Genomic DNA, 57,671 nt, shown 5'->3' on the forward strand with positions numbered 1-57,671 from the left:
CAAGCTGCTTGAGCTGCTCAACAGACAGGTTGCGCAGGTCCGCAGGAACCCGAACACGATCCAGCGCAGGAAAACGGCCAAAAGTGGGAATCGGTGACGCGGCGTTCTGGTTTTTAGAACTGTCCATGCGATTGTTTCCATCTTCTTTTTAGCGGAAAACGGCACATAACTGCCTTTTTCAGGCAGGGTATGCTGTTCCCCGGCGTGCCTTACATCGCGTTAACATGCCGACAGACATCGCGAACCAATGGGGTTTGGTTTAATGTTTTGTGAAAGAACGCAAGCACGGAAACAAAACTCGCTGCTGATTGTGTCTTTTTTGCAACAGGTAGCGAAAAAGACTTGAGCTTGACAAACGAGGCCACCTATATGCAGGCGAATACCTCATACACGCGTGGCTATACATGTTCCGCGCCTGTTGCTCCTTCTAACAGTCCACGGGTGGAGTAGCAGGCCAGGCAGGCAGCAGGTCCGGTCGCGCGCTTTATGGACATACTCAATACTGACTTGTCTTACTACCAGTCACGATACAGGCGTTAAGTGGATGCGCCAAAGCGGGGGTTTATGGCCGTACCGATAATGCAGGCCGTCAGGGTCGGCAGTTACGTTGTCAAACAGCATATTACGGGGCGCAAGCGCTATCCGCTGGTGCTCATGCTTGAGCCGCTTTTTCGCTGCAACCTGGCCTGTGCAGGCTGCGGAAAAATCGATTACCCAGCGGCTATTCTCAACCAGCGCATGACCGTGCAGGAATGTCTGGATGCGGATGCGGAAGCAGGCGCACCAGTGATTGCCGTAGCCGGCGGGGAACCGCTGCTGCACAAGGAAATGCCCGAAATCATCCGTGGGCTGATCGCGCGCAAGAAGTACGTCTACCTGTGCACGAACGCCCTGCTTCTTGAAAAGAAGATGGACGATTACGAACCATCCCCCTTCTTCTCGTGGGATGTGCATCTGGATGGCGACAAGACCATGCACGATGCCTCCGTCTGTCAGGACGGGGTGTACGAACGCGCAGTTGCCGCCATTAAAAAGGCCAAGGCGCGCGGTTTCCGCGTGTCCATCAACTGCACCGTGTTCGATGGGGCAGACCCCCAGCGTATGGCCAACTTCTTTGATGAAGTGATGGCCATGGGCGTGGACGGGATCATGACCGCACCGGGCTATGCCTACGAGCGTGCACCCGATCAGGCGCACTTCCTCAACCGGCAGAAAACCAAGCAGCTCTTCCGCGATGTGTTCCGTCTGGGCAAGGGCAAGAAGTGGCGGTTTACGCAGTCTCCGCTCTTCCTCAACTTCCTTGCCGGTAACGAGCAGTACCACTGCACGCCGTGGGGTAAGCCCCTGCGTAACGTGTTTGGCTGGCAGCGCCCGTGCTACCTGCTGGGTGAAGGCTACGCCAAGTCCTTCCGTGAGCTGATGGACGACACCAAGTGGGACGATTACGGCACCGGTAACTACGAAAAATGCGCCGACTGCATGGTGCATTCCGGTTATGAATCCACCGCTGTTATGGATGCCGTCCGCCGTCCCTGGCACATTGCCAAGGTCGCGCTGTTTGGCCCCGAAACCGAAAAGCCGATGGTGCCGGAAATCTCTCTGGCTAACCAGCGTCCGGCCCAGTACGTGTTTTCCAAGCAGGTGGAAGAGCAGATGGAAGCCATTGCGGCGCGCAAGCCCGCCAAGGCTCCCCGGGTTAAGGTCGTGCGTACCGAAGGTGCGAATGACGAGGCCCCCAAGGCTGCTGAACCTGCAGAAAGCAGTGCCGCAGACTGATTCGGCCCTGTGCGAATCGGTTAGGCGAGACAGAAAACGGCTCCTTCGGGAGCCGTTTTTTTGTGCCTGCCGTAAAAAGAATACCGATTTGGTCCGCTTTATCCGATGGTCAGGCATACACACGCTGCATGGACCTGGCCGGTAGGGAGGGTCGCATGTTCGGCGCTGGTCTCCCGCGGGATCATCCCTTATCGTGCGCGTGAGGCTTTTGTTGCGCAAAGCCCGCTACAGCATAAAGGCGTGTTGGTTTTACCCATGGCACTTTCCATTCTTGTTATTTTCTTTCTGGTTTTCCTCAACGCCGTGTTCGCCATGGGTGAACTCGCCCTTATTTCCGTGCGTAAGCCGCGTCTGGCGCAGTTGCAGGAGAGCGGTATGCGCGGTGCAGACCGGGCCATGCGGCTGGCCGAGGACCCGCAGATCTTCCTGCCCACGGTGCAGGTAGGCATGACGCTTGTCTCCATTCTGGAAGGCACGTTTGGTGGTGTGCAGATCGAGGCGCACCTGACCCCCATTCTGGAACGCTTTGCCCTTCTCAAACCCTTTGCCCCGCAGCTTTCCATGGTTGTTGTGGTGGTTTTCATTACCGCCATCATGCTGGTGCTGGGGGAACTGGTGCCCAAGCAGCTTGCCCTGCGGGAGCCGGAAAAAATGGCCGCCCGTCTGGCCATGCCGCTGGAACTGCTGGCCAGGGTCACGGGCCCGGTAGTCATGCTGCTGCGGGCTTCCTCCAACATGGTCCTGCGCCTGATGGGGGCGAGTGATGCGGTCAACCAGAGCCTGACGGAAGAGGAACTCAAAGCCTACATAGCCGAAGGAGCGCGTCTGGGCGTGCTGGAGCACGAGGAGCGCAGCATGATCGAGCGGCTCCTGCGGCTGGCAGACCGGCCTGTACGGGCAATTATGACGCCCAGAAACGAACTGTGCTGGATAGACCGCCATGCTGGGCGTGAGGCACTGGTGCAGGTGCTCAAGCAGACCAGCTACGCCCGCATTGTGGTGTGCGAAGGGGGGGTGGATAACCCCGTGGGCGTTATTCTGGCCAAGGACATGCTGGACCGGGTGCTTGAGGGCATGCCTGTTTCCATTGAGGCGGGCATGCGGCCGATGGTGGTGGTGCCGGACAGCATTTCCGCGCTGGATATGCTGGAGCGTATGCGTAGCATCAGTCTGGGTATGGCCTTCGTGCTGGACGAATACGGGGCGTTTGAAGGGGTCGTGACCCCGGCAGACCTGTTTGACGCCATTGTGGGGGAAACCTCGCACGAGCAGCCCCAGTCCAGCCACCACGCCGCCAACGTGCCTGCGCCCGATGCTGTGATCAGCCTTGAAGGAACCGCCTCGGTGGATGAGATCAAGGATATGCTGGGCCTGCGCTCTTTGCCGGAGGAAGGCAGCTACCACACTCTGGGTGGCCTACTGCTGGCCCTGCTGCGGCGTGTGCCTGCGGCGGGGGATAAGGTGGCCTATGATGGCTGGCTGTTTGAGGTGCTGGAAGTGGAAGGCCGCCGTGTGGCCCGTGTGCGGGCCAGCCGTCAGGCATTGGCGGAGAACTGAGGGAAGACCCGACCGGGCGCACCTCCCCCCGCTCCCGGCCTGTGTGCCGGGCCGGTGTGGGGTGTGCCTGTATGGTGCCCGGCCTGTTCTGGCAGGGGAGATACAACAAAGGGGCGCTTGGCTTATGCCAGCGCCCCTTTGTTGTGCAAGCGAATGCTCAGGCCGGATTGTAAGGTGCTTACCCCACACTCCCCGAAGGGAAAGCCCCCTGAGCCTGCATTGATTTAATGCAGGGTGCTGGCCAGAGCGGTTTCATCCGCAAAGTCAGGCCATGTGCCGTGTGCCAGAGCACTCAGGGAAGGGGTGGGCAGCTTCATTTTTGCAGCATAGCGCCACAGATAGGTCAGGGTCCGGTGGACGTAGTTCCGGGTTTCCTGGTTGGGGAGCAGTTCCATGAACATGAGCGGATCATCCGAGGATGCCGCCAGATTCTCCCAGTGGGCCAGTGCGTTGGGGCCTGCATTGTAACTGGCCAGCAGGCGGATGATGTCCCCGCCCCGTGCTTCGGTATGGTTGGCCTGCTGGGTCAGCTTGGCCAGATACTGCACGTAGCGCTGCCCGATTTCCAGATTAAGGCTGGGGTCATGCAGGGCAGAGGCCGAGCGCTCAAACCTGTGGTTGGGGTTGGAGGCAGAGGCACTGGTCACAAAATCGGCCGTTATGGGGCGGATCTGCATCAGCCCATGGGCCCCTGCGCCGGATACGGCGCGGGCATCAAAGTTGGATTCCACACGGGCCAGCGCGTAAACAAGTGCCGGGTCCATGGTAAAGCCGTTGCGTGGGCGCAGTTGTGGCAGGGGAGCATCGTCCGTGCTTTGCGCGGAGGTTGCCTGGCTTTGCAGGGAATCCTCCATTTCGCGCGCAAGGTCATGCAGCCCCGCCGCCCCGGCTACCAGTTGGAAGGACCGGGCGAGGGTGACGTCATGCAGGTTGGGCCATGCGCGGCGCATGGCGTTTTCCGCTATTTCCGGCTCCCCGACCTGAAGCAGGGCAAATACGCGCCGGCCAACCTCGGTATTCCCCACGGCTTCTATGTCAATTTCGGTCAGAACCGGGGCGGAGGCCGTGCTCTGGCTGTTAGCGCCCGAGCTTTCCAGCGGAGCAAAGCTGGCAAGGCCGTGGCGTTCGCTCAGCTTGTGTGGGGTGTTTGCCGCACGCAGCATGGTGTTCGCCAGAAGCCCGTAAAACGTGCGGGGGAAGGTGGCGGCATGCTGGAGCCACAGGTGCTGGCTGTGGGGATTGTTGGTTTTTTCGTGCGTCCGCGCGGCCCAGAAGGCGTTTGCGGCCCGCATTTCCGGCGTGGCGCGCGGTGCGTGGGAGGCACGTTCAAAAAACTGTCTGGCCTGCGCGTAGTCCTGCTTCTGCCACAGGGCCAGCCCGGCCACATAACCCGCCAGCGCATTGCGCCCGTGGGATACGGTGTTGGCTGTGCGGCTGATGTCCAGCGCCAGATCGGTTTCACCCGCGGCCAGCATGGCCTGTGCGGTTTCGGCCTGCAACTGGGCGGCATACGCAGGGGTCATACCCGGCGTGATGCTGATCAGGTGCAGAGCACTATGCACACCTTTAAGGCCCCATGTCGTGCGTTCACGCAAGGTGCGGTCCAGCATGGGGTTGCGGGTGAACTCCTGCAGCGGCCCTGCCGCAAGGGCGGCGTGTTCGGGGGCCAGATGCTCGGTGGAAGGGGCTGCGGGCATGGGCCCACCCCGTTCGGGTAGGGCGGCAAGCCGCGCCCATACGGCCGGAGCATCCGCGTAGGAGGTGTATTGCTTGAGCCAGTTGCGTAGCTCGGTCGCACTGGGGTGGTAGCTGGGGTTGAGGTAGCGGTTTGCCTCCACCTCACCCAGCAGCAGTGAGTCGGTCAGGTGGGTGGTGCTGTTGATCGCCTCGGCAAACGCACCCATGCGCTGGAGACGGAAAACGGCACGGATGTTGGTTGCTACATCCTGTGGCAGTGGTCTGGGTAGTACAAGATCATCGCCTTCCGGAAAAGCCCGGCGCGGCAGAACCATCGCCAGCTCTTCGCTGTGCGGTTCCGCCCCGTGGTCCGGGGAACTGGCATGGGCTCTCGTCGTGGTGACGGAAGCGCTGGCCAAAAGAGCGGCTCCAGCCAAAAAGGCTTTTGCCGCGATCTGATGAGGAATTTGACCTATCGCTCGCATGGCTGGCGGGGTCTAGGCTTTTTGCGCGCAAAAAGCAAGTTTACTCTGTGTAAACATTGGTTGGCGTGTTGGAGAAACCATTGCGCGCTTTGGCGTAACGCAACGGTTGTTGCTTTTGGAGTTCTTTGTTTTTCAAAGGTATTTGGCGTTATTTCATGCTGTAATTCTTTGTGACGGGTGTGGGGATATTGCCACTATCCCCTTGGTTGCTTCATGGCGTGTCACGCAGTGTTTTCATCACCAGCATAAGCGTTTGCCATATCTCCCGCCGGGCCGTGGGGGAGGCACGGAGCTGGAGCGGGTGGCGCATGGCCAGAACCGGTACATCCCCCAGACCGGGCAGGGCCAGCGTGCCCCATTCGCGCCGTGCGGCGGGGGTGTCTTTGCCGAGCAGCATGGTTGCGGGCAGGCGGCCGCACAGCACAAGGCGGCGGGGGGCAAACAGGGTGATCGCACGGTGCAGGAAGGGCAGGCAGATGCGCTGCTCCGCATCCGATGGGGGGCGGCCACCGGGAGGGCGCCACGGCAGGGCGGTGGCAAGGGTTAACTGGCTGCGCTCCAGTGGCAGCGGGGCCAGCAGTGTATCCAGCAAGGTGCCGCACAGGCCGGCAAAAACATGGCCGCTCCGGTCCTCATCCGCATCAGGGGCTTCCCCGATCAGCATGAGCGGGGCGTTGGTCGGGCCGGAGGGCAGGAGTGTGTGCATGGCCGTGCCGCGCAGGGAGCATGCATCAAACTGCTCCATGGCAGTGCGCAGGGCATCCGGTGTGCTTGCCTGTGCGGCGGCCTGCTGGGCAAGGGCTATGGACTCGCCCAGACTGGTAATGCCGCCTTCACTCCCCGCCGCAGGGGTGGGGTTCTGCCGCAGGGTATGGGGCGCTACCATGGGCGGAGCCTGCACGGCTGGCGCGCTCTGGCGGGGTTTGCCGGGGTTGGGCAGGCGTGGCAGATGGTGCGCGCCGGCCCCGCTCAGGCGGTGGTCTGTGGCGGTGTCGGTTACGGCGGTATCCACCCCCCATTCGGTATAGAGGCGGAGGAGGGAGAGGGCGTCGTGCATTATCCCACCCCTATCACAATCACGGGGTGGACCAGAATATGGAGCGGATGGTTTGGCGGTTTGGCATGAGCGCGGTAGAGACAAAGCCAGCCGTTCATGTCGTTCCTCATTTGCTATGCTGGCAGATGTGGGCCGCCAGCCGCGGCAACCCGGTGCTGCCGTCTCAGCCTGAATAGGGTTCTTATGCTGTTTTGTCGTCTTATGCCTACGGTTTTCCTGCTGTCTGCCACCATGCTGGTGTCGCCTGCGCTGGCGGCGGTGCCTGAGTCTGCACGTGTTTTACACCATAAAACCGGCCCCGCCGCCCAAGCCGGGCACGGGTATGTCGATTCGGAGGCTTACCTGCGCGGGATCGTGGCTGTGCGTCTGGGGGATGACCTTGAGGCAGCGCAGGCCTTCCGCAAGGCATTGCAGGCGGACCCGGCGGATGCGGACCTGTTGCGGCAGGCTTTTGTACGCAGCGTCATGGTTGGTGCCCCTCAGGCGGTGGAACTGGCCCGGGTTGTGGATAAAACACCACAGGACAGGAGTGTGATTTCCGCCCTTGTTCTGGGGGATGACGCAGCTATGCGCGGCACATGGCCCGAGGCCGTGCAGTATTATCACCGTGCCGGGGCCGACCCCATGGCCCGCCTGATTGTGCCGCTGCTGCTGGCGTGGTGCCAGCAGGCGCAGGGCCACGCGGATGAGGCAATAGAAAACCTGCTCCATGTGCCCGGCTCCGGTCTTATGCCGTTTTATACCCTGCATGCCGCACTTATTGCGCAGGTGGCAGGCCAGTCCGACCGGGCGGGGGCGCTGTTTGTGCAGGCCCAGAAAGCCATGCCCGGCTACGACATGCTCCTGACTCGCTCCCACGCGGCGTGGCTATGGAACCATGGCCAGCAGGACAAGGCACGGGCCGTTATTCGTAAACTGGTGGCAACAGACTCCATTCTGGGGCTGGCAGGCCCCGCCCTGCAGGCGGAAATCGCCCATTACCCCGTGACATCCGCGCGGGAGGGAATCGCCCGTGCCTATGTGCTAACCGCCTTCCTGCTCCGCCAGCAGGCGCGGGAGCAGGCCCAGCAGGGAATGGAAGGGGAGGGCAGTGCGCTCAACCTGTTCCAGTTTAATGAGGCCGCCCGCCTGATGCTGGGCTTTGCGCTGGCCATGGACCCAACGCTGGCTGATGCCCGCCTGATGCTGGCAGAAATTCAGGACGACGAGCACCATTTTGCCGCCGCGCGCGAAACACTGGTGCGCGTTCCCCCGCAGGACCCGCTGGCCATGGTCGCGACCCTGCGCCTTGCAGTACTGGAAACCACCAACGACCACCCGGCCGAGGCCATACCGCTCCTCCAGCATCTTGCCCAGCAGGTGCCGGGCCAGATTATTATAGAGCGCTCGCTGGGTAACGCCTTCAGCCAGACCAAGGACTGGAAGGCCGCCATAGCCGCCTATACCCGTGCAATTGATCTGGCCAACGTGCAGAAAAGCCCGGACTGGACGCTCCTGTTCCTGCGCGGCATGGCCTACCATGAAGCGGGGGACTGGGCCGCTGCCAAAAATGATACCCGCGCTGCGCTGGCCTATGCCCCGGATGAGCCGCTTTTACTCAATTTTCTGGGTTACGGCATGGTCGAACAGCATGAAGACCTGGCCGAAGCCGAACAGCTTTTGCGCAAGGCCCATGCGCTGGATGACCAGGACGCCGCCATAACAGACAGTCTGGGCTGGGTGCGCGTGGAGCAGGGTGATCTGGCGGGGGGGATTCCCCTGCTGGAAAAAGCCGCCGAGCAGACACCGGAAGACCCGGAGGTAAACTACCATCTGGGCGAGGCCTACTGGCGTATTGGCCGCAAGACCGAAGCCGTGGACCAGTGGAATGTGGCGCTGGGCTTACACCCCAGCCCGGCGGATGAAAGCCTTATACGGGCGGCCTTGCAAAAAGCGGGTGTTCCCCCCACACCTCCTGCCGGGGCGGGTAGCCCTGCGGCACAGCCGGTTCCGGCCGCGCAACCCGCCCCCGCACAACCTGTTCAGGAACAAGGAAAGCACACGCCGTGACCGTTGCAGCACTGGATGTCTCCACCTTTGCATTTACAGAGGCAGCCCCCGCCAAGGTTAACCTGTACCTGCACGTTACCGGCCGCCGGGCGGATGGGTACCACCTGCTGGACAGTCTGGTGGTGTTTGCCGGGGCGGGCGATGTGCTGCACTACCAGCCCGGCCCCGAACCACTGAGCCTGCATGTTACCGGCCGTTTTGGCCGTGTGCTGGATGCTGCCTCCACGGGGGCGGACAACCTTGTGCTTCGTGCGGCCCATGCGCTGCAGGGGCTGCGTGGGAGCCAGACCCGGTTGCCGGGCGGTACACTGGTGCTGGAAAAAAAGCTGCCTGTGGCCTCTGGCATTGGCGGAGGTTCGGCCGATGCCGCTGCGGCCCTGCGCCTGCTGGACCGGGCATGGAACGTGCAGGCCAGCCGCGCAGACCTGCTTGCACTGGCCCAGACACTGGGGGCGGATGTGCCCGTCTGCCTGCTAAGCCAGACAATGCGGATGGAAGGAATAGGGGAAAACCTGACCCCCGCCGCCCACCTGCCCGAATGCGGGATGGTTCTGGTAAATTGCGGGCAGGCTGTTTCCACCCCCGAGGTGTTCCGCCGCCGGGACGGGGCTTTTCTGCCGCGCGCTCCCTTGCCTGATAACTGGGCCGATATTGCCGATGTAGTGGCTTTTCTCAAACAGCAGGGGAATAGTCTGGAAGAGGCCGCCTGTGCTGTCTGCCCCCCTGTTGGCCATGTTCTGGCGGATATTGGCGGGCAGGATGGCTGTCTTATGGCCCGTATGAGCGGGTCTGGCGCAACATGTTTTGGGCTGTTTGCCACACCGCAGGCAGCACGGCAGGCCGCAGACCGGCTGGAAGACGCACACTCCGCATGGTGGGTGTGGGGGGGCGGTCTGGTATAATGCGCCTACAGAGTTAATTTATCGTCAACGCGTATAGCGTATAAAGATTCATTAACCATTTTTTATGATTCGGCCACTAAGCCTTTTCCTTCAGGGTATTTTACAGGGGAGGGGGGTGGCGATGGTGCATTATGTCAATACCAATGGCGTAAGCTGCGCAATTACGGACCATCAGGGTTTTCTGGGGGTGCGCGACGGCTACCATGTGGCCATGACCGCCCCCGATGGTACGCGCATTTATGCCGGTGTTATTCACCCTGCCATTTTTGGCGGACAAACCAACGGGAATGTCCTTTTAGGCACGCACGGGTCGTCCCGTGCCGTGCCAGCACCTGCGGGGGGCACATATGTTGTGCCGCCGGGCGTGCACGCCACGTTTGGCATAGGCCCCGCTACCGGGCACGCTCCGTTGGGGAGTGCATTTTACATAGGTGGTAATGCCCTGCTGGGTGTGGCCCTTGGTGCGCCCGCTGGTTTGCGGGTGTATGTGGTGGGGGGGTACGCCATGTTTGCCCCCACGGAGCCCAATGCCACACTTGATGGTGTGGAACTGAACATTGCCTATGGGGGTGTGTTCTCCTGCGGGGCTGGGCTGGCCGATGTGCTGTGCGGGGCCACGGTGCGCTTTGGGGCCGGGGGCGGTACGGTGGTGATCCACGCGGATTATGCACCGTTTGACCTGTCTGGCACTGCAATCATGGATTACAACCCCGAACAGGCCATGATCGAGGTCCGCCATAGTGCTCAGCCAGTCGTGACCTGCCGCGTGAGCGCGGACCGCCATTGCCGGAGCATTGTCCTGTACGGTCAGGGGCAGGAAGAAGTCGGGCGTTTTACCGTGGAACTGGCCCAGGGTGCCGTGCTGGATGCCGGGGAATACCATGTGGCCGATACACGCTGCCCGCTGCGCATTACGGCGGCAAAAGGCCAGACCCGTACCCGAGCCTGCTTTATTGAGGGCACGGATATCCACACCGCAAATGCTCCCGCAGAGGTAGAGGCATTGCAGGCCGGTAGCCTTGTAGATGTGTGGAGCAAGGGTGGCATGACAACCCAGCGCTTGTTGTGGGTTGCCCGCGGGCATGTGCAGGTCCGCCCCGACTGCGCGGAGGAGGAGGCAGGCTACCCCATTCGCGTTTTGCGCCATGCACTGGGGCAGAACCTGCCCGACCGGGACCTGCTGCTTACCCCCCAGCATACCGTTTTGCATAACGGGCGCTTTGTGCCCGTACGCCTGCTGGTGAATGGTGGCAGTATTTTTTATGATCACAGTATTACCAGCTATAATTACACCCTTATGCAAACAGAAACGCATGCTGTTCTTGTAGCCAATGGCGTACCCACAGAGTTTTATCTGGCGCAGGAGGCAGGGCAGGCAGAGGCATGGGCCGGTGGGGTCGTGCGTGTGGGCCGTGCGGCCCCCCATGTGTGGGAGAAGGAGGTTCTGCCATCCCCGCAGGTGGAGCGGGCGGCATTGGCAGCCATGTTTGCCCAGTTGCGCGCACGCGGCCCCAGCGTGCCGGGGTGCAGGCCGTTTGCGGCTGTACCGGAACTGAGCATGGACCCGGACCTGTTTCTGGTCACGGATCGGGGGCAGCGTATCAGGCTGCTGCGGCGTGAGGGAGACAGGTGCTTTTACATGCTGCCAGTCGGGGTGAAAAAGGTTTTCCTCACCTCGCGCACCACCCAGCCTTCGGCTGCTCATGGTGCTTATGGGGATGGCAGGCGTACTTTTGGGGTCAAAATAGGGGGCATAACCCTGTTTAGTGGTGGCCGACATGTGCCCCAGATATGCCATTTGCGGGCGGAGGGCGCCGCATGGCCCGGCTGGCATGTTATGGAAGCCAACGCAATAAGCCGCTGGACCACAGGTTATGCCGAATTACCGCTCAAGGGGGTAAAGGAAGGGCTGATCGGGCTGCTGACCATTCAGGTCCATGCGGCGGGGCCATTTGTTGTGCCGCCTCTGGCCGGGGTGGGGGATGGCAGGTTACGGGCCTGAACAAATGAGTTTTGCAGGGCGGGGTAGTTTTTTATAACTCCGCCCCCCCTGCGCTTCCACGCCAGAGGTGGGGTACGCAGGGGGGAAGGCTTTAACGGCCCTGATCGTGCGGGATCAGTCTTTGCGGCACTGGCGGATGTGGTTGAATGCCGCACTCAGCCCCATGGCCGCGAGCGCACCAAACAGGCTGGCCCGCAGACCGGATGAGACAAAAATTGTAAACGGGCTGTTCAGCCTGCGGGCGTTGGCTTCAAACGGGCCTTCGGCGCCGTAAGCGCCGGGTACCGGGTTGTACAGGTCATCTGGCTGAATGCCCTCGGCCCAGTCATGGCTCATCTGGGCTTTGTAGCCGTGGCTGGCCAGCCGGGCCTCGCGGCAGCTGCGGCCAGCCAGACGCCAAAGGGCGGCAAAGCTGTTGGCCCAACCGATGGAAATGGAGCGGCTGGTAGTAAAGGCCGCGCGGCAAATGGCCTCTGCGGCAACTTCTGGTTCGTAAACCGGGCCAAAGGGTTTGAGCCGCTTGCCGGTCAGGTTGCGGGTCCAGCCATAATGCGGGGTGTTAATGGCAGGCAGGTCCACCATAACAATGCGGATATGGTCTGCATCATGCCGCAGTTCCGTACGCAGGCTGTTGCAAAAGCCGCGCAGGGCCGCGCGGGAGCCGTTCTCTGCTGCCTGTAGGGGCAGGTCACGCAGTGTGGGGGCCAGATCAAGGTTGATAATTGCCCCCTGTCCCCTGCGCCGCATAACGTTCAGGGCTGCCAGTGTGCCGTTAACGCTGCCAAGATAGGTAACTTGCGTGGCCCGTGCGATGTCCTGTGCATTCAGGGCTGCAACCTGGCCAACAACTGTGGCCCCCGCGCAGTTGGCCCAGACAGAAATGGGGCCGAGTTCGCTTTCAACCCGGTTGGCGGCGTCCTGCACGGCCTGTGCGTCGGCCACGTCCACGCTGATGACAAGGGAGCGGACGGAATGCTGGGCCAGATTCTGTGCCGTGGCGTCCAGGCGTTCCTTGTCCCGCCCCAGCAGGGCGACATCAAACCCCGCGCGCCCCAGTGCGCGGGCTGCTGCACGGCCAATGCCCGAACCTGCTCCTGTAATGACCGCAATCTGAGTTGCCATGCCTGATGTGCCTCCCGCGTTGGTTCTGGTGGTGTGGATGGGGTGTTAAAAACTGGGTCTTTCTACCTGCGCGAGCAGGGGGTGGAGCGCAAGGCGTGTCAGAGCGCGCCTGCCTTGTGCGCCATAGGGGCCATATGGCCCCGTTAAGGGGCTACAGGTAGCGCAGCGCCAAAAAGCCGCCAAGCAGGGCAAGGGCGAATACGCCCGTAACCAGCGGCAGGCGGGTTTCCAGAAAATCCTGAATGGTTGGGCCAAAGCGGCGCAGCAGGCCCGCCACCAGCGCAAAACGCGCGCCACGGGTTACAAGGCTCGCGCACATAAAGGGCAGAATGGCAAAATGCGCCATGCCGCTGGCAATGGTCACAAACTTGTAGGGGATGGGGGTCAGCCCCTTGAACAGAATGATCCATACCCCCCACTGGCGGAATTTTTCCTGCAAGGAGAGCAGTGTGTGTTCGGCATGGTAAAAATGCACAATGGGTTTTGCCAGCGTATCCAGCAACAGCGCGCCAATCAGCCAGCCCAGCAGGCCACCGGCCACACTGGCCACGGTGCAGATGGCGGCGTACCGCCATGCCTTGTCCTTTTGTGCCAGCACCATGGGGACAAGCAGCGTTTCCGGCGGGAGAGGGAAAAAGCTGGCTTCTGCAAAAGCCAGTGCCGCCAGCCATAAAGGCGCGTGGGGGCTGGCGGCATGCCGCAGAACGCGGGCGTAGAGTTTATCGAGCATTCAGGTCCGTTACAGTCGTTCTTGGCGCAGCACGGCTTCCGCCTTGCTGTGGATCAGGTCGTATTCCGCCTGTGTCAGGTTGCCCCGATGCAGCATTTCGCTCGCGCGGGCAAGGGCATCCCTTGCATGGGTGGCGTCTGGTATGGGGTAGCGGCGGCCGGGTAGGGCAAAGGCGCTATCGGGCAGGGCATTGCGTTCTTGCGTGGTCAACTTGGACATGTGCGTATTCCTGTTCCCTCGGTTAAAGGTCGGAGGCACTTTCCACTTCGTCCAGTTCCGCCATGGCGGCTTCTGCACTGGTGGTTGGCACGTCAGAAACTGGCGTGCTCCGCATATCCTGCGCCGGAGGGTGCGACGTGGGAGACGATGTGAGTGTTTGCGTGACACGGAATGCAGTCAAGACCGCAAATGACCCAAACAGCACTGCACCCATGGCCTGCCCCACCTGTACCCCCTGCGGGCCATAATGCGCGCATAGCAGAACAAACGGAATGGTGCCCAACGTTGCCCGCCCCCAGTTGAACGCGGTGGAATACAGGGGGAAGCCAAGGTTGTTGAATGCGGCATTGGCAACAAACAGCATGCCAACAAACAGGTAACTGCCAATGGTCCATGTGCAGAACAGGTGCAGAAGTGCCGCAGCATTCCCCTGTGCATTGTACATGGCAATAATCAGGTCCTGCGCAAAGTAGAGTGCAACCCAGGTCAGCCCTACGCTGAGCACAACCAGCTTAAGTGCGGCTGTCAGGGTCTGGCGCACACGGTCGGGGCGGCCCGCGCCCACATTCTGGCCCATGATCGGGCCGACCGAGCCAGTCAGCGCAAACACGAGCGAGAACAGTACCGGTACCATGCGCTCAATAGAGGCCTGCCCGGCCACGGCTTCCAGCCCAAAGCCGGACATGGCGCGCGTGACGTACACCCCCCCTGCGGGTGTTGCCAGATTGGTCAGGATAGCGGGGAGCGATATGCCAGCCACCCGGCGGGTGTCGGGCACAATGCGGCGCAGGCAGGGGCGGGCCAGCATGCTGTGCCGCAGGGCGCCACGCAGCCCGGCCCCGGCCACCACAATGCGGGAGAAGGTGGTGCTGATGGCAGCCCCCACAAGCCCTTCATGCAGCCCGAAAATAAACAGCGGGTCCAGCACGGCCGCCACCACGGCCCCCATAAGGGTAATATGCATGGAGCCTTTGGCATCCCCCACCACGCGCATAAGGGCCGAGCAACCCATGCCAACGCAGATCAGGGGCAGGGCAACGCTGAGAATACGCAGGTAGGCTGTGGCTTCGGTCAGGGTTTGCCCCTGTGCGCCAAACAGGTGGAGGATGGGGGCGGCCTCCATGGCCGTGGCAAGGCCCAGAATCCCCGTGACCACGGTCATGACAATCATGGAAGAGGCGGCAAGGCAGCGGGCTTCCTCATGCCGTCCGGCCCCGATCTCACGCGCTGTGGCGGCACTTATGCCAATGGTCAGGCCAATGGAAATGGCAATCTGTAGGCCAATAACAGCACTGGCAAAGCCAATGGCCGCGGTCATGGCGGTGTTGTTGAGGTGACTGATATACACCATGTTGAGCATATCAACCGCAAACACGGCCATAAGCCCGATGGCCCCCGTTCCGGCCATGACCAGCACGTGCCGCATGATGCTGCCTGTTGTAAAACAGGCTTTATGGCGGCTGCCGGGCGGGGGTGGCCGGGTCATGCTGGCTCCGTTGGGGCTTGCTCGTTGCGTATGGGCACGCTCGGGCGGACATTACAGCCGGGCAGTATGTCACGTCCGGGCGGCGCTGCGAATAACCTGTTGGTGGATTAAACCGCATGGCTCGGCTGATTTATGGCGTGGGGGCGTGAATCCCGTGTGGCCATGCCGGGCGGGGGATGTGCCCATGTGTGCCCGACCCGGCAGTGATGGGCCCATGAGTTACGTTGGATTCTTATGCGTACTGCGCATGGTAGATATGCAATTAATGCTAAGGGGATATGCCATGCTGGCAAGGGGCCTGCGGCTGCCTGCCGGGGGTATTCTGGAGCGTGAATATCCGCGCGGAAGAGGCGGAGGTACGGCGTATGTGGCGGTAAACAGCCATTGGCGGGGTGTTGTGCGCCAGACTAGCAAGGGCTGAACCTGCCAGGCGGTGTTGCCCGTGCGGGCAGTTTGCCCGGAACACAGGCCCGTACCCGGCCCGACCGCAACGCTCCCATTTAGAGAAAAGGGCGGATTTGCGCAAGTTAAGGATCATGGACAGGGCGGAGATGCGCGGCTTTTAGGCCACGCCTGCACCCCGGACGCATCAGGCAGGCCGAAGGGTGGATGACAATGGGGCGCGCGGTTGCTAAACCCCCCTCGCTGCAGTCTTCCTTCCTAATTCGTGTAACAGCTGAGGCCGGGAACCGTCCTTGTCATGAAAATCGTCGCCTGTAATAGCAACCTGCCACTGGCCCAGGCCGTTGCAGCAGAGCTGAACCTGCCCCTGTGTAACGTAACCGTGCGCCGCTTTGCGGACATGGAAGTGTTTGTTGAAATTCATGAAAACGTGCGCGGTGAGGATGTTTTTGTCATCCAGAGCACCTGCACGCCCACGAATGACAACCTGATGGAACTGCTGATCATGCTGGACGCCCTGCGTCGCGGGTCGGCCAAACGTATTACGGCAGTTATTCCGTATTTCGGGTATGCCCGTCAGGACCGCAAATCCGGCCCCCGTACGCCTATCAGCGCCAAGCTGGTTGCCAACCTGCTGGTGGAAGCCGGGGCCAGCCGTGTGCTGACACTGGACCTGCACGCTATGCAGATTCAGGGCTTTTTTGATATTCCGGTGGACAATCTGTACGCAGCCCCCCTGTTTGTGCGCGACATTCGCGCCCAGTACGGTGACCGCGACCTTATGATTGTCTCCCCCGATGTGGGTGGGGTGGTGCGTGCGCGCCAGCTTGCCCAGCGCCTGAACACCGATCTGGCCATTATTGACAAGCGGCGTGAGCGCGCAGGCGTGTCCGAGGTCATGAACGTGATTGGCGACGTCAAGGGGCGTCACTGCCTGCTGGTAGATGATATTGTGGATAGCGGTGGGTCACTGTGCAACGCAGCCCGCGCCATTGCCCAGCAGGGTGCGGCATCGGTTGGTGCATACGTTACCCACGGTGTGCTCACCGGGCAGGCCGTGCCCCGTATTGCCGAGTCCCCGATTGAAATGCTGACCCTGACAGACAGTATTCAGGCAACAGCACCGGTCATGGCGGCCAGCAATATCCGCCAGATCACCATTTCCGGCCTGCTGGCGCGCGCCATGCGTGCTGTATCGGACGAAAGCTCCGTATCGTCCCTGTTTGACTGAAGGTGCCATGACCGTGCTTCTCCCCCGTCCATACTGGTATCTGCGGCACGGTCAGACGGACTGGAACAGGGCCGGTCTTTCTCAGGGGCGTACGGATGTGCCGCTGAACGAGACCGGGATTGATCAGGCGGTGGAGGCTGGCAGGCTGATCGAGCAGGCCATACGCGCACAAGGGGCGGGGGCCATTACACGCATTGTGTGTTCCCCCCTCGAACGTGCCCACCGTACGGCCCAGATTGTGCGGGATGAACTGGTCGCCTACGGCCTGCCACAACTCTCCCTGAGCGTGGATGAGGATCTGGCCGAGGTCTGCTTTGGCGAGCAGGAAGGCCAGCCGATTGCCGACTGGTATGATGACTGGATAGCCGAGCAGTACACCCCACCGGGGGCGGAACCGTTTGCCGAGCTTAAAAGCAGGGCTGCCCGTGCGCTTAACCGCGCCACGGCAGCAGATGGGTTACCTCTGGTGGTGGCCCACGGGGCGCTGTTCCGGGCCTTGCGCGCGGTTATGGCCCTGCCAGCCAATGTACGCCTGCCCAACGCCATTCCGCTCAGTGCGGTGCATGATGCACAGACCGGCTGGAATCTGAGCGAACTCCCCTGATATTACGCCTCTGACCAGAAGGTTTTTTTGCACCTGTTAACTGCGTTGGGCCAGCGTGCCTGCCCGGTGCGGTACAGTAAGCCGTGCCTGATGTGGGGGCATCGTATGCCTGCCACATCAGGTCAGGCGGGTTGGCGGCTCATTCCCGAACCGTGGGCGGCTGCGGGAAAAGGGACGGGTCATGGATGGCCCGCAGCCTGACGCATTGCGGCAGCATCTTGCGGATCATCTTCATGGTTGCCAGGTCGGAAAGGCCTGTCTGTTCAGAAAACCAGTCCAGTTCTTCTTGCAAAAAGAATCCCCGCACTTCTGCCTCGGTTGCGGGTGGGCTGTGTGGTGCGCTCTGCCAGCGGCGTATGGTGCTGATCATGCCCATGGCCTGTGCGCGTTTTTCCAGCTTACTGGGCAGGTCGGGCCGGGGGACGGGGCCGAGCACTTCGTTCAGTGCGGTCATCAGGCCCGATTTGTCGCCCGTGGCGCCGGTAATAAAATCCCCCACATGCGTGATGGCATTGGAGACGGTGTTAAGGAATGTCATGGTAGCCCCCTGTTGTTAAAAAAGGAGATACAGGTGCAACGGACCGCAGGGCGGTGGAGTTGCAGGGCGGAATATTAAATAAAAAACATCTGGCAGCCCTGTGCGCAGCACTCTGGCAAAGGCCTTGCCCGCTCCCTACATTACGTAGGGTTCACGTGGTTGCCCCTTTTTGGGGGAAAGCCGCAAAAGCAAGGAAATACCATGTCTGATCTGATCGTGCTGGGCTTTGACCATATTGATGATGCCGCCAAGGTGCTGAGCGAATGCCACACCTTGCAGAAGGAATATCTGCTGGACCTGGAAGATGCCGTTGTGGTCACGCGGGATGCCACCGGCAAGCCGCGTTTGCACCAGAGCGTTAATCTGGAAAAAGCGGGTGCATCCTGGGGGCTGTTCTCTGGCGGGTTCTGGGGTGCGGTGGTCGGGCTTTTGTGCCTTAACCCACTGGCAGGCTTTGTTATTGGCAGTGCCGTTGGGGCCGGTGCAGGCGCTCTGGCAGGCAAGATGTCCGATTACGGGATTGATGACGGGTTTATTACCAAACTGAGCGATACCATTCCCCCCAACACCTCTGCCCTGTTTGTGCTGGTGCGCAAATCCCAGCCGGATAAGGTTCTGGCCGATCTGCAACAGTTCAAGGGCCATGCCCGTATTTTGCAGACGTCCCTCTCCCCCGAAGCAGAAGCACGGCTCAAGGCGGCTCTGGGCGATGCCTCAGCCCCCGCTCAGCCTGTGGCCTGAACTCCAGCGTTTTAATCCGGTGCATGCAGGGGGTGGCGGGCATATGCCCGCCACCCCCTGTTTTTATGGGTAGGTGTATCGGGCGTGCCGTGTCTGAGTAGAGCGTGCCAGCCCTTACGGTTTTCTGCGTGGTTGTGCAGGCGGGGCTGGCATAGTAGGGGCACGTCTGCCTTCTTTTCCATTCTGTCGGGTTATGCTGCCATGGTACGTCTTGTCATGCTCTCGGTCGGGGCGTTCATATGGCTTGTGACCGAGGTCATGCCCATTGGGTTGCTGACCGATATTGCACAGGGGCTGCATGTATCCCCCGCGCAGGTTGGGCTGCTGGTTACAGGCTATGCCTGGCTGGTGGCGTTAACGGCCATTCCGCTAACATTGCTGACTTCTGGCGTGGACCGGCGGGTACTTGTGGCCAGCCTGCTGCTGCTGGCTGGCGGGGTGGATATAGCCTGCGCCTTTGTCACCAATTATGCGCTCATGGCCGTGCTACGCATTATGCTGGCATTGGGGCATGGTATTTTCTGGTCGGTTATTGCGGGGGTTGCGGTCCGTCTGGCCCCGGACATACCCGTGGCACGGGCCACAGGCTGGGCTTTTACAGGGGTTGCGGTGGGGTTTGCCGGGGGTATTCCCCTTGTATCCGCCATTGGGCAATGGCTGGGCTGGCGCGCGGCTTTTTTAACCTGCGGTGCAGGGGCTCTGGCGGTGTTTGCCGCAGCTCTGGTGCTGTTGCCCGCCATGCCGGCCCAGCGGCGGCGGCTGGACCTGCTGCGCCTGCTCCGCCAGCCCGTGTTCGTTTATATTGCCGTGCTGACAATGCTGGTGATTATCGCGCATTTTACGGCTTACACGTATATCATCCCGCTCCTGCAAACCATTCCGCATAGTCCTGAACGGCTTATTCCCGTTCTACTGCTGGTGTATGGCGTTGCGGGGGTTGGCGGCAACTGGGTGGGGGGGCGGCTACCCTGTTCTGCCGGACGGCTGATTGGGGTAGCAACGGCGGCGCTTGTAGCCAGCCACGGCATTATGGTGGCGGCAGGCTGGTGGCCCGGTCTGGTCTGGGTGGATATGGTTGTGTGGGGGATTGTTGGCGCGGTTATGAACATGGCCCCCCAGAGTTACGCCATGGAACTGGCTCCGGATGAGCGCGAGGCCGCATGCTCCTTTAGCGTGACCGGCTTTAATGCCGGTATTGGCGGGGGCGCTTTGTGCGGTGGGGTCGTGCTGGGTGCCGCCGGCCCTTACGCGGTGCTGGCATGGAGTGCGGGTATTGCTCTGCTTGCCCTGCTGGTGCTGTGGGCCGGACGGTTTGTGGTGAGTGGCAGAAAACAGGGCTGAACGGGGTGTGCCCATTCAGCCCCGGTTGTTAAAACCCTTGGGATATACCGCACAGTATGGTCCTGCGCAGGCCGTATTGGGGTGCGGTAACACCAATGCCCGACCCATCACGCAGCATGTAGGTGTGGTCTCCCAGATTGATCACATCCAGCCTTAGCTGCGTATCCCCCTGCCATGCCGAACCAAAGGTGTTGTGAATGGTCTGCACGGCAGAAAAATTAACGGTAGCATAAGGTGTTAATGCAAGCCCGTTGGGGATGCCGTTTGCATCATCATCCGCGCGCAGGCCACTACCATAGACCAGTGTGGCGGACAGGCGCAGCGGAGCACGGGTTTTGTGAAAAAATGTGTATGCTGCTCCAGCAGATGCGGTCCAGCGCTGGTCATGGTCCAGATGGACCCAGCGGCTGCTGATGTAGTCCAGTTCGCCCTGGTCAAAATTGAACTGCGCACTGGTAATTTTTTTACCAATGGCGCGTGACCATGCAAAATTACCGTAAAGGGAGAGTGGGCCGCGGTCGTAGGAGGTGCTGACTTCGTACCCGTTTACCTGCCCATGGCGGTAGTTAAAGCCGCTCAGAATAATGGGGGCGCCAAACTGGCCCTCATCAATCAGGTTCTTGGCCAGTTTATAATAGGCGTCAAAGGCAATATGCCAGCCGGGCAGAATGGTCTGGTCAAACCCTGCGTCAAAATAATGGTCGCGCTCGGCACGCACTTTGCTGTTTGTGAGCGAATTGGGTGCGCCACTGGTGCCGTATAGATGAGTAAGCGATGCCCCGCTTACAATTTCAAACGGTGGGGGAGTAAAATAGCGCGAGTAGCCTGCGTGCAGGGTGCCGTTTTTCCATGGTTTCCACACAAGGTTTACACGCGGGCTAAACTGGTGTTCGGCGGTGTATTCGCTCACGCCGTCAAAACGCAGGCCGTAATTGATGGTCAGGTTACGCAAGGGGCGCCATTCGTCCTGCGCGTACACGCCATAAACCATGCCGGTTTTGCCGCTGCTGTCATACACATTAAAGGGGTTGGGGCCGTATGTGGGCGGGGTGCTGCCAATATTGGTCTGTGGGAAAACGGTTGATGTGGTGCTCGAAACATTGCGTTCCACAAAAACCTGAAACCCGAAGCGCACAGTATGGTCGCGCGCTGCGCGCCAGGTTACGTCGTGCTGGGTGCCGGTGGAAAAGACCGAGCGCGCGGCCCGCTGGGCATTGCCAAGGTAGAGCAGGTCCCCCGTGGGGTCGGGGGAGTAGCGCAGGGAGCTGTAGCGGGTAAAAACGGAATCCTGTAGGCTAAAAGCCCCGATTTCCTTTTGCAGGGCCAGCACGGCAAAGTCGGTAATCTGCTTTTGGTGTTCGTTCAGGCTATCGCTGTTGGTAGTGGCCCCTGCGGGGGGTGTGTAGTTTTGGCTCCAGCTATCGGGCGTTAGGCCGGGGTTGTTAGGGAGCTGGTATTCCGCGTTGGAAATGCCTGCAATCAGGCTGATCCGCGTATCTTCATCCACCGTATAACGGGCATGGCCCAAAAAGTGGTACTGGTTGCTCAGGTCATGCGGGGCGTTAAATGAGCTTGTGGTGTTTTCTATGCCCACGCGGTCATGCACAAAGTCCGCCGTGGCAAAAAAATCCCACTTTCCTTTATGAAAACCATATTGCAGGGAAGGGAAGAAGTAATCCCGCGCCCCACCGTAAATGGACAGGTTCCCCCCTGCATTGGTCGTGCCGTTTTTGGTGGTAATATCCACCACGGCAGCCTGCAGGAAGCCAAACTGGCTGGGCAGCGCGCCTGTGGTCAGGGACATGTTATCGGCAAAGCGGGTCATCAGTGCCTGCCCGAATACGCTCAGCCCTTCGGGTAGCTGCACGCCATCAAGGCGGAACTGCACTTCGTTATGGTCCCCGCGCACATGGATCTGGCCGTAACTGTCCTGCGCAACCCCCGGAGCTTGCAAAAGAACCTGATTAAGCGGGGCGTTATCCCCACCGGGAATATTCTCCAGCGCCTGACGGCTGAAATGGTACACGCTGGCCCCCGTGGTGGGCGACAGCTCGGAGCGGGCACGGTCCAGATGTGCGGTTACAATAACCTGTTCCGCCTCATGCGTGGTGGAGTGGGGGATAACCTGCACGGTTTCCGCCCCTTTGCGCACGGGCTTTTTGGCTGTGGCTGGTGTGCCAGTGCCTGCAAGTGTGCCTGTGGTTGTCGTGGCTGTGACCTGCGTGGTGGTCGTGGCCGTCTGGGCTGCTGCTGCATGGCCTGTTGCCAGCAGGCTGCTCAAAAAAGAAGAGCAGAGGAGAAGACCAGATGGTCGGTAGGTCATAATTACATGCCGCCTGAATTGGAGTGAGCCAAGGGCCGCATAGCTATTAGTTATAATATAACATAACAATCAAATTATGCGCTGCACCGCAAACAGGACCAACCTCTGTTGCATTTGTGCAACGCAGGGCAGACCCACCCCAAACAGTGCTCTATACAGCACCATGCCATACAAAAACGCCTCTCCCCCACAAGGTGGCGGGGGAGAGGCGTTTGAAAAAATCCTTATTATAAAAAGGTTATTTGGTTGTGTAGCCACCGTTGACCAGAATGGTCTGCCCTGTCATCCACCAGCCATCGGACACCATAAAGCGTACATGGGGCACAATATCTTCCACCTCTGTCAGCCCTGTCTGGCTGAAGGGGGAAAGTGCTGCGGCACTCTTGTGGTAGGCAACGGCCTCTGGCTCCTCCTGCCCGTAAAAGAACGGGGTATCCATGGGGCCAGGCCCAATGGCGTTGACCGAAATACCGCGTGCTCCCAGTTCCTTGGAGGCAGCGCGGGTAAAGTGCTCCACGGCTGCCTTCGCACCTGCATAGGTGCTGTAGAACGGGGTGTAAGCACCAAGCAGGGAGGTCACAATGCTGAGTAGTTTGCCGTTGTCGTTCAGGTGTTTGCCGGCTTCGCGGATAAACTGGAACGCCACCTTTGTGTTAATGGCGAACATGGCATCGTATTCTTCATCCGTTGTGTCGGCTATGGGCTTTTTGAGCACTTTGCCCACGGTGTTGATCGCTATGTCCAGCCCCCCCGTCATCTGCCGGGTTTTTTCAAACAGATCCGCCATGGCTCCGGGCTGGGTCAGGTCCGCCTGAATAACAAAGGCTTTTGCGCCAACATTGCGCACAGCTTGCGCTGTGGCCTTGGCATCTGCCTCGGTTGCGGAGCTGTTATAGTGAATGACAACCGTTTGGGCGCCATGCCTTGCCAGATCACGGGCCACCATTCCGCCAAGGTTTTTGGCGCCACCTGTGATCAGAACGGTTTTGCCGGTTATGCTGTGTGTGGTCATGTCTGTGCTGCCTTAGCTGGTGCAAACAGGCGCTGGCCCGTTTTTTCTGTCCGGGCACAGTATCATTTGTAAATTACCAATAAAGCGGCGGAATATGATAAGACCTGTCAGCTTTTACGAATAATCCGGGGTGGGGCAGGGGGCAGGCCAATGGACCGTATAGATCAATGCCGCATATTTGCGCGCGTGGTGGAAACGGGCAGTTTTACCCGTGCGGCAGAAACATTGGGCCAGCCACGCTCCACCGTATCGACCGCCGTGCAGGCACTGGAAGCACGGGTGGGAGCGCGGTTGCTGGCGCGTACCACCCGCTCCGTAACCCCCACCCCAGACGGACGCGCGTTTTACGAACACTGCGTAAGGCTTGTGGCGGATATGGACGAGGCGGAGGACCTGTTCCGCCGCGAGCGCGGGCACGTGCGCGGCGTGCTGCGGGTTAACCTGCCTGCGCGTATTGGCCGCCTGATTGTTGCCCCAGCACTGCCGGAGTTTGTTGCGGCCCATCCAGATATTCAGCTTGAACTGGGGGTAACGGACAGGCCGGTAAACCTGACGGAGGAAGGGCTGGACTGTGTGCTAAGGGTAGGCACATTGCATGATTCAGGACTGATCGCGCGGCGCATGGGGCGTATGAGCCTGCTCAATGTTGCCAGCCCCGCCTACCTTGCCCGCCACGGCATACCCCAGACCCCGGCTGATCTGGCGCGCGATAGGCACGTTGCCGTGCGTTACATGTCCCCCGCCAATGGGCGGGTGGAGGCATGGGAGTGGGAGGAAAACGGAACCCTCCACACGCTGGACCTGCCCGGCCCCGTAACCGTGAACAGTGCGGAAACCCAGATTGCCTGCTGTCTGGCTGGGCTGGGGCTTATTCAGGTGCCACAATATGATGTAAAGCCCTTGGTGCAGAGCGGGGAATTATGTGCGGTGTTGCCGCACTGGTGCGCGCCCGCCATGCCGGTAAACCTGCTTTACCCCCACAGGCGGCACCTTTCCTCCCGTGTGCAGGCTTTTGCCGGGTGGATGGAAGGGCTTTTGGCCCAGCATCTGCTCTGACCCGCCATGGCAGCGGGCCAGTACGCAGGGTTCAGGGCAGACGGGGGATAATAACCGGATTTTTGGAGTTGGGGTCCGGGTTGAGTTCAACCGTACCCGACTGGGAGGAGTAGGTGGACCCGGCGGACTGGTTGGGGCCCTTGGGCTCATGGAAGGCAGAAACAGGGCCAAACAGCAGGCTGCCTGTGTTTTTGTTCATTGTGCCTTCCGGCTGGCGGGAGCAGCCGCGGGTAATAATGGAGCAGATCCCGTCCGAGCCAATCAACTCATCATTATTGCCGGTGTAATGCACATCCGCCACCCGGTCATGGTCCAGCCGGATCACGGCGGAGCAGGTGGTGCCACCCCCACCCCCAAGCTGGTTGATGGTGGTGACAATATCCCCCACCGGAATAAGGGTGGAGCCCCCATAGCTGGGCTGCGGCTGTGTGCCGTTATAGATAAAAATCTGTGTTGTATCGTTTAACTGCTTTGTGGCGGAGGGTAGGCCCGCGCAGGCTTGCAGGTCGTATGATGTCATGCCGATCATGGTAACCTGCGCCTTATGCGCGGCACGCGAGTCAAAGTAACCGCACCCGCTCAACCCCAGACAGAGGGAGGACAGGGCAAGGGTGTTTAAAAGACGACAGTTCATATAAAGGCATATCCCAATAGCCAGACTTGGCGCATGCCCCCGCATGGCACACATTCCACACCCAGCCTACTGTGTTCTGTGCGCGCGATGCAAGGCGCAAACAAAGTGTAAAATAAAACCGTGCCAGTAAAATATGCTGTGTCCGCTATTATAGATCGGGCACCGGGCAGTCCTGCCCTATGGGGGCGGTCGCTATAAATGCGTCCGTCGCAGTCTTGCCATCCGTGTTATATGCTTTCATCATAAGGGGTGTGGTCACTGGGTGTGGCATCTGTTGTGGATATAAAAATCACAAGTGACGTCTGCCCGTTTGCTTATTGCAAACATTGTTTTCAATATTGGGTGTGCTTGCCGCCCCACCTCTGGCCCCTGTAAGGGAGAACTGCCGGTTATGTTGTTTTTGTTCCGCCATAAGGCGGCTGCGCTCTCCCCTTTCATGCTGTTGCTGCTGGGGGCGTGCGCCTATGTTACGCCCTCCCAGCCTGCGGCTCCGCCCTTGCCGGCGCTGGCAAAGCCAGCTCCGTTCAGTGCGGCGGATGCGGTTTTTGTGCAAAAGCTCAACACCATGGACCTTGCCCAGATTGGCATGGCCAACATAGCCAGGACCCATGCCGCCCGGAACGATATTGCCCTTGTGGGGGAGACGATCTCCAAGGACATAGGCGCGCTGCAAGCCCGGCTGGCCAAGGTGGCTGCGGCCCATGCCCTGACCCTGCCTGCCCAGCCATCTGGCCCCGAACAAAAACAGATCGAACGCCTGCAACGCTGGCAGGGCGCCGCGTTTGACAGGCATTACATCCGCTACTTTACGGCTACACATGCCAAAATTAAGCCTGTGCTTGCCAGCCAGATTGCCACCTCCAAAAACCCCGATCTGGTCGCAATCGCGCGGGATGTGCAGACCCGGCTGGCGGATTATCAGGCCGTCATGCGCTAGGGGCCTGCGGCCTGCCTGCACGGGAAAGGTGCATGCAGTCTTTTATGAGGCTGTGAGTTGATAATGGCTTGCACAAAAACATGAAGCCCCGCAAAGGGCATGCACCATGCTGACAATCGAATTCATTCTGCTGCTTTTACTGCTGACCGCTGTGAGCAGCCTGATAACCCTACGGTTCAAACAAAAGGTGCCGCAGCCCGTTATTCTGATCGCTCTGGGCGTTTGCGCCGGGCTTGCGGGCATGCATGTGCAGTTGCACCCCGAACTGTTCATGTTCGTGTTTCTGCCGCCTCTTCTGTTCGCGGATGCGTTTCGTATGCCCCTGCGCGAGTTTGGGGAGCTGCGTGGGCCAATCCTGTTTCTGGCCTTTGGGCTGGTGGTGCTCAGCACCCTGCTGTGTGGCTATGCCATTCACTGGATTTTGCCGGTCATGAGCCTGCCGGTCTGCTTTACGCTCTCGGCCGCCCTGTCCCCCACAGATACGGTTGCCGTGTCCAGCCTGATCAAAGGCAGGCGGGTGCCGACCCGGCTGTTGCAGCTTTTGTCGGGCGAGGCGCTGTTTAACGATGCCTCGGGCCTTGTCTGCTTCCGTTTTGCCATGGCCGATGCGCTTACGGGTGAGTTCTCCTACCAACAGGCGTTTGGCACGTTTTTGCTGGTGGCGTTCGGGGGGCTGGCCATTGGGGGGATTGTCGCCTGGGTTGCCGCCCGCCTGAACAAGATGCTCACCCGCTCCGGGTATGATGAAACCCAGTCCCAGATTGTGCTGGTGCTGCTTCTGCCGTTTTTAATGTATGCTCTGGCGGAAGCCATGGGGTGTTCGGGCATTCTGGCCGCGGTTGCCGGCTGTATGGTGGTCAAGCTTTCAGGGATTGTGGAAGATGCTTCCACCAGCACCCGCCTGCAATCCACCACGGTATGGACCATGGTCAGCTACGTGTTTAACGCGCTGATCTTTCTGTTCCTTGGCTTGCAGCTCCCCAACCTGTTGCAAAGTGCGCATACGCTGGTGCTGGCCCAGCATGTGGGCATGTGGCGGCTGGGGCTGCTGGTGGTGCAGATTTACTGCATTATGCTGGTCATGCGGTTTATGGGGGTCTGGCTGTCCATCGCCTGCCGCTGGGCTTCCGCACGGATCAACCACATTCCGTTCGAGGCCACAGGGTTTGCGGCCAGCCTGCTGCTGAGTTTTGCCGGGGTGCGTGGTGCGGTTACGCTGGCGGCGGTGCTGTCCCTGCCTACGGGGGAGGATGGCACAATGTCCTTCCCCACGCGTGAAGCCGTGGTGGTTATTGCCGCGGGGGTTATTGTGCTTTCCCTGCTGGTTGCCAGCGTGATTATTCCCTTATGCCTGAAGTTTATCCCGGCCGAACTGGTGGATAAAAATGCGCAGGAGGAAAACATGGCCCGCCAGCGGCTGCTGCGTGCCGCGCTGGACCTGCTACGCAAGGCCGAAACCATGCCCGCTATAGAAACCCCGCCCGAAACGGAGGAGGAGAAAGCCGCTCTGGAGGCCGCACGTGTGGAGGTTATTGCCCGCCTGACCAAGCTCTACCAGACCCGGCTGGAGCAGGAGGACGCCACCCCCCGCATTGCCCAGGCCGACAGGCGCAACGCCATACGGCATGCCCGTATGGAACTGGCCCTGCGCCTGCAAATCCTGCGGGCCGAACGCCAGACCATGCGTGAACTGGTGGCCCAGCAGGATATTAATGACCAGACAGAGTGGAAGTTACAGCAAGAGCTGGATTACGAGGAGGAAGTGATTCACGCCCTCGCCCAGCGCCTCCCCAGGGAGGTCTGACCCGGCAGGTATCCATAGGCGGCAGGACTGCCTGGGCTCAGATCTCTTGAGGGGACCGAAGATGAGCGACCTGCATGGGCTGGCGGACGAGCAGATGGATTGTCTGGGGTCTTTTTTCACGAAGAACCATGGCAAACCTCACGTTGATGACCATCGTGTGTTGAGCGGGATCATTCTCGTGAACCGAAATGGTCTGCGCGGGCGTGATGTCCTCTCCCCGGGAATACGGTCCACACAAGACGCTCTACAACCGCTGGAATGTTACGGGGATATTCATCTGCATGATGCAGAAGAGCCCGTATACTGCTGTCTTACACTGTAGAACGCCTGACCTTTCTTCAGAAAACCGGTCTCACCGATGATAGGGGCGCTACCTGCAGTGCCCAGATGCTCGACCACATGCTCCTTGAAGACATCACGCAGGGATCGGCATCCCACTGCCCGCAAACCCAGAAGCGCCTGTTGCCGCCATGGAGCGGGATATCCTGCGGCTTCCGCACGCATCCATCCCGCCTTGCGTGGTTCATTGCCAATTAGAACGTCAAGGAAGGCGCAAGTAGAAGCAGCAACATGCTTCTGCGTAAACAACGGTGCGATCTGCCCCCTGTTTATGGAGAGGATGAACACCCCAGTATAAAAATATCGCTCCGCGCAAGATGAAGATAAATATAAAATATTTAAAATAAATAATTATATTATTTAGAAGTGATGGCGGGAATATTATCAAATTCACTTTTCATATTTATTTTTTTAAATTGAAAAATAACATGAAACGGGATTGCTGGGCGATCCCACGCTACTTCTAAGTTTACGGGTTTACTCCATTCTTCACCAGCAAAAGACATAGTTTCTATAAGACCGTCAAGAACTGTTCTTTCTTCTTTTATTAATATATTTTCTGAATTTTGAAAAAATAATACGTATTCTTTTTGGTCTATCCATTCTAGATCAGTAAGAATCTCTAAGAGAGCATTATAATTTTTCCCCGCATAGTCAGGGGCATGAAGTTTTTTATATATCTCATTATAAACGTCATTAATCGTTTGCATCACATCACCCAATAAAATGATTGGATTAGTAAAGTTGAATTTTTCTTCTCTATCTTCAGTTTGGAAAACCCACGGACCGTTGGTGTTTTTTAATGTGGAAATATCAAACATTTTATCTTAACCCATTCCTTTGAATGTCTGATAGTGATCAGATGTATAGCAAGCTTTCCCGTTGCCTGCCTATAATAATAGGTTCTTTACTACGATTAACTCCATGCTGAATGACCTCCACTGAATACTGCATCGCCTACTGCGGAAACTGCCTCCGCAAGACAGTTCATCACTGCACTGACCAGAATTTTCTGCGTGTTCGGGTCACTGCTTCGCTGTATCCGTCGCCTTCCATTTACAGATCAGCCGAAATGTTTGATTGATGGAGATATACTATTTATAGCCAAAAAACGGGATGACCAGATCTGTTGCCGGCATACTCCCGTCATCCTGCAGTTTTGCTTTTGTGAACTTTAACGGTCCTTATGGGGCAGCTTTGAGGGCTTGTCCTGTCAGGCCTATAGGATATGTCTGTCCCGCAGAACCGTCTTTTCATCATTAATATTTTACAGGATAGAAAGCCTGTTTATCGAAACCAACGTTATGGGCATTGAATATATCAATCAGTTTCTGTCCAAAAAGCCTATCATCACCAGAAGCCAGCCATGCATCAATAAAATTACGGCCTTTTTCCATTAAATAAAACTGATAAGTTGACCATATTGCTCCTCCATCTGCATTATTAGGAGAATTATCGGACATCTTCTTGAAAATATCATCCATTTCCTGACCTGCAGGATCCACATCGGGATAGTCGAGAACCATGAAATTTATTTTGATTACTCTATACGCAAAATCGAGTGCTTCCTGACACCATGTGCTTGCATATTCAACTCCCGAAAGCTTGTATATTCGGAAACTTTCGGAAGGCCAGTAATAAAACAGGCTATTAACATCATGACGACAGATTTCAAAAAATTTTTTGTATTGAAGGATTAATTCCACAGCCTACTCCTTTGGGAATTTCAATTTTAAAACGTTTGTACTATTAAGACTTTTAAGGATATCTATATTTATTTCAACTGTGGCCGCAACATCTGGAGTCCGAAAACTAGCCGCCCCAGCAGGTCTAAATGTTATAGCAGTTCCATAGGAAGACCTGTCAGAAGAACGAACAGTATCTCCGTGAGCATCGCGCGGTCGGGCACACGCGGGCGTTCGCCTTTCGCCCGCACAGGAATCACGTGAAGGAGTGCTCTGATCATCATTCCAGAGTATCGGAAACAAGAGAGTTGGCATGTCCTCCCACCACTTATCCCCCTCAAAGTACAAGGAGTTTTGAAAGGCACTTTCAACGATTGCCCTATGCTTGAGACTATGGCGAACATTTCTTGATACTACGCGCTCCCTCCCATGACACATAAGAAACTGTCTTACCTTCTACTGTCGTGATTTTTTGAATATTTATAGCATTGCCTCTCGCCTCTGGCGTGGAATTATATGCAGCTACAATGTACCAGTTCCCTGCTGGAAGATTAGAAAAGACAAAGTGAGCAACCGATGGACAAAGGCTGGGACCAGCCATAGGACAGGTAAAATGAGGGATGAAAGGCAACACTGATGGAACAACCCAACGAGGGTCATTTACGTTTTTATAATCATTAACACGAAGATTATATACTTCCATTTTCTTCGCTAGAATGTGCATATACTCACTCTCTGGAAGAAGATCTATTGTAAAATTTTTTTGCGGCGTTTCTCTAAAAGAACTTTCTATTGGATAAGAGTCATAGTTTCCGTCAGGTTCTTGATAAGAATGATATTTTGTAAATTCGGCTCCACTAACGCACCCTTTGATGGTGGCATGCCCGGGTTTTTGGGCCCATGCGACTTCAGCACTATTGAATGGTATTTTGGGAGGTGCGGGGTGCACGCAGCCAGTCAGCAGTAACGTGGGAAAGAAGGTAAAAAATATTCTTTTGACACTAATATTTTGCATCATTTTTTGCTCTTTCTTCATCTATTAGATGGGGGTTCCATCCGCGTAGGCCAGTGCTTTATTCAGGTCAGGATGAAAGACTTTAAAATCCACGTTGGAAAGATGGAATCACAGGGTGCACATTAAAACCAGAGGGGTTTTAGAAGACTCCACCTCCACCCGGATCTGGCGGTGATGAGCTTAATCCGCTAATAAACGAAACGGCCCAGTCGATGGGGATAGATCACTATTCCCGAGAAAATGAAGTATGTTCATAGAATTAAGACGGAAACCGCTCAGTTTCGGAGGGGTTATGGGAAATATCATGATTAATAATAAACAGGTAACAGAGAAAAATTCTTTTTCAATTTTTCATCAAGAGTGGTGGCTTAATGCTGCTACAGATGGGCATTATGATCTGATTGAAGTTAAAAAAGATGGTCTTGTTATTGGTGATCTAGCTATTTTTATGCAAACGCATTTGGGTATGAAAATAATAACACGTCCACCTTATACACGAACCCTTGGGCCACGCTTATTTTTGCCCTCATCCAAGCCATTTCGCCGCGCGCAGAATATTCGCAATACCATTGCCGAATTAGTAAAAAAAATACCACCTTACGATAGCTTGCATATAAGTCTTGATCCGGAAGATGAAACTGCATTTGCTTTTTCTTTATGCAAGTTCACAATTGGTCAGGCTTTCACATTTCGTGTTCCATTGGATATCCCTCTTAAAGATGTATGGGATAATTGCGATCAAAAAACACGCAATCTGATTAGAACAGCAGATAAAAAACTCTCTGTCGTCTGTAATACTAATTTGGACGATTTTATTCGTATCTCTCTCATTGATCAGCCTCGCGCCCAAAATAGCCACGATTTTGCACGCATGAAAAAAATTTTTGACGCATGCTGTCAGAGAGAACAAGCTTGTGTCATGAGCGCGTGGGATGAGCATAATCAGTTGATTGCGGCTGTCGTGTTAATCTGGGACCAGAACAACCTGTACTTCTGGCAATCAGCCAGAGATCGTGGAGCCACTATTGCCGGATCTAACATGCTCCTGATCTGGCAAAGTATAGAATATGCCCATAACAGAGGTCTTACATTTGATTTTGACAGTTTTGCCTCAGCAAAATCTGCAAAAATGATTGCCAGCTTTGGACTACCTCCCATTGTCCGCCCACAAGTTTTAGGCGCGTCCATACTTCGGCAATGGGAAAGATCTGCGAATGGCACGCTGAAAATTTTTAAAAATAAGATTTTAGGTCGTGCTGTCAGTTAGCGCGTGATGTGGACAATAGCTTGTACCAGATGACACTATGTGTTTTCCAAAGTTTTCTTGATGATTAGCTCATTGAGTAGCCCAGCCATCATATGATTCGTTGAGCAAAAAACACAAGCCGGAAGAAGCAACGGAGATGATGACTGTCGATGCCATGGATAGAAATCGGATAACGGGCGAACAGCTGTTGCGTCCTGCGCCCACCTCTTATTTTGCAGGGGCTTTGCCGCTAATACTCCCACTTGCTAACGCCGCGACTAAGGCTCTGGCTTCTTCATCGCTTAAGGTGCCTGGATTATCTTGCGGCATAGAATAGCGGATTTTTTGGAACAGCACGGCAGGCCGTGACAACCATTTTTGCGCAAACGCTGAGCCAGCAAGGAGTGGGGCCTCGTCCAAGCTACGAGAGGGGGTGTTGTGGCATGCGCCACAACGCTGCTTGTAGAGCGCAACTCCATACGCCACCTGTTGTGAGGTGGCAGTAATGCCCGCCGCCTGCGGCACAGCACGCCCATGCACGGGAAACGCCACTAAGAGACCACACGCGGTCATTCGCGTAACACGCAGTATGCTTTGTCGCATGCTGGGCACTCTTTTACTGGTCGACCCGCTTGCGGGTGCCGGCTTCCTGCTTGGGGGTAACTTGGTGCTTATCTGGAAAAACCGGGTCACTGAAATGCTCAGCGTCATATTCTGCCTGCTTGAGCAAATCTGCTGTGGGCGGCAGAGTTGGCGCGGCTTCTGGCATTGCTCCAAAACGGAAGGCTGAGGTGAGATCTCCAAACGTATCACGCCGCCACTGGGTAATATTAGGTTCGCGCACGCCTGTTATACGCTCAAGAAATTGGAGTGTTGAGGTGTGGTCAAAGGTTTCGCTGCATACCCAGCCGCCTACTGTCCATGGAGAAATAATGATGCAAGGTACGCGAAAGCCTGCCCCAATAGGCCATTTATCAACATATTCTCCGGATGTACCGTCGGGGGCAAACGGCGGGGGTACGTGATCAAACAGGCCGTCATTTTCATCATAATTGAGAATAAAAGCCGTTTTTGCCCACACATCTGGGTTGGCAGCGAGTGCGTTGAGTTTTTGCGCGATAAATTCAGCCCCGGCAGCGGGCATGTAGTCAGGGTGTTCGCACGCCCAGTCGGGGGGGCAGAGCCAAGAAACCGTTGGCAGGCGATCATGCAAAGCATCATGTTCGAACTCACCTTCAGACGGTTCTGGCACACCTTTACGGTACAGGGCAGAGTTATGGGGCGCATCCATAAACTGCCGGAAATGTTGTAACTGATTAAAGGGGCGGCCATGTTTGCCGCACTGGTAGACGCGCCAGCTTACCCCTGCTTCTTCCAACCGTTCTGGGTAGGTTTTCCAGGCAAAGCCTTCTTGTGGTCGAATGTTGCTGGTACTGGGGCCGCCACTGGTCCCGTCTGGATCTATCATGCCGGTCATGTAGTACAAGCGGTTTGGTCCCGTTGGGCCGAGAACCGAGCAATGGTAGCCATCACAAATTGTAAAAGCATCGGCCAGGGCGTAATGGAAGGGAATATCCTCACGCTTGAAATAGCCCATAACGTAAGGGGCGTTTTCTTTATCGACCAAACGGTGGGCTAAGAGCCACTGATCCATTCTGCCACCATTCCATGCAATATGCTGCACGTTCCATGCGTGGCTGGTTGAAGGCAGTTTTTGCGCATTAGTTGTTTTAGTATCAAGGTGGAAAGGCAGCAGGTAGCCTGAATGGTAATTCTCCGGGTCTGGTTGGTAAAAAACACTTTTACCGTTTTTAAGGGTTAGAGCGTTTGGATCGTTAAACCCGCGCACACCAGCCAAAGTGCCAAAATAATGGTCAAAAGAACGGTTTTCCTGCATGAGCAGGACAACATGTTTAATGTCTTTGAGCGACCCTGCCCGCTTAGGTGTTTGGGCCATAAGTTTGCGTACATGAGGCGGCATAAGAGTTGCAGCAGAGCTAAGCGCTGCTAGACGGGCGGCACCGGTTATAAGGCGGCGGCGCGTTGACGGGCGTGAGCGAAACATAGATTAGCGCTTCCTGCTTTTATCTATACATATACGCCGTTCAATCACGCTTAAAGATGCTACAGCTTATGACCGGCAACAAGAATGAAACGAAAAACAAATAGATTTTTAAAGATAAAAACCTAAAACTATGCGTCTGAAGTCATATATTCAGGGTATCCATTGCGCTCTCTGTTGAGACTTTGCAACCAGTCAGAAAGCATGCAACATAAGTGTCATAAAAGGTGTGGCGGACAGAAGCTGAGCTTTATGTAGACGCAACAGCATGCTCGCCCTTCCGGCATGTCGTTAGTTAAGCAGGATGATGATTGAAACGAATTGCACGGCTGAGTGAAAGGTTGATTTCAGCCCCCAGTAAAGAGTGAAGTCTGTTTCTCATTGTGTTTTGGCGGGATTTCAAGCGTTCACAGCGCGCCAGAGAGATTGAGTCAAAAGTGATTTCATATTCTGTCATAAAACGTTCACAAACAAAGAATGATAAAGTGCTACACGTCCTGCGCATTCAGGGTGGGGCGTCTTTATGCTTGGCGATCAACATTACAGCTACTGGTTCGCGAAACATATTCTGCCGAATGAGCACGTGGTGAGAACATGGCTCGGTCGTTTTCCTCAGATCGAGGTAGATGACATCATTCAGGAAGCTTACGTCATCATGGCGGAAGCTGAGCTTGATAATATTTCCAATCCTATTGCCTATTTTTATACGGTTTGCCGGAACCTTATTTTGAAACATTATAAAAAGGCCCGCATTGTAGAAATAGTAGCTCTGGCTGATGTACAGAACGACCTGTTGGCAGATCATATGCCGTCACTTGAAGCAGTGGCAGATGCTAGAGCAGAGTTGAGGTTTCTGAATTCAGTAATCCAGCGTCTGCCTGAGCGCTGTCGTAATGTGTTTATTGATCGCAAGATTAACGGGTTCACACAAAAAGATTGTGCAAAAAATCGTGGAATTTCAGAAAACAGTGTTGAAAAACAACTGGCGCGCGCATTGCTTTCCATTTCAAAATTCTATGCCCAGCGTGACAAAAGCCAGGCAATACCCATAAGAGGAGGTGTGGGTAATGACAAAAAAAGCCACTCCTGACCAGATTGCAGCAGAATGGATCGCACGTCTTGATAGGCGACAGTTGACAGCAGAAGAAGACCGTCTGTTGCAGAACTGGATTCGTGAGGATGTACGGCATAAAGGTGCGTTTCTGCGATGTCAGGCTATATGGCACGCGACAAACAGAGCGCAGGCATTACGGTCTCCTGCTGCCGACTGGAGCCAGAGACGGCAACTTCCATCTAGACGGATGGTTGTTTCAACAGCGGCAGCTGCATTTTTTTGTGCCATTTTTGTACCGTCAGGAACAACAGAAGCAAAAATTTTCTATGAAACCCATAGGAATATTCTGCATACTCCAGAAAAATGGCGTAGAAAACTGATACTAGACTGTCATACCAAAGTTGAAGACAGTTCTTGTGACACCCGTGTAATTTCTGGTCTCTGCTACGTTACCGCGTGCGACGAGCTGGTGAAAACAGCCAATCTGAGATTTATAGTGAACGGCAGTCTGCTGGTTTCTCAAGGTCAGAACCACGAAAGCGGTGTTGTGATTAACGGCAGTGCTCATGTGTGGAGGCGCAGCATATCCGATCCTAAATGTCTTACCACAGGCACTCGTATTACGGTGACATCACGCGGAACATTACGGTTCAGTCATTTGGATAAGGATGAACTTGTCCGTCTCCTCGCATGGACAACAGGTCAAATAGCACTCGAAACAGAAACTATTTCCGAAGCGGCAGATATTTTCAATCGCTACAATCAGAAACAGATCATTTCTTCTTTTCGATTGGGCGATCAGAGGCTCTCCGGCTTATTCGATCTTAATCGACCTGATATATTTGTCCAGGCAGCCCGAAGCATTGCGGGTGCACGGGTAAGAGAGGACGCACACCACTTTTATCTGGAATAGCTTCTTGGGCTCAGGGCCCATTGATATGGGAGGCGGGCGGGAAACCGTTAAAAATACAAACGCCGCAACCGTATCGCGATCATGTTCGGCAGGCTCAAGGACTGGAGACGGGGCGCAACATGCTATGACAGATACCCAACCGCCTTCTTCTCGGCCATCTGCCTCGCTGCAATTGTCATGCTCTGGCTATAAGTCCTGAGCTGAGCATCGGGATGCGTGTCTTATTACTGTCACAAAAAAAAACGACGGAAATGGGAATGCCGACGACTCATTGAAGGCAGATGCTTCTGTTACACAAGGATGCAGTCATGTCTTTTTTGGGGTGCCGAAATGAGCCGTCTCGCACCCTCATAAGTGCAGCATTTTTGATACAGGATATTTTTTGCCACAAAGTGCTCGGCTATATGCATCATTGCCAGCAGCCTGATCTTTTTCATAAGACGAACGCGAGGGTATGACGGTGACAACACGTAGAGATTTTTTAAAATACGCCCTCTTGTCTGGAGCAGCTGCCGGATCTGCTTCAGTGTTGCCTTCTTCCATTCAGCGGGCTTTTGCCATTGCGCCGGATATCGGTTCAACATGGAAAGATGCCGAGCACATCGTTATTCTTATGCAGGAAAACCGCTCTTTCGATCATGTCTTCGGTACTCTGCAGGGTGTTCGGGGATTTAACGACCCCCGTACAATGCGCCAACCAGACGGAGTTCCAGTTTTTGCCCAAACCGGCAAATCGGGCAAAACTTACCTACCGTGGCGTTTGAACATCAAGGATACACGTGTAACATGGATGGGCTCAATTCCTCATTCCCGTGACAGTCAGGTTGATGCATGGAATGATGGCGGACATGATCAGTGGATTGATGCCAAAAAATCGCATCACAAAGGATATGGCAAATATCCTTTGACGATGGGATATTATACCCGCGAAGATCTACCTTTTTACTACGCTTTGGCTGATGCGTTTACTGTTTGTGACCAGAATTATTGTGGTGCAATGACAGGCACATCCCCTAATCGTCTGTTGTTCATGACCGGAACGGTAAGAAATCAACAGGATGTCTCGTCAAAAGTGTATATGCGCAATGACGAAATTCTTGAAGGGGGGATGACATGGACGACCTTCCCCGAGCGGTTAGAAAAAGCGGGTATTTCCTGGAAATATTATCAAAATGAACTGACACAAACCGGCGGCATGAGTGAGGCAGAAGATGCATGGCTCAGTAATTTTAGCACAAATATTCTAGAATGTTTTGATCAATATTGCGTTTCGGCCAATCCGGGTTTTGGGGACTGGCTGGAGGCACGAATCAGCGAATGTCAGAATGATATCGAACAGTTGCATAACCGAGAGATGCTTACGTCTGAGTCTCATAACGAACAGTTAACCGAAGCACGCGCCCTGCTTGCGGTCCTTTTGCGTAGGCGTTCTGTTTCTGACTTAACAAAAGAAAAACTGTCGGAATCAGAGCGTAATCTTTTTGAAAAAGCATTTGTTATTAATAGCGGAGACAATAATTATCGGAAACTTGAAGATTTATTTTTTAATGATGGGGTAAATAACTTGCATATGCAGGCCCCTAAAGGCGACGTTCTGTACCAGTTTCGTCAGGATGTAAAATCAGGCAAATTGCCAACGGTGTCCTGGCTTTCAGCGCCGGAACACTTTTCCGATCATCCAAGTTCTCCGTGGTACGGCGCATGGTATGTGTCAGAAGTGATGGACATTCTGACGGAAAACCCGGAAGTATGGAAAAAGACCATTTTCATCATAACTTATGATGAAAATGACGGATATTTTGACCATTGCCCTTCATATACCGCACCTGACCCCAAGCGCCCTGAAACAGGACGGTCATCAGCCAGTATTGGTCCAGACGGGCTTGAATATACGACAGCTCAGGATGAAATGGATATGGGCGTACCAAGTCATCTGGCCCGTACTGGGCCGATTGGGCTTGGCTTTCGCGTGCCAATGATTGTCGCTTCACCATGGAGCCGAGGTGGCTGGGTGAATTCACAGCTTTTCGAGCACACGTCAACCTTGCGTTTTCTGGAGTCATTCATTCAGGAAAAATTTGGCAAGACGGTTAGAGAGACCAATATTTCGCCATGGCGACGGGCGATTAGTGGTAACCTCACGTCGTGTTTCCGTCCTTATGATGGCTCAATTCCGACTTTACCGTACCTGAACCGCGACGCTCATTTACACATGATTGAAGGCGCGCGCGATCAACCCATGCCGGGTGGCTTTCGTCCCCTTACAGCGACCGAAGTCTCGGCTCTGCGCACTTTTCCCACAGACGTTCGCAACACGATCCAGCAGGAGTCTGGTACCCGCCCATCCTGTGCTTTGCCGTATGAACCTTATTGTGACGGTAGTATCGAAAAAAACGGAGGCACAATTAGTCTGCATCTACAGGCAGGCACCAAGATTCACGGAAACCACGCGGCTGGTTTACCTTTCAATGTGTATTATCACGATGTTCAAACTGCTTCGAGCATGCAAGCAGCCACCTATGCTGTAGCAGCGGGGGATACGTTAAATATTCCCTTCGACACGTCATCTTTTAAGCACCAAGTGTACGATGTCTCAGTCCATGCACCGAATGGTTTTTATCGGGGGTATAAAGGGCAGTTGCAAGGCCCACAGCTTCATATCCAATCTGCTTACCTCCTCGCCAAAAAGAAAGATTTTGTCCTGCGGCTGACCAATCGGGGAACGAAACCGGCGAACATTATTAGTGTGCTGAAAAGTCAGGGAGGGCAAAAAATGACCACCCTGCAGCCCGGGCAGAGCACTGAACTTGCATTTGATCTGACGAAATCTTCAATGTGGTATGATGTTGTTTTAACTAGCCCGGATGATTCTGATTTTCTGTGGCATTTTGCCGGTCGGGTTGAAACCAAGAAGCAGGGAGAAACGGATCCAGCAATGGGTAATGTTTATCCGGTTCCTGAGAGAAACAACGAGAGACTGGGCATATCACGGTAACCTCCCATACTGATTCTGTCATAGTTATATGTCCAGAGCCATTTTGTTGCGGCCTCTTGCAGGTTTTGAATGCTTTCAAACAGATACTGCTCGAGCAATTCCTGCCGTAAATTTCTGTTATAGCATTCGATATAGGCGTTCTGCTGCGGATTACTTGGTTTCGTATAGCACCAGGTAATCCCCTGCTTTTCGGCCCCTCAAATCAATATATGACTGATATATTCAGAGCCATTATCTACTCGGATAGGCTCTGGCCTGCTACTCCATAACCAGTTTCAGGTAACGGACAACCCGACAGGCCGGTAAGGAAAAATCAACCTCAATCGTTAGCCCTCCACGGTTGAAGTCAGCCAGGATGTTCAGAAGCCGAAAGGTACAAACATCCAAAAGCCTGCTGGGCATGAAGTCCATGGACCGGAGCCTTTTGAGAAGGGCAGGGACTGATGGCTTTTTACATTTTTCGCGTATCAGACGTTTACGGGGTTTAGTCCACAGATTGAGTGCTTGTTTCCGATAACGCCGCTTATGATGCCGGGTCTAGATCCGCACATTGCGCAGACACAAAACGCTGTGCGTCTATGCCAGTCGTGGACAATAACGAAAGCCGGATCCGAGATCCCCAAAATCCGACAGGCCTAGACACTGTGACTTCATGATGCGTGACAGCCTGTCCGACCATTACCCGGTGCTGGGCTGACGGAGCGCCCCTATGATCTGTGCGTCAGTAAAGCGATCACTCTTCATCAGAATCTCCTCATTCTTACGGTGAGAAAATTCCCATCTAAAAGCAGCTCTTTTTATGGAGGGATTACCATGGCAAGTGTCCAGTATCAGAAAAACTCAACGCAAAACACGATAATCGTCGGCCGCTCGTACATTCAGGAAATCAGGCTACTCATCGTAAAGCTTGCTGAACGCAGAGAAGCCTCGCTCACTTCCTCAGATGGTCCGTCCTTGGACGAACACATCAGACCGGTGTTCTACGCGCTTACTCATGACACAAAATACAACCATAGTGTTAGTTATAGACCAGCTCGAAATAAATGCTGCGGCCATAACTTTCTTTTGCTTCAAGGCGGTTGAGGTTCTCCCCATAATACATGCGTGTATGTGAGCCAGCTAGATTGTAAACCTCGTATTTTATACGCAGGCTGTCTGTAATGTCATGCCACGCACCAATATCCAAACTCGGCTGAGAGCCGTAACCATAGATTTGCGTCGGATCATCATTCAGCCCTTCAAGATATTTGGCGGAGTAAGAAAATGATGCTTTCACTGCGCCACGGACTTGTGGAATATGCCAGGTCACACTTCCATTAAAGACATATTTAGGCTGCTCGACCAACTGGTGCAGCTTGTAAGACACACCAGACCCTTCATATGTCATGCGGCCCTGCATCCATGTTCCGCTAGCATTAATATCGAAAGACTGTCTCCATGGACCTTTAATGTTTCGGTTAACAAAAGAAACCTCAACCCCCATGAGTGTCGAATTGTTGGCGTTACGTGGCTGCTTAACGTAAGTGAGCTGATCGTTGATAAGTTCTGTTGCTCTTGTCGTGTAAATATCGTGTTTGATCATTTTGTTAAAATACGCGACACTTACAACAGCATTTCCATGATTGAAAAACTTATCAATTGACACGTCAAAATTCTGAGCCTGACGAGGCTTTAGATTAGGGTTACCTTGCGTTAGCGAACAATTCACCTGCCCTTGTGTATCATCCGAATTACCACAGCTAAATTGTGCTGCCTGCGCAAGATCAGTCGGTTGTGGACGACCGACAGACTGGCTGTAAACAGCATGGAGTATCAGATTTTCTGGAAATTCATGCACAAACGTCAAAGATGGCAGAGGATTGATATACCCGCTATTCTTTTTATTAATATTACCTGTTGGGTTAGTCCCGTCAGTTTCAGGAATAAATGCATTGAAGTTGACAGAATCCGCGCGCACCCCAGCAATAAGTTGTGAATGACGCCATTTATAATGAAGCGAGACATATCCATCAAAAAGCTGTTCCTGATACCGGAAGTAAGCCAGTTGGGTGTAATTTCTGGATTTTGTTACGTCCAGTGTTTGCTGATTCCATGGGAAATGTTGCACGTCTACAAACGGCCCATTAGGATTTTTCATGTCCGGAATAAACATGCTTGAAGCGGCATTGCCGCCAGGTTTATACCAGAGTTGGTCTGACGAATTGGTCGCATTAAGGCTGCGCCATTCAAACCCGCTCGCAAAACCAAATCCAAGGGAATTAGGCTTGAGATTGCGCGTATAATCCAGACGGACGTTCGTCATACCTTCATGATCTCGGTCAAATTCCTGTTGTATATACTGATATTTATAACCACTATTCAGTAATTTATTCATGTCACTAATGTCTGTAAGCGTTGCGACATTGTCCTTATCTATATAGTAATCAGCAAAAATCGCGTTACTTCCTTTTTCACTTGGATAAGATCTGGCTGTGATATACGGCTCATGGTCATAGTAATCTTCCCATGTGTATCCGGCCCGCAATTTAAGAGTAGAAACATCGTCGTGCCATCCTAAATTACCCAGCACACCGTTTGTGTTCATTTTCCAGTTGTCTTTACGGGCAATGGTCCGTGCCCGGTAAATATACTCACGACCAGTCGTAGGAGTCTGGTTCCATATCCCTGTATCATCGAGAAGGTATTCATTATGCTCCATAAAGGAGTTTTCCCATCTCTGATATGCGTAACCCATAACGGAAGCTTCGAAACCGCTATTTTTGGGGTGCCATTCCAGACGGGCAGCACCTCCTAATGTGTTCAGATCATTGGAATATGTTCCGCTATCCACATAGCGTGGCGCTGTCATACCATTCCAGCCAGGAGTGCTGGACGCATTCGGCTTAAGAATCTTTCCCGACGTATTATAAAAGTTATAACTGTCTTCCTGCCAAGTCTTGCTCGTATTGCGCGTGCGCATCTGGTAACGGAATGAGGTCATAAAACCAAATTCCTTGTCTTTACCAAATCTGTCGGAAAGAACGACTTTAGCCCCACGACCCAAATGGGGAGACATGCCGGGTATTCTGTTCGCGCCAGCAGACCCTTTTTCTGTTCCGTAAATACCATAAATATCAATATACTTATACAACCCTTTGTGGTCGAAAGCGCTACGCGGATTCATATCAATAACCGCGCCGATAGCACCACCATCCTGCTCGGCAGTAAAGGTTTTATAAATACTGTCTTCTCCCGTCATTTCAGCCGGTATATTCTGCAGATTAACGCGGCGCCTGATGCTGCCCCCATCGCTGATACTTGCAAGCGTTATGCCATCAAGCGTTGTCTGGTTCAGGTCTGAGGACACACCACGCACACTGATGTATCGGGGTTCATCACCGTTACGAATGCCAGTCACACCAGGTAATTGCGTCAGTAGCTGTGCTAAGGAGGTTGCGCCACCAAGGTTGGAAAGGTCGTTATAGGTGACAGTGTCTACAACACCTGCAAAATTACGTTTAGTCCGAAGCTCGCGCCTGTGTCCCTGTACAGTCAGGTTATCCTCGCCACTTGTTTCTAAACTATGCTTTTGTTTAGACGTTTTTGTACGTAGCGTAATGACGCCCGGATTTGATGCGTCAATTTTAAAAGCCGGGTTGCCAATAAGTTTATGGAGCGCCTTCAAGTTATCCATTTTGCCATATAGTGAAACCGAGCGCAGGTTATCGGCAACTTTACCATCAAATGCGATATGTAGCCCGGTCTGGCGGCTGAATGCCATTAAAGCAGATGTCAGCTTTTGTGCTGGAATTGCGAAAACACTCTGTGGATCCTGAGCAACGGCACTAACTGGAGCGAAGCATGCGACGGAGGACGACAGGGCGAGCACGCGAGATCGGCTTAGGAAAGACATTCTTGCAACCTTGATTGAGACAGACCATCTACTCCAAAGAGTCCTGCATGCGCGTTTTTCCGCCGTCTTTTTTTGTGACGATTTTAAGACGCAGGCAGCGCCGGAATGTGCAGAAAACAAAACATCTGCTGAAAACCGTGATGGCCTATTTCCTCGGGGCTGTGAGAATATCCTTAGTTTTCAGGCAAGTAGGTTGCGCAAGAGCAACAGAAAGTCTTCATTGTCCCGGCATGGTTGCTTTCTATTTCCAGATCACGCGAAAGCAGGCAGACCGTTTTGAAGCCAGCCCCACGATCTGAAGGCTTCAGATCAGGGAAACGCGTAAAGGACAAGCCATCGTTAATCAGGTATTCCGTCCGTTCATCGTACAGGGTGTTCAAGTTCTGGGTGACCAGGATCATGAAGACCAGTGCCGGATGACACGGAAGGACGTTTGCCTTTCTAAAACATAGACGCAAAGCTGAAAAACTGAAGGTGTGTAGACAACAGATACGGCTGTTGCACTCATACTTTCACGTTCGTAATTCATATAGCTGCAACCTTCATCTTTTATCTCAAAGAATGAATTCCAGGCTTGGTATTTTCATTAAATTGTCACGGTCAAGCATGCTCGGGATGCAGTATGACATCCGCTTTCTTAAAACGTATTGAGGTTATTCTTATGGATCGTGGTGCTCTGATCCTTCTAACGATGCTGATTTGTGGTGACACGCTGATTCCACTTCAAGTCGGGCACGCAGCAACGATAATGTTGCCAGATGGCCGAGGATTTTTGCCGCCACCGCCAGTCATCAAATCTCATGCGCAGGAAGCTGACATACAGGCTTTTGAAAGTACACGGGCTTTAAAAAACAGTAATCGCTGGAAACTGGCGCACAATGACGCGGATCTTGATCCAGAACATATGATTGGTGACTTTTCATGCGCTGCAGGGTTCAAGCTTTTACCGAGCGAACTCCCCACTCTTGTTGCTGTTTTGAACGCATTGGAAAAGCCCCTTGAACAACGCATAACGGAAGAAAAAGAGAATTGGCGGCGGCAACGGCCTTTCGTGGGCACAAGTCAGCCTGTTTGCACGCCAGATGCCGACAAACTGGCATCGAGTTTTTCCTATCCATCTGGGCATACTACATGGGGCTGGTTGGTCGCCTCTATCCTAAGTAGCGCTATGCCAGAACGCTCAAGTCAAATCATGCAGCGTGGACGAATTTTTGGCGAAAGCCGTATTGTCTGCGGTGTGCATTGGAAAAGCGATGTACAGGCAGGCTACATGAATGGCAGCGCCATGTTTGCAGCCATACAGGAGCAGCCATGGTTTGCAGAAAAAATGGATTCAATTCGTAAAGAATTACAAAATGCGCGTGTTAAAGCGACACCCGCGGAGAGTGCGACTTGCGCTTTAGAGCACGAGGCATCTCAAGAAGCGTTTTAAAATAAATAAATTTATAAAACTGGAAGGATAGAAAATGGGGATCGGCAGAAATTTCCTTAAATATACGCTTCTTCCGGGTAATATTAGTTTTGCTAGTTTGGTGTAGGCAGGCTTTGTAGCATTGAGCGTAGAAGATATCCTGGCTACGAAAATCGGATTGGTAGGTCTTGTTGGTAGCTTGCGATTCCGGTTTTTGTGTCTGAACGAGGAGTAATATCAGAGATCAGGTGGCTCTACCGGATAAAGCGGTTGTATAACGTCTTGTGAAGACCATACGTTTTCGGAGCGATTTTCCACTGTAGACCGTTACGGATGACATAAACGATCCCGCTCAGAACACCCCGGTCATTCACACGAGGCACTCCGTGCACCAGAGGAAAAACCGGCTCAATCCGCTTCATCTGGCGCTCAGACAGCAAAAACACCTCACTCACGGCCTTACCTCCATCGGTAAGTCTGTGAATCACAACCGTTTGCTCAGTTCAATACATTAATAGATCCTGAGCCTAGGGGATGGTTTGATCAAGCAGAACCTCCACTCCGGGGACGATCCGCTGGATCAGGTCCCCTTCGGGCTGGGGGGTATTGGTCACGACATGAATACTGGCCGAGGTCGCTATGTCCTTTTTGGCGGCAAGCAGTGCAGTGCGGGCGTTTTCGCGCCAGTTTAGTGTGCGCCCGGTGCCGAGTGCGGCCAGCCCCGCACGGGCCAGATCGGCCAGTTGGGCCGAGGCTGCCAATGCCGGGGTCAGTCCCGTGTTATGGGCTGCTGCGCGGGCAAAGGCGCTGTCGTTACCGGCCCAGCGGGAGAGTGTATTTTCCAGCTCATGGCGCAGTTCGGTATGGCCCGCAATAAAAGCTTTGGCTTCGGCATTAAAGGTTTCAGCCTCAAAACTGTCCGGGCTGGCAATATCCGCCGGGGTGCCGAGCTGTTGCAAGGTGGCGGTCTGTTTATGCCGGATTTGTAAAAACTCATGATTATGGGCGTAATTACGCACGGGTGAGACCGCCTGAAGCAGCACGGCAGCAGCCTCAGTCTCCCCCGGAGCAAGGCGCTCAAGCATGCGCTGGGTGTTGGCGTGGGCCTCCAGCCCCAGCAGGTCCAGCCGGTCTGCCATAATGGCCAGTCTGGGGTACAGGGTTGTGGCATCGCACTGCTCCGGCGCGGACCAGAACCGCTCGGCCAGTGCTGCTGCCCGTGGCCATATGCGCGCATCCAGCATGTCGGGGGAGACAACCTCGGTCCACAAGGCGGCTTCCGCACCCAGCACATGGGTTTTTTGTGCGTCATTCAGGGGTGGTGGAGGGGCGTCCTCCGCCTTTGTCGGGGTGGTGGGGGGTACTGGCGGGTTGTCGGGCGGGTTGGGGCCGGTGGTCTGGGCTGCTGCCTGTGCTTCTGCTGCGTCCTTACGCATGTCCAGCGGGTCTGTGGTGTAGTAAGCGCTCGCGGGGAGCAGGCGGTCCAGATAATAGGGGCCGGAAATAACCGTGTCATGGCCAGCGGCTGTGGCCTGTGCGGTATGGGCGGGGCCGCGCCAGCTTTCTATAATGGTGTCAGGGGGAATAACGGCTTCCTGTACCTCATCCCAGCCCATAACGGTTTTGCCACGCAGGCGCAGGGCGTGGGCTACGTGGCGGGTGTAATCCGCCTGCAAGGCCGCAACCGAGGCTATGTGGCGCTGCTTCATATACGCGGCAATGTGGGGGGATTGCGCCCATTGCTTTGCCACCACCTCGTCCCCCCCGATGTGAAAAACGGGGTCGGGGAACAGGCTCGCCATTTCTGCGTACACGGCGTTTACAAAGCTGAGTGTAGCCGGGTTGGTGGGGTCCAGGGCTGCGCGGTTGATCTCGGCCCGGTCGGTGGTGTTGAGCGGGGCGTTGGCCGCATAGCGCGGGTATGCCAGCAGCATGGCGTAGCTGTGGCCGGGTGTATCAAACTCGGGCACCACACGGATACCCCTGTCCGCAGCCTCGCGCACAAGCTGGCGAACCTGCTCCTGCGTGTAATACTGCCCATGGCTGCCAAGTGTGTGCAGGCGCGGGAAAACCCTGCTCTCCACCCTGAAGGCGGCACCATCGGACAGGTGGATGTGTAGCACGTTCAGCTTGACCATTTCCATGGCGTCCAGCTGGCGCAGCAGGTCGGGCAGGGGCATGAAGTGCCTGCTGGTATCCAGCATAAGCCCACGCCAGGCAAAGCGCGGGGTATCCTCAATATGGGCCTGTGCCAGCACGGGGCCATCGCGCTCCTGCCGTACAAGCTGGCTCAGGCTGGTCAGGCCATGCAGCACTCCGGCCACCCCTTGTGCATTCAGGGTTATGCCGGTGGGGGCAACATCCAGCGTATAGCCCTCACGCATGGTGGGGCTGGGGAATGTGATGTCCTTGGGGGTGTTGATGTTCAGCACAAGCCCACCCGGTGGAGGTGGAGCCTGAGTGAACATAATGGGCCTGCCTGCCAGTATGCAAAGCCGGGTACGCAACCGCTCTACAGCCCGGAGCAATAGCGGGGTTGGCGGGCTGTTCCAGTGTAGGGTCAGGCTTTGGGGCAGGGTAAAGGCAGCCCCTGATGCCTGTAGAACAGCCGGTGCTGGCATGACCAGCGGCAGGCTTACGTTATTGCGCACAAAAGCCAGTTGGGGCGTGCCGGGGGATGCGTCCAGCGCATTTTGCGCCATGGCCACACAGGGTGTGCCCCCTGCCAGGGCAAGGCCACACAGGAGCAGTGTTCTGGCCGGGATGGATTTGAAAAAGTGAGCAATCATGGCTGTGTGTTTTGCACCGAAAGTGAGGTTGCAAGCCTGTGCACCCATGCCGGGCCGACCTCCCAGCCTGCCAGCTGGGCTGCACGCAGGGCGGCGCCACCCAGTGGGGGCAGGGCGGGAGGGGTTGCGGGCTGGCCCAGCAGTGTGCTCACACGCGCACGGACGACCGCGCTGGTCATCACACTCCCGCCATAGCTCCACGGCAGGCCTTTCAGGGGCTGTTCAGCCGGAGGGCTGGTGGGTGCAGCCGGGGGGGGCAGCACAAGGCTGCGGCAGGCCGTATGCGCCAGGTCGGCCAGATGCGCAGCCGCCGCATGCAGTATGGCCAGAGCACGGGGGTCATGCGTCTGGGCCAGTGCATGGACTATGGGGGCTACATCCCCAATGGCAGAGCGTGGGTGGGGGCGGGTGCGCAGCCACTCGCGCAAGGCGTCGGCGGCATTGGGGCCGTGGCTGGGCAGTTCCAGCGCATGCAGCACGGCGCGTGCAAAGGGCGCAAAGGGTGTTGTGGGGTCGTCCAGAAAACGGGCGGCGTGGTTAAGGGTCTGGCAGCCAATCCAGTAGCCGCCTCCTTCATCCCCAAACAGCCAGCCCCAGCCGCCTGCGCGGGTGGTGTGCCCATCTTGCGTGCACGCCTGCGCTACGGAGCCTGTGCCTGCCAGCACAAAAACTCCCGCCCCTCCGGCAAAGGCAGCCCGGTGGGCGGTCTGCACGTCGTTTTCCAGCTCCAGCGGGATGTCTGGCCCAAGAGCTGCGCGGGCAACGTCCACCTGCTGGTGGGAGGAAGGGCGCGCCCCGTCATACCCGGCCATGCCCAGTACGGCCGCGCACAGGCCGTTATGGGGGAATGCGCGCAGCAGGGCATGTAGGTGTTCGGCCCAGTCTGGCCGGTCATAGGGGTTGCAGCCGGGGCCGGTGGTGTGGGCCAGCAGGCCACCATCCCGCGTGATCAGGGCAACGCGGGTATGGGTGCCTCCGCCATCGAGTGCAAGAAGGGTCTGGGCCGGAGGCATTAATACAGCATCTGTTCGGGCGCGGGGGTGGTGTTATGGACGGCCGGGCCTACGCCACGTGCAGCCTGCACGGCCAGCAGGTCCAGTGCCCGGCGCAGGTGCCCGTCGCACAGGCGGAGCAGCATACGCCCCTGTGCGGGTTCCAGCCCCTGACGCAGCAGGATAGCCAGTTTGATGGACCCATCTGCCTTGAGCAGGGCGGCCTGTGCCTGCGTGTCCGAGCAGTCGGTTAACTGGGTAATCATCCGTAGTGCGCGGTGCACCAGCTTGGTGTTGACAATGCGCATGTCCACCATATGCCCCCGCCATGTATGGCCAAGGCGGATCATGAGTGTGGTGGAAAGCAGGTTGAGGCAGATTTTCTGCGCAGTGCCTGCCTTCATGCGGGTGGAGCCTGCCACGACTTCCGGCCCGGTTTCGGTCAGGATGCCTATGTCGGTTTCGGCCAGCAGGCGGGCTGCGGGGGTGCAGGACAGGCCAATGGTCAGGCTGCCGCAAAAGCGGGCGCTGGCAAGGGCTGCGCAGGTGTAGGGGGTGTTCCCGCTTGCGGCAATGCCGATCACCACATCATCAGCCGTGGGGGTGTGGCTGGTTATGGCGCGCTGGGCTTCGTCCTCATCATCTTCAGCGCCCTCCACGGGGCTGAACAGGGCGGCCTCCCCACCTGCCAGCAGCAGCACCAGCCGCTCCGACGGCCAGCCATAGGTTGGGATCAGTTCCACACCATCCTGCAAGCCAATCCGCCCCGATGTGCCTGCCCCTACGTAAAACAGCCGCCCGCCCCGCTCCAGCCGTGGCACCGCCTGCGCAATGGCGGCCTCTATGTCAGCCAGAGCGGAGCGCACTGCCGCCGTGGCCGCGAGCTGGCTTTCCAGCAGGCTTTCCAGCACGGTGGCGGTGGGCCATGTGTCCAGTCCGTCATAACGCGGGTCCTGCATTTCCGTGCGGGGGGGCTGGTTTGGTGTGTGTTGAGTCGTCATGATTTTGGCCTCCGGTTGCGGGCGGGCAGGGGGTACCGACTAAGGTGCATGATATGGAGCAGGCCGGCTAGCCCGAATAGGAGAATCACGCCCAGTACGATCAGCCACGCAAAGGCAAGGGGGTGCCCGTTGGGGCGCAGGGCCAGCATGGCCCAGACCATGCACGGCACGCTTAATGCAAAGGCAGGTGCCAGTGTGCGTGCCTGCACACGGGGCATGGCCATGCCCGCAACAAACGTGCCCAGCATGGGGCCATACCCGCACGCGGCAATGGACAGGCCAAGCAGAATGGCGGACTGGCTGGCATGGGCAAACAGCCCCGCACATGCCACCAGCGCGCAGGCCCACACCACGCTAACCAGCCGGGCAAAGCCCAGCGCGGAGCAGCGCAGCCTGCGTGCGGCACGCGCGCATAGGGGGGCAAAATCCCCCACGCTGGCGGCGGTCATGGCTGACAGCGTAGCCGAGAGTGAGCCCATGGTGGCGGCCAGAATACCCGCCAGCATAAGCCCGCGCAGGCCCGGTGGCAGGTCGTGCACAATATATGCGGGAAAAATGGCATCCGGGCTGGCATAGCCCGCCTGCGCAAGTGTGAGCCCGCCATTGCGTGCCCAGAGCAGCACGCCCGTCAGGCTGAGCAGGGCAAACAGCACACCCACCCCCAGCGCGCTGCCCATAAGGGCCAGCCGCGCATCCCGCAGGCTACGTGCGGCCAGCACACGCTGGACCATCAGCTGGTCGGTACCGTGGGATGCAACCGAGAGCAAAGCCCCCCCGGCAAGGGCGGCAAGGGGTGTAAACGGGCTGTTCAGCAACGGGGCGCCATGGGCAAACAGGTGCAGCCGTCCTGCCTGTTGCAGGCTGTGCCATGTGCCCGCGGGAGCGCCATGCCAGAGCAGCAGCGCGCAGGCTGTCGCCCCGAACAGGTACAGACCGAACTGGATACTGTCTGACCAGACCACTGCGCGCAGGCCGCCACAAACAGTGTAGAACAGGGTCAGCAGCATAATGCCCCCCAGCAGCACGGGCTGGGGCAGGTGTATGTGCAGGGCTGCCAGCATGGTGGCCAAAGGGAGCATGCCCGCAAACAGGCGCACGGCCTCTGCCAGCAGGCGGGTGGTCAGGAATGTGGCAGAGGCCAGCCGCTGCATGGTGGGGCCAAAGCGCTGGCCCAGCCAGTCATAGGCGCTGAGCATGTGCCCCTGCTGGTAAAGGGGCAGGAACCACCACGCAACAATGGCCCGGCCCACAAGGTAGCCAAGGGCCAGCCCCACAAAAACCATGCCCGCCCCATAGGCAATGCCCGGCACGCTGATGACGGTCAGGGTAGAGGTTTCGGTTGCAACAAGGGACAGGCACAGCGCCCACCATGGCAGGTCCCTGTGCCCTTCTAGGTACGCGGTGGGGGAGGACTGGCGACCCGCCAGCATAAGGGCCACAACCGGCATGGCTGCCAGATAGGCCAGCATGACCAGCAGATCGGTAAGGCTCATGGTGTGGTCCTGTTCATGCCGTGGGGCAGGGCTGGGGGAACGCCATACCGGGCGGGCCAGCCCGTGTGCGGGGTAAGGCTGGTATGGCGCACACGAACTTTAGGAACAGCCCGCACGGGCAGCAAGCCTCTATTCCCGTGCCCCGCGTGGCGGGCCGGCCCGGGGGAGGCGCTCGCCCGAGTGTGACAGGCCGGGGGCTTGGCGCAGCAGGCTTGCCAGCGGTAGTCTGGGCGGCAGGTAGTGCCCCGGTGCGGGGTGGCTGGTGCACCGCACCGGTTGGAGGCAGAAAGGAACCGTTATGACCAGCAGTTGCAGTTCTGGCGGGTGTGGCCCCCGTGCCCCCCTGACCCCCGAACAGGAGCAGATTCTGCTCGGCCATGGCACGGAATACCCCGGCTCCAGCCCCCTGAACGGGGAAAAACGCCCCGGCACCTACCATTGCGCGGCATGCGGTACGCTGCTGTTTTCCTCCACCACCAAGTATGAGAGCGGGAGCGGGTGGCCATCCTTCTGGGCGGCAGAGCCGCAGGGCGTTGCCACCCGGCGTGATACAAGCCACGGCATGGTCAGGGAGGAAGCCCACTGCGCGCAGTGCGAGGGCCATCTGGGCCATGTCTTTAACGACGGGCCACCCCCGACCGGGCTGCGTTACTGCATGAACGGGCTTGCGCTGGACTTCCGGCCCAGTGCTACGGGCAGCGCCGGGTAAACACACAACCCCGGTGTGGCGGGGCGCGCAGGTGTGTGCTCAGCCCGGAACCTGTTGCGGGGCCGGGGCAGTCTGCCTCCCCCCTACGGCGTTGAGGAAAAAAGACCATGCTTCGTTAAAAAAAGCATCGCGCTCTTCCTCGGTCTTGAGCGGATCAAGGCCAAAAAGGCTGTCTTCCATTGGCCAGCCGGTAACCATGCCGGTCAGCAGGCGGGCCGTGGTATCCGTGGCATGGCCGGGGTTGATCTGGCCTTTCTGCTCCGCAGCTTTGAGCAGGCGCACAAAATTATTATGGAAAGGCTGGCCAATGGCCGCCACCGCCTGCTGTTGCAGGGATGGGTGGCGGTGCCCGTCGGCTATGAGAATCCGGTACGTGCCCAGCGCATCGGGGCGGAGGGTCAAATCCAGCATCAGGCGGCTGATGTGGCGCAGCTCCTCCAGCGGGTTGGTCAGGGGGGTCTGTTCCATGGCCCGCAGTACCGAGCCGGTCAGGTTGGTGACCACTGCTATGAACAGCGCTTCCTTGGAGGAATAGCGACGGTAGATTGTCTGTTTGCTGGCGCACGCCTTGCGGGCGATCTGGTCGATGGAGGTGCCCGCATAGCCATGCTGCACAAACAGGCCCGCCGCTATTTCCAGCAGATACTGGTCAAGGTCTTCCGTAACATCGGTCGTGGGTCGCCCACAGCGCCGTTTACGCCCCTGCAGGCAAGGGTTTGCCATGTCCAGAGGACGGGTGGCAAAGGTAAGGGCCTTGCTCAGGTAACCTTTGGGTGAACGGGGGGCTGGGGGCTCAGACAACGATTATCCGCTTTGTGTTAGCTGGTGTAGGGGAAGGGGTAGGGAAACACATCTGCAATGTGGCGGTTTTATACCCGTGTCGTGTTTTTATTTCGAGGTCTTTCCGTGCGACGCAAGAATGTGTTGCAAGAAAAGGGGGTGTTGCGGCAGCTCTTTTCCGCCACACACAAAGCACACATACCATGTGGCGCACGATCATGTCAGGAAATAACCCCAGTGGAACAGCAGATGCTTGAGGGCGAACAGGCTCCCGCACCAGACCAGCCCGGCCAGACCAGTGCGTATAAAGGGTTGCCCCCCACCCCCATGGCAGATGCGGCAGGGACCGCCAGCGCGGAGCAGATAGCCGTTCTGGCCCTGAACGTGCAAAAGCTGGGGCGTATTCTGCGCCGCTTTTACCAGCTTGCCATTGCCGTGGTGGCGGCCCTGTGTGTGGGGCTGTTCATTTATGCGGGTGGGGCCGTGGTTATGGTGGTGTTTGCCGCAGCCCTTGTGGCGGTGGTCCTGCATGGTGCCGCGCGGTTGATCTGCCGGGTGCTGCCCATGCGGCAGTGGGTGGCGGTTGTGCTGTTCCTTGCCGGGCTTGTGGGGGGTGTTTCGTTTGTTGTGCATGTGTCCGGCCCCGAGCTGGTCACCCAGCTTTCCCATCTGTACGCAGCCCTGACCCATGAGCGCGATGCCCTGCATGCCGCACTGGACAAAAACCCGATCGGGCATTCGGTGCTCAACCACATTCCCCGCTTTTTTGGTGGCAACCAGACATCCGGCCCCCTTGGGTCGGAGGGAGCTGGCGGAATAGATTTTGCAGGCTCCATGACCAACGTGCTGACCTCCACCTTCGGGTCGGCAGGTACGCTGGTGGTTATTGTGATTGCGGGGGTGTATTTTGCGCTCTCCCCCCACCTGTATGCCAATGGTCTGCTGCGGCTGGTGCCCACGCGCTACCGTGGCACCGCGCGTGAGCTGATCCGCACAACAGCCCATGTGCTCTCTGCCTGGGTTGCGGGGCAGCTGCTGGATATGACCGTTGTGGGCGTGCTGACATGGGTTGGCCTGTCCCTGCTGGGTATGCCGCTTGCTTTCCCGCTTGGGCTGGTTGCGGGTACGGCCAACTTCATTCCCTATCTGGGTACGTTTATCGGGGCAGTGCCTGCCTTGCTGATCGCCCTGTCCATCAGCCCGCGTGAAGCCCTTATGGTGGCGGGGCTGTATGCCTTTATTCAGGCGTTTGAAGGGTATGTGATGTCCCCCTTCATTCAGAAAAGGGCGGTCAGTATGCCGCCTGCGCTGACCATTCTTTCCCAGACCATATTTGGCGCTTTTCTGGGGATGTGGGGCTTTGCTTTTGCCTCCCCCATTACGGCCGTGCTGCTGGCGGTGATCGACCACCTGACCGCCCCCCTGCCGGAAGAAGAACAGGTCTGACAGAGCGCATTTTTGGCATAAAAGGGTAAAAAACAGGACAAAACAGGCACGATCTGCGTTTTTGGGGGTGGTTTTCCCGCTTGTGTGCATGCACATTCCCCACAACAAGAATATCCGCTTGAAGGAAGCACGGGATGTCCAGCCCAGCCGACGACTTTCAGAAATACCGGCACCTCAGCCCGTTTGAACTCAAGGACCAGCTTATCCGGCTGGCCTCGGGGCGGGCACAGCGGGCCATGCTGGATGCAGGGCGCGGCAACCCCAACTTTCTGGCGACCCTGCCCCGGCAGGGCTTTTTTCAGCTTGGCATGTTTGCCGCAGCCGATTCTGCGCTCACCTTCTCCTATATGGCCGAAGGGGTGGGGGGTATGCCCCGCCGTGCAGGAATAGAAGCCCGGTTTGAGGCATTTCTGGCAGCCAACAAGGATGTGCCCGGCGTGGCCTTCCTGCGCCGTGCCCTGTCCTATGTGCGTGACCAGATGGGCCTGCCAGCCGATGCGTTCCTGCTCGAAGCCACGGCCGGCATTCTGGGGTGTGACTACCCGACCCCACCCCGCATGCTCCGCTATGCCGAGCAGGTGGTGCGCCACTACCTGCTGCACGAAATGGCAGGCGGCACCATGCCCGAAAGCACGACAGACCTGTTTGCGCTGGAAGGGGGAACGGCTGCCATCAGCTATATTTTTGCCTCCCTGCGGGAGAACGGGCTGATCCGGCCGGGGGACAAGGCCGCCATTGGCATGCCGGTCTTTACCCCGTACGTGGAAATCCCGGAACTGCGGGACTACCAGTTGCAGGAAGTGGCTATTAATGCCGACCCCGAGGCCGGGTGGCAGTACCCGCCAGAAGAACTGGACAAACTGCTTGATCCCTCGGTCAAGATTTTTCTGGTGGTTAACCCCAGCAACCCGCCATCGGTCCGTATGAGCGATGCAGGGCTTGCCCGCATTGCCGAAATTGTCAAAAAACGCCCGGACCTGATTATTGTCACCGATGATGTGTACGGCACTTTTGCCGATGATTTCCGGTCCATTTACGCCATTTGCCCGTACAATACGGTGCTGGTTTATTCTTTCTCCAAGTATTTCGGTTCCACGGGCTGGCGGCTTGGTGTTGTGGCCATGCACCAGAACAACGTGCTGGATCACGCACTGGCAGCCCTACCCGAAGCCGAAAAACAGGAGCTGGACAAGCGCTACGCCTCGCTCACCCCCGACGTGCGTGGCCTGAAGTTTATTGACCGGCTGGTGGCCGATAGCCGCACAGTGGCCCTTAACCACACGGCGGGCCTGTCCACCCCCCAGCAGGTGCAGATGGTGCTGTTTGCCCTGTTTGCCCTTATGGATGGGCGGGATGCGTATAAAAACGCGCTCAAACGCCTGCTACACCGGCGTGAGCTGGCTCTGTACCGCGATCTGGGCGTAAAAGCGCCGGATGATGATGGCAGCACCCACTATTATACGCTGATTGATCTGGCCAATGTGGTCACGCAGCTTTATGGCCGCCGCTTTGCCCGGTGGTTGATGACCAAGGTGGACTACCAGACCATCCTGTTCCGCATTGCGGAGGAAACAGGCGTGGTGCTGCTGCCCGGTGATGGCTTTGCCGTTAAACGCCCATCGGCCCGGGCCTCGCTCGCCAATCTTAACGAGTACCAGTATGCAGCCATAGGTACGGCCCTGCGGCGCATGGCGGATGAATATTATGCCCGCTACTGCGCGGAAAAAGGGGTTAAGGCCGTAGCCCCCGCACCTGCGGCACACTAAAGCCGGGCAAAGGCCGGGGTAGGGGTAAGCCCTGCTCCAGCCTGCCCGGTATTGCCCCGCATGGCCTGCGCGGGGCTGGTTGCGTGGGGGCGCTAGCCCCTGCAGCCGTCAGTCGTTTTTGCCAAAAACCGGGCGGGTGGTTTCAAACAGGAACCATGTGCGGCGCTCTGTTTCATCAATCCAGTTTTCCAGCAGGCTGGCGGTGGCAACATCGTGGGCATCATCACAGATTTCATGCACCGCGCGCAGGCGTTTGGTCAGGGTCAGGTTGTCTTCGCGCAGTTCGGCCAGCATGTCCTCGGGGGTGACGTACAGGGCGTCGTTATCCAGAATGGCCGTTTTGCGGCTGATTTCCCCAACGGAGTGTAGCGTGGTGCCGCCAATCTTGCGTGCGCGCTCGGCCAGAGGGTCGGTCATGGCAAAAATCTGCTGGCTCTGTTCGTCCAGTAGCAGGTGGTAATCGCGGAAGTGGCGGCCACTCATATGCCAGTGGAAGTTCTTGGTTTTGATGTAAAGGGCGAACACATCCGCCAGCACCTCGGCCAGACCTGCGGCCACAGCCTTGACCTTTTCGGCCTTCAGGTCTGTGGGCGTGCCAAGATATTCGTTGATGTGACGTTCTGAAGCATTGGGTTTGGTCATGGGAATGCCAGCCTTTCCAATAAATGTCAGTCTGCGGTGCGGGGTGTTCCCCCACCGCTGCATCCAACGTGGAAAGTGCATGGGCAGATACAACCCCATGCGGGCAAAGACTCCACCCCTCACACGAACGTGACAAAACGGGGTGCGCGTATTGCCAGAGCGTAGTCTGCTACAGCCTGTGCGCAGGTCGGGCGGCTAAACCTCGCTTTTAAGCGGGCGGCTGAGCAGGTTGTGGGTGGCCTGTTGCAGGGTTATCTGCCCTTCCATAAAGGCGGCAATGCAGTCGGTTATGGGGGTTTCCACCCCATGGGTGCGGGCAAGCCTTTGCAGGGCGGCAGCCGTTGTTACCCCCTCGGCCACGCCGGGCAGGCTTTGCAGGGCGGTTTGCGTGTTCATGCCCTGCCCAAGGGCAAGCCCCATCTGATAATTGCGCGAGGATGCACCCGTGCAGGTCAGGAGCAGATCCCCCAGCCCCGCAAGGCCCGCCAGCGTTGCCGCCTGCCCGCCAAGGGCTGTAGCCAGCCGGGTTATTTCGGCCAGTCCGCGGGTAATCAGGGCTGCGCGTGCGTTTTCGCCCAGACCTGCGCCTATGGTCACGCCCGAGGCTACGGCAATTACATTTTTGGCTGCAGCTCCAAGCTGCACCCCCACACAGTCCGTGCTGGCGTAAAGGCGGAACAGGGGGGTGGAAAGTAGGGTGCTCAGGCTTTGCGCGCGTGCGGCGTCCGGGGCAGCCAGCACGGCGGCTGCGGGCAGGCCTGCTGCAATCTCGCGCGCAAAATTGGGGCCGCACAGCACAGCGCCGGGGACATCTGCCCGCTCCCGCGCGAGAATATCCAGCGGAAAAGCCAGTGTCTGGCGTTCTATGCCCTTGCAGCACAAAATGGCGGCAACACCAGTGGGCAGCAGGGGCAGAACAGAGGCCAGATACTGCGTGGGCACGGCAACCAGCACGCAGCGCGGCGTAACTGGTGGCAATGCGGAGCAGGGGTGAACGGTAGGGGGGAGCGGGTAGTCCGGCAGGCGCGGCATGGCCCCATTGGGTAGGGTTTGCGCGTTGCGTGCCCACAGGTGCACCTGTGCTCCGGTGCGGGCAGCATGCAGGGCCAGTGCAGTGCCCCAGGCACCGCCGCCAAGTACAAAAACAGGATCGCTCATGCCTGCATCGGTGCCAGAAGCCAGAGGAGTGTGCAAGCGGGGTAAAAGGGCAGGAATAAGCCCGGCTGGCGTGTGCTCAGGCAGAAGCAGCCATGGCCACGCTCTGCTGGCGGGCGGCGTGGGCGGCCAGTTCAGCCTGCTGCATGTGCCTCATTTTGGCTTCGCGCAGCAGGCACACAACGCCTTTAACGCAGTTGCCGCACTGGGCCTTGCACCCGCGGGCGGCATAAATCTCACGCGGGTGGTTTGCACCATCGGCCACGGCGGCTTCAACATCTTTATGAGTCAGTAGGTTGCAGGAGCAGACAACCATTACTTTGCACCTCATGGTTACGAGTCTGACCTCACTCAACCATAAATGAGAATTAGTCGCAATACTTTCCGTGCGCTGCACTCCTCATTTGCCCCAAAAAGTGATTGCAGGGGACCGTGCCCCTGCCGTGCTGCCACAAAGGGCGGGCTAGTGCGGGAGGGGGAAGGCCCGGTCATACGCCATGTTGAAGACAAAAGCGTACACCAGATAAAACAGGGCAAGGGAGAGGGAGAGCGAGAACGTCTCCATCAGCGGGGCATGGGTGTACAGGGCAATCCCCGGCAC

At 56.8% G+C, this 57,671-nt stretch carries 48 protein-coding genes and 5 pseudogenes (1 of these 53 running past the window's edge); 23 read left to right on the forward strand and 30 right to left on the reverse strand.

Going from position 1 to position 57,671, the window contains the following annotated elements; genetic code table 11:
• The first annotated feature begins 564 nt into the window (after positions 1-564).
• The gene (gene hpnH / locus GOB83_RS03080) at positions 565-1,776 is read left to right on the forward strand and encodes an adenosyl-hopene transferase HpnH (protein ID WP_086647240.1); all 1,212 of its coding nucleotides are present in this window, start codon (positions 565-567) and stop codon (positions 1,774-1,776) included.
• A 255-nt stretch (positions 1,777-2,031) separates the two neighbouring features.
• Positions 2,032-3,333, forward strand: a complete 1,302-nt coding sequence (locus tag GOB83_RS03085) for a hemolysin family protein (protein WP_086647241.1) — start codon at positions 2,032-2,034, stop codon at positions 3,331-3,333.
• Positions 3,334-3,557: 224 nt separating this feature from the next.
• Here the strand turns inward: GOB83_RS03085 and GOB83_RS03090 are convergent, their stop codons facing one another.
• Positions 3,558-5,495, reverse strand: coding sequence for a transglycosylase SLT domain-containing protein (locus GOB83_RS03090; RefSeq protein ID WP_165925216.1), 1,938 nt, complete (start codon positions 5,493-5,495; stop codon positions 3,558-3,560).
• Positions 5,496-5,706: 211 nt separating this feature from the next.
• Entirely contained in the window at positions 5,707-6,552 is an 846-nt protein-coding gene (locus tag GOB83_RS03095) for a uracil-DNA glycosylase (protein WP_194301277.1), read from the reverse strand.
• A gap of 183 nt (positions 6,553-6,735) precedes the next feature.
• On the opposite strand from GOB83_RS03095, the gene GOB83_RS03100 reads away from it, so the two are divergent.
• The 3 genes from GOB83_RS03100 (at position 6,736) to GOB83_RS03110 (ending at position 11,505) form a co-directional block, all read left to right on the forward strand.
• Positions 6,736-8,601, forward strand: a complete 1,866-nt coding sequence (locus GOB83_RS03100; protein WP_165925217.1) for a tetratricopeptide repeat protein — start codon at positions 6,736-6,738, stop codon at positions 8,599-8,601.
• Positions 8,598-9,503 carry a 4-(cytidine 5'-diphospho)-2-C-methyl-D-erythritol kinase gene (locus GOB83_RS03105; RefSeq protein ID WP_086647225.1) on the forward strand — a complete coding sequence of 302 codons (906 nt, stop codon included), beginning with the start codon at positions 8,598-8,600 and terminating at the stop codon, positions 9,501-9,503. Before GOB83_RS03100 ends, GOB83_RS03105 begins: the two co-directional genes overlap by 4 nt.
• Positions 9,504-9,624: 121 nt before the next feature.
• On the forward strand, positions 9,625-11,505 hold the full coding sequence (locus GOB83_RS03110) for a Hint domain-containing protein (protein ID WP_165925218.1): 1,881 nt from the start codon (positions 9,625-9,627) through the stop codon (positions 11,503-11,505).
• 114 nt (positions 11,506-11,619) lie between these two features.
• Here GOB83_RS03110 and GOB83_RS03115 read toward each other — a convergent pair whose 3' ends face one another.
• The 4 genes from GOB83_RS03115 to GOB83_RS03130 all read right to left on the reverse strand — a co-directional run bounded on the left by GOB83_RS03115 (position 11,620) and on the right by GOB83_RS03130 (position 15,062).
• Positions 11,620-12,627: an SDR family oxidoreductase gene (locus GOB83_RS03115; RefSeq protein ID WP_165925219.1), complete on the reverse strand. Its 1,008-nt coding sequence runs from the start codon at positions 12,625-12,627 to the stop codon at positions 11,620-11,622.
• 151 nt (positions 12,628-12,778) lie between these two features.
• Entirely contained in the window at positions 12,779-13,357 is a 579-nt protein-coding gene (locus GOB83_RS03120; protein ID WP_086647228.1) for a YqaA family protein, read from the reverse strand.
• Positions 13,358-13,366: 9 nt separating this feature from the next.
• Positions 13,367-13,576, reverse strand: a complete 210-nt coding sequence (locus tag GOB83_RS03125; RefSeq protein ID WP_086647229.1) for a hypothetical protein — start codon at positions 13,574-13,576, stop codon at positions 13,367-13,369.
• Between the two features lie 22 nt (positions 13,577-13,598).
• Positions 13,599-15,062, reverse strand: coding sequence for an MATE family efflux transporter (locus GOB83_RS03130; RefSeq protein WP_165925220.1), 1,464 nt, complete (start codon positions 15,060-15,062; stop codon positions 13,599-13,601).
• A gap of 700 nt (positions 15,063-15,762) precedes the next feature.
• On the opposite strand from GOB83_RS03130, the gene GOB83_RS03135 reads away from it, so the two are divergent.
• Entirely contained in the window at positions 15,763-16,695 is a 933-nt protein-coding gene (locus GOB83_RS03135) for a ribose-phosphate pyrophosphokinase (RefSeq protein ID WP_086647231.1), read from the forward strand.
• Positions 16,696-16,702: 7 nt separating this feature from the next.
• Positions 16,703-17,299: a histidine phosphatase family protein gene (locus tag GOB83_RS03140; protein ID WP_165925221.1), complete on the forward strand. Its 597-nt coding sequence runs from the start codon at positions 16,703-16,705 to the stop codon at positions 17,297-17,299.
• Between the two features lie 139 nt (positions 17,300-17,438).
• On the opposite strand, the gene GOB83_RS03145 is transcribed toward GOB83_RS03140, so the two are convergent.
• Positions 17,439-17,837 carry a hypothetical protein gene (locus GOB83_RS03145; RefSeq protein ID WP_086647233.1) on the reverse strand — a complete coding sequence of 133 codons (399 nt, stop codon included), beginning with the start codon at positions 17,835-17,837 and terminating at the stop codon, positions 17,439-17,441.
• Between the two features lie 201 nt (positions 17,838-18,038).
• Here GOB83_RS03145 and GOB83_RS03150 point away from each other — a divergent pair, with 201 nt between their 5' ends.
• The gene (locus GOB83_RS03150) at positions 18,039-18,578 is read left to right on the forward strand and encodes a DUF1269 domain-containing protein (protein WP_086647234.1); all 540 of its coding nucleotides are present in this window, start codon (positions 18,039-18,041) and stop codon (positions 18,576-18,578) included.
• 11 nt (positions 18,579-18,589) lie between these two features.
• Here GOB83_RS03150 and GOB83_RS14820 read toward each other — a convergent pair whose 3' ends face one another.
• On the reverse strand, positions 18,590-18,760 hold the full coding sequence (locus GOB83_RS14820) for a hypothetical protein (protein WP_206752406.1): 171 nt from the start codon (positions 18,758-18,760) through the stop codon (positions 18,590-18,592).
• Between the two features lie 19 nt (positions 18,761-18,779).
• On the opposite strand from GOB83_RS14820, the gene GOB83_RS03155 reads away from it, so the two are divergent.
• The gene (locus GOB83_RS03155; RefSeq protein ID WP_086647235.1) at positions 18,780-19,919 is read left to right on the forward strand and encodes an MFS transporter; all 1,140 of its coding nucleotides are present in this window, start codon (positions 18,780-18,782) and stop codon (positions 19,917-19,919) included.
• A gap of 28 nt (positions 19,920-19,947) precedes the next feature.
• On the opposite strand, the gene GOB83_RS03160 is transcribed toward GOB83_RS03155, so the two are convergent.
• On the reverse strand, positions 19,948-22,242 hold the full coding sequence (locus GOB83_RS03160; RefSeq protein WP_194301278.1) for a TonB-dependent receptor: 2,295 nt from the start codon (positions 22,240-22,242) through the stop codon (positions 19,948-19,950).
• Between the two features lie 238 nt (positions 22,243-22,480).
• Entirely contained in the window at positions 22,481-23,254 is a 774-nt protein-coding gene (locus GOB83_RS03165) for an SDR family oxidoreductase (protein ID WP_095350217.1), read from the reverse strand.
• A 150-nt stretch (positions 23,255-23,404) separates the two neighbouring features.
• On the opposite strand from GOB83_RS03165, the gene GOB83_RS03170 reads away from it, so the two are divergent.
• The gene (locus tag GOB83_RS03170) at positions 23,405-24,310 is read left to right on the forward strand and encodes a LysR family transcriptional regulator (protein WP_165925222.1); all 906 of its coding nucleotides are present in this window, start codon (positions 23,405-23,407) and stop codon (positions 24,308-24,310) included.
• Positions 24,311-24,341: 31 nt separating this feature from the next.
• Here GOB83_RS03170 and GOB83_RS03175 read toward each other — a convergent pair whose 3' ends face one another.
• On the reverse strand, positions 24,342-24,839 hold the full coding sequence (locus tag GOB83_RS03175) for a hypothetical protein (RefSeq protein ID WP_086647243.1): 498 nt from the start codon (positions 24,837-24,839) through the stop codon (positions 24,342-24,344).
• A 496-nt stretch (positions 24,840-25,335) separates the two neighbouring features.
• On the opposite strand from GOB83_RS03175, the gene GOB83_RS03180 reads away from it, so the two are divergent.
• From GOB83_RS03180 to GOB83_RS03190, 3 genes and pseudogenes are all read left to right on the forward strand, one after another.
• The gene (locus tag GOB83_RS03180; RefSeq protein ID WP_095350222.1) at positions 25,336-25,881 is read left to right on the forward strand and encodes a DUF4142 domain-containing protein; all 546 of its coding nucleotides are present in this window, start codon (positions 25,336-25,338) and stop codon (positions 25,879-25,881) included.
• Between the two features lie 106 nt (positions 25,882-25,987).
• Entirely contained in the window at positions 25,988-27,685 is a 1,698-nt protein-coding gene (locus GOB83_RS03185; RefSeq protein WP_086647239.1) for a Na+/H+ antiporter, read from the forward strand.
• 61 nt (positions 27,686-27,746) lie between these two features.
• A pseudogene (locus GOB83_RS03190) lies at positions 27,747-27,972 on the forward strand (IS5/IS1182 family transposase); the annotation flags it as partial.
• 1 nt (position 27,973) lies between these two features.
• On the opposite strand, the pseudogene GOB83_RS15245 reads toward GOB83_RS03190, so the two are convergent.
• From GOB83_RS15245 to GOB83_RS03205, 5 genes and pseudogenes are all read right to left on the reverse strand, one after another.
• A pseudogene (locus GOB83_RS15245) lies at positions 27,974-28,291 on the reverse strand (IS701 family transposase); the annotation flags it as partial.
• 89 nt (positions 28,292-28,380) lie between these two features.
• The gene (locus tag GOB83_RS03195) at positions 28,381-28,845 is read right to left on the reverse strand and encodes a barstar family protein (RefSeq protein ID WP_165925223.1); all 465 of its coding nucleotides are present in this window, start codon (positions 28,843-28,845) and stop codon (positions 28,381-28,383) included.
• 213 nt (positions 28,846-29,058) lie between these two features.
• Positions 29,059-29,237, reverse strand: a pseudogene (locus GOB83_RS14880) (IS5/IS1182 family transposase); the annotation flags it as partial.
• A 46-nt stretch (positions 29,238-29,283) separates the two neighbouring features.
• Positions 29,284-29,730, reverse strand: a complete 447-nt coding sequence (locus GOB83_RS03200; protein WP_165925224.1) for a hypothetical protein — start codon at positions 29,728-29,730, stop codon at positions 29,284-29,286.
• A 370-nt stretch (positions 29,731-30,100) separates the two neighbouring features.
• The gene (locus tag GOB83_RS03205; RefSeq protein WP_165925225.1) at positions 30,101-30,745 is read right to left on the reverse strand and encodes a hypothetical protein; all 645 of its coding nucleotides are present in this window, start codon (positions 30,743-30,745) and stop codon (positions 30,101-30,103) included.
• 271 nt (positions 30,746-31,016) lie between these two features.
• On the opposite strand from GOB83_RS03205, the gene GOB83_RS03210 reads away from it, so the two are divergent.
• Positions 31,017-31,991 carry a GNAT family N-acetyltransferase gene (locus tag GOB83_RS03210; protein WP_165925226.1) on the forward strand — a complete coding sequence of 325 codons (975 nt, stop codon included), beginning with the start codon at positions 31,017-31,019 and terminating at the stop codon, positions 31,989-31,991.
• Positions 31,992-32,198: 207 nt separating this feature from the next.
• Here GOB83_RS03210 and GOB83_RS15250 read toward each other — a convergent pair whose 3' ends face one another.
• Positions 32,199-32,681: a c-type cytochrome gene (locus tag GOB83_RS15250; RefSeq protein WP_373321586.1), complete on the reverse strand. Its 483-nt coding sequence runs from the start codon at positions 32,679-32,681 to the stop codon at positions 32,199-32,201.
• Positions 32,587-34,035 carry an alkaline phosphatase family protein gene (locus GOB83_RS03220; RefSeq protein WP_165925228.1) on the reverse strand — a complete coding sequence of 483 codons (1,449 nt, stop codon included), beginning with the start codon at positions 34,033-34,035 and terminating at the stop codon, positions 32,587-32,589. Before GOB83_RS03220 ends, GOB83_RS15250 begins: the two co-directional genes overlap by 95 nt.
• Positions 34,036-34,555: 520 nt before the next feature.
• Between GOB83_RS03220 and GOB83_RS03225 the strand changes: the two genes are divergently transcribed.
• The 4 genes and pseudogenes from GOB83_RS03225 (at position 34,556) to GOB83_RS03240 (ending at position 38,994) form a co-directional block, all read left to right on the forward strand.
• On the forward strand, positions 34,556-35,122 hold the full coding sequence (locus GOB83_RS03225; RefSeq protein ID WP_165925229.1) for an RNA polymerase sigma factor: 567 nt from the start codon (positions 34,556-34,558) through the stop codon (positions 35,120-35,122).
• Positions 35,100-35,999: a FecR family protein gene (locus GOB83_RS03230; RefSeq protein ID WP_165925230.1), complete on the forward strand. Its 900-nt coding sequence runs from the start codon at positions 35,100-35,102 to the stop codon at positions 35,997-35,999. Before GOB83_RS03225 ends, GOB83_RS03230 begins: the two co-directional genes overlap by 23 nt.
• A gap of 51 nt (positions 36,000-36,050) precedes the next feature.
• Positions 36,051-36,191: pseudogene (locus GOB83_RS14890) on the forward strand (IS5/IS1182 family transposase); the annotation flags it as partial.
• 268 nt (positions 36,192-36,459) lie between these two features.
• The gene (locus GOB83_RS03240; protein ID WP_165925461.1) at positions 36,460-38,994 is read left to right on the forward strand and encodes a phosphocholine-specific phospholipase C; all 2,535 of its coding nucleotides are present in this window, start codon (positions 36,460-36,462) and stop codon (positions 38,992-38,994) included.
• Here the strand turns inward: GOB83_RS03240 and GOB83_RS15255 are convergent.
• Both GOB83_RS15255 and GOB83_RS03250 read right to left on the reverse strand, forming a co-directional pair.
• The gene (locus GOB83_RS15255) at positions 38,946-39,173 is read right to left on the reverse strand and encodes an integrase core domain-containing protein (protein WP_165925462.1); all 228 of its coding nucleotides are present in this window, start codon (positions 39,171-39,173) and stop codon (positions 38,946-38,948) included. The two genes, GOB83_RS03240 and GOB83_RS15255, sit on opposite strands and share 49 nt — an antisense overlap.
• Before the next feature lie 839 nt (positions 39,174-40,012).
• Positions 40,013-42,886: a TonB-dependent receptor domain-containing protein gene (locus tag GOB83_RS03250; RefSeq protein ID WP_165925231.1), complete on the reverse strand. Its 2,874-nt coding sequence runs from the start codon at positions 42,884-42,886 to the stop codon at positions 40,013-40,015.
• Between the two features lie 47 nt (positions 42,887-42,933).
• Here GOB83_RS03250 and GOB83_RS03255 point away from each other — a divergent pair, with 47 nt between their 5' ends.
• Both GOB83_RS03255 and GOB83_RS03260 read left to right on the forward strand, forming a co-directional pair.
• Positions 42,934-43,185: a hypothetical protein gene (locus GOB83_RS03255; RefSeq protein ID WP_165925232.1), complete on the forward strand. Its 252-nt coding sequence runs from the start codon at positions 42,934-42,936 to the stop codon at positions 43,183-43,185.
• A 323-nt stretch (positions 43,186-43,508) separates the two neighbouring features.
• On the forward strand, positions 43,509-44,318 hold the full coding sequence (locus GOB83_RS03260) for an acid phosphatase (RefSeq protein WP_242005716.1): 810 nt from the start codon (positions 43,509-43,511) through the stop codon (positions 44,316-44,318).
• Positions 44,319-44,554: 236 nt separating this feature from the next.
• Here GOB83_RS03260 and GOB83_RS03265 read toward each other — a convergent pair.
• From GOB83_RS03265 to GOB83_RS03285, 5 genes and pseudogenes are all read right to left on the reverse strand, one after another.
• Positions 44,555-44,752, reverse strand: a pseudogene (locus GOB83_RS03265) (transposase); the annotation flags it as partial.
• A 72-nt stretch (positions 44,753-44,824) separates the two neighbouring features.
• The gene (locus tag GOB83_RS03270) at positions 44,825-47,086 is read right to left on the reverse strand and encodes a beta-N-acetylhexosaminidase (RefSeq protein WP_242005717.1); all 2,262 of its coding nucleotides are present in this window, start codon (positions 47,084-47,086) and stop codon (positions 44,825-44,827) included.
• Positions 47,083-48,099: an N-acetylglucosamine kinase gene (locus GOB83_RS03275; protein WP_165925233.1), complete on the reverse strand. Its 1,017-nt coding sequence runs from the start codon at positions 48,097-48,099 to the stop codon at positions 47,083-47,085. The genes GOB83_RS03270 and GOB83_RS03275 overlap by 4 nt, the downstream gene beginning before the upstream one ends.
• Complete coding sequence (locus GOB83_RS03280) at positions 48,099-49,079, reverse strand: N-acetylmuramic acid 6-phosphate etherase (protein ID WP_165925234.1); 981 nt, start codon at positions 49,077-49,079, stop codon at positions 48,099-48,101. The genes GOB83_RS03275 and GOB83_RS03280 overlap by 1 nt, the downstream gene beginning before the upstream one ends.
• Positions 49,076-50,572, reverse strand: coding sequence for a sodium:solute symporter (locus tag GOB83_RS03285; RefSeq protein WP_165925235.1), 1,497 nt, complete (start codon positions 50,570-50,572; stop codon positions 49,076-49,078). Before GOB83_RS03285 ends, GOB83_RS03280 begins: the two co-directional genes overlap by 4 nt.
• Before the next feature lie 298 nt (positions 50,573-50,870).
• Between GOB83_RS03285 and msrB the strand changes: the two genes are divergently transcribed.
• Entirely contained in the window at positions 50,871-51,281 is a 411-nt protein-coding gene (gene msrB, locus GOB83_RS03290) for a peptide-methionine (R)-S-oxide reductase MsrB (protein ID WP_095349966.1), read from the forward strand.
• A 39-nt stretch (positions 51,282-51,320) separates the two neighbouring features.
• Here the strand turns inward: msrB and GOB83_RS03295 are convergent, their stop codons facing one another.
• Positions 51,321-52,082 (reverse strand): TetR/AcrR family transcriptional regulator, encoded by a 762-nt coding sequence (locus GOB83_RS03295; RefSeq protein WP_086646566.1) that lies wholly within the window; start codon positions 52,080-52,082, stop codon positions 51,321-51,323.
• 216 nt (positions 52,083-52,298) lie between these two features.
• On the opposite strand from GOB83_RS03295, the gene GOB83_RS03300 reads away from it, so the two are divergent.
• Complete coding sequence (locus tag GOB83_RS03300) at positions 52,299-53,507, forward strand: AI-2E family transporter (RefSeq protein WP_233129132.1); 1,209 nt, start codon at positions 52,299-52,301, stop codon at positions 53,505-53,507.
• Positions 53,508-53,641: 134 nt separating this feature from the next.
• A complete protein-coding gene (locus GOB83_RS03305) occupies positions 53,642-55,273 on the forward strand; it encodes a bifunctional aspartate transaminase/aspartate 4-decarboxylase (RefSeq protein ID WP_086646567.1) in 1,632 nt (543 codons plus the stop codon).
• A 108-nt stretch (positions 55,274-55,381) separates the two neighbouring features.
• Here the strand turns inward: GOB83_RS03305 and GOB83_RS03310 are convergent, their stop codons facing one another.
• From GOB83_RS03310 to GOB83_RS03325, 4 genes are all read right to left on the reverse strand, one after another.
• Complete coding sequence (locus GOB83_RS03310) at positions 55,382-55,915, reverse strand: Dps family protein (protein ID WP_165925236.1); 534 nt, start codon at positions 55,913-55,915, stop codon at positions 55,382-55,384.
• A 195-nt stretch (positions 55,916-56,110) separates the two neighbouring features.
• Positions 56,111-57,073, reverse strand: a complete 963-nt coding sequence (locus GOB83_RS03315) for an NAD(P)H-dependent glycerol-3-phosphate dehydrogenase (protein ID WP_165925237.1) — start codon at positions 57,071-57,073, stop codon at positions 56,111-56,113.
• 76 nt (positions 57,074-57,149) lie between these two features.
• Complete coding sequence (locus GOB83_RS03320) at positions 57,150-57,386, reverse strand: (2Fe-2S)-binding protein (protein WP_086646664.1); 237 nt, start codon at positions 57,384-57,386, stop codon at positions 57,150-57,152.
• 147 nt (positions 57,387-57,533) lie between these two features.
• Positions 57,534-57,671, reverse strand: partial view of a PACE efflux transporter gene (locus GOB83_RS03325; protein ID WP_242005718.1) — the end only. 348 nt of this gene lie beyond the right edge of the window; only the last 138 of its 486 coding nucleotides appear in the window; the start codon falls outside the window, past its right edge; its stop codon occupies positions 57,534-57,536.

Source organism: Acetobacter fabarum, assembly GCF_011516925.1.
In the GTDB taxonomy this organism is placed as follows: Bacteria; Pseudomonadota; Alphaproteobacteria; order Acetobacterales; family Acetobacteraceae; genus Acetobacter; species Acetobacter fabarum.

Coding starts and splice junctions, on each gene's coding strand:
- GOB83_RS03210 (WP_165925226.1), top strand. CDS start 31,017: ATGGGAAATATCATGATTAATAATAAACAGGTAACAGAGAAAAATTCT.
- GOB83_RS03130 (WP_165925220.1), bottom strand. CDS start 15,062: ATGACCCGGCCACCCCCGCCCGGCAGCCGCCATAAAGCCTGTTTTACA.
- GOB83_RS03255 (WP_165925232.1), top strand. CDS start 42,934: ATGCGCGTTTTTCCGCCGTCTTTTTTTGTGACGATTTTAAGACGCAGG.
- GOB83_RS03120 (WP_086647228.1), bottom strand. CDS start 13,357: ATGCTCGATAAACTCTACGCCCGCGTTCTGCGGCATGCCGCCAGCCCC.
- GOB83_RS03280 (WP_165925234.1), bottom strand. CDS start 49,079: ATGACGACTCAACACACACCAAACCAGCCCCCCCGCACGGAAATGCAG.
- GOB83_RS03195 (WP_165925223.1), bottom strand. CDS start 28,845: ATGTTTGATATTTCCACATTAAAAAACACCAACGGTCCGTGGGTTTTC.
- GOB83_RS03165 (WP_095350217.1), bottom strand. CDS start 23,254: ATGACCACACACAGCATAACCGGCAAAACCGTTCTGATCACAGGTGGC.
- GOB83_RS03145 (WP_086647233.1), bottom strand. CDS start 17,837: ATGACATTCCTTAACACCGTCTCCAATGCCATCACGCATGTGGGGGAT.
- hpnH (WP_086647240.1), top strand. CDS start 565: ATGGCCGTACCGATAATGCAGGCCGTCAGGGTCGGCAGTTACGTTGTC.
- GOB83_RS03205 (WP_165925225.1), bottom strand. CDS start 30,745: ATGAAGAAAGAGCAAAAAATGATGCAAAATATTAGTGTCAAAAGAATA.
- GOB83_RS14820 (WP_206752406.1), bottom strand. CDS start 18,760: ATGGAAAAGAAGGCAGACGTGCCCCTACTATGCCAGCCCCGCCTGCAC.
- GOB83_RS03285 (WP_165925235.1), bottom strand. CDS start 50,572: ATGAGCCTTACCGATCTGCTGGTCATGCTGGCCTATCTGGCAGCCATG.
- GOB83_RS03275 (WP_165925233.1), bottom strand. CDS start 48,099: ATGCCTCCGGCCCAGACCCTTCTTGCACTCGATGGCGGAGGCACCCAT.
- GOB83_RS03180 (WP_095350222.1), top strand. CDS start 25,336: ATGTTGTTTTTGTTCCGCCATAAGGCGGCTGCGCTCTCCCCTTTCATG.
- GOB83_RS03090 (WP_165925216.1), bottom strand. CDS start 5,495: ATGCGAGCGATAGGTCAAATTCCTCATCAGATCGCGGCAAAAGCCTTT.
- GOB83_RS03125 (WP_086647229.1), bottom strand. CDS start 13,576: ATGTCCAAGTTGACCACGCAAGAACGCAATGCCCTGCCCGATAGCGCC.
- GOB83_RS03270 (WP_242005717.1), bottom strand. CDS start 47,086: ATGATTGCTCACTTTTTCAAATCCATCCCGGCCAGAACACTGCTCCTG.
- GOB83_RS03095 (WP_194301277.1), bottom strand. CDS start 6,552: ATGCACGACGCCCTCTCCCTCCTCCGCCTCTATACCGAATGGGGGGTG.
- GOB83_RS03085 (WP_086647241.1), top strand. CDS start 2,032: ATGGCACTTTCCATTCTTGTTATTTTCTTTCTGGTTTTCCTCAACGCC.
- GOB83_RS03225 (WP_165925229.1), top strand. CDS start 34,556: ATGCTTGGCGATCAACATTACAGCTACTGGTTCGCGAAACATATTCTG.
- GOB83_RS03320 (WP_086646664.1), bottom strand. CDS start 57,386: ATGGTTGTCTGCTCCTGCAACCTACTGACTCATAAAGATGTTGAAGCC.
- GOB83_RS03315 (WP_165925237.1), bottom strand. CDS start 57,073: ATGAGCGATCCTGTTTTTGTACTTGGCGGCGGTGCCTGGGGCACTGCA.
- GOB83_RS03185 (WP_086647239.1), top strand. CDS start 25,988: ATGCTGACAATCGAATTCATTCTGCTGCTTTTACTGCTGACCGCTGTG.
- GOB83_RS03115 (WP_165925219.1), bottom strand. CDS start 12,627: ATGGCAACTCAGATTGCGGTCATTACAGGAGCAGGTTCGGGCATTGGC.
- GOB83_RS03305 (WP_086646567.1), top strand. CDS start 53,642: ATGTCCAGCCCAGCCGACGACTTTCAGAAATACCGGCACCTCAGCCCG.
- GOB83_RS03150 (WP_086647234.1), top strand. CDS start 18,039: ATGTCTGATCTGATCGTGCTGGGCTTTGACCATATTGATGATGCCGCC.
- msrB (WP_095349966.1), top strand. CDS start 50,871: ATGACCAGCAGTTGCAGTTCTGGCGGGTGTGGCCCCCGTGCCCCCCTG.
- GOB83_RS03175 (WP_086647243.1), bottom strand. CDS start 24,839: ATGATCGGCATGACATCATACGACCTGCAAGCCTGCGCGGGCCTACCC.
- GOB83_RS15250 (WP_373321586.1), bottom strand. CDS start 32,681: ATGACGCTGAGCATTTCAGTGACCCGGTTTTTCCAGATAAGCACCAAG.
- GOB83_RS03220 (WP_165925228.1), bottom strand. CDS start 34,035: ATGTTTCGCTCACGCCCGTCAACGCGCCGCCGCCTTATAACCGGTGCC.
- GOB83_RS03160 (WP_194301278.1), bottom strand. CDS start 22,242: ATGACCTACCGACCATCTGGTCTTCTCCTCTGCTCTTCTTTTTTGAGC.
- GOB83_RS03230 (WP_165925230.1), top strand. CDS start 35,100: ATGACAAAAAAAGCCACTCCTGACCAGATTGCAGCAGAATGGATCGCA.
- GOB83_RS03110 (WP_165925218.1), top strand. CDS start 9,625: ATGGTGCATTATGTCAATACCAATGGCGTAAGCTGCGCAATTACGGAC.
- GOB83_RS03310 (WP_165925236.1), bottom strand. CDS start 55,915: ATGACCAAACCCAATGCTTCAGAACGTCACATCAACGAATATCTTGGC.
- GOB83_RS03250 (WP_165925231.1), bottom strand. CDS start 42,886: ATGTCTTTCCTAAGCCGATCTCGCGTGCTCGCCCTGTCGTCCTCCGTC.
- GOB83_RS03100 (WP_165925217.1), top strand. CDS start 6,736: ATGCTGTTTTGTCGTCTTATGCCTACGGTTTTCCTGCTGTCTGCCACC.
- GOB83_RS03140 (WP_165925221.1), top strand. CDS start 16,703: ATGACCGTGCTTCTCCCCCGTCCATACTGGTATCTGCGGCACGGTCAG.
- GOB83_RS03155 (WP_086647235.1), top strand. CDS start 18,780: ATGGTACGTCTTGTCATGCTCTCGGTCGGGGCGTTCATATGGCTTGTG.
- GOB83_RS03170 (WP_165925222.1), top strand. CDS start 23,405: ATGGACCGTATAGATCAATGCCGCATATTTGCGCGCGTGGTGGAAACG.
- GOB83_RS03260 (WP_242005716.1), top strand. CDS start 43,509: ATGACATCCGCTTTCTTAAAACGTATTGAGGTTATTCTTATGGATCGT.
- GOB83_RS03135 (WP_086647231.1), top strand. CDS start 15,763: ATGAAAATCGTCGCCTGTAATAGCAACCTGCCACTGGCCCAGGCCGTT.